The organism is Streptomyces sp. NBC_00996, assembly GCF_045162675.1.
Taxonomy (GTDB): Bacteria; Actinomycetota; Actinomycetes; order Streptomycetales; family Streptomycetaceae; genus Streptomyces.
The window spans coordinates 5,843,336-5,898,655 of sequence record NZ_CP108723.1 but is presented as its reverse complement, the minus strand read 5'-3'; the positions used below and the strand labels follow the sequence as shown (position 1 = coordinate 5,898,655).

The 55,320-nt window shown below is 70.1% G+C and carries 50 protein-coding genes, 1 tRNA gene and 4 pseudogenes (2 of these 55 only partly in view); 27 read left to right on the top strand and 28 right to left on the bottom strand.

Annotated elements, in window-relative coordinates:
* From OG390_RS27780 to OG390_RS27765, 4 genes are all read left to right on the top strand, one after another.
* On the top strand, positions 1-484 hold the 3' end of the coding sequence (locus tag OG390_RS27780; RefSeq protein ID WP_406172027.1) for a recombinase family protein. Its footprint begins 1,175 nt before the window's first position; only the last 484 of its 1,659 coding nucleotides appear in the window; the start codon falls outside the window, past its left edge; its stop codon occupies positions 482-484.
* Between the two features lie 263 nt (positions 485-747).
* Complete coding sequence (locus OG390_RS27775) at positions 748-1,026, top strand: winged helix-turn-helix domain-containing protein (RefSeq protein WP_406172025.1); 279 nt, start codon at positions 748-750, stop codon at positions 1,024-1,026.
* A 153-nt stretch (positions 1,027-1,179) separates the two neighbouring features.
* Positions 1,180-2,157: an ArsA family ATPase gene (locus OG390_RS27770; protein WP_406172023.1), complete on the top strand. Its 978-nt coding sequence runs from the start codon at positions 1,180-1,182 to the stop codon at positions 2,155-2,157.
* On the top strand, positions 2,154-3,557 hold the full coding sequence (locus OG390_RS27765) for an ArsA family ATPase (RefSeq protein WP_406172022.1): 1,404 nt from the start codon (positions 2,154-2,156) through the stop codon (positions 3,555-3,557). The genes OG390_RS27770 and OG390_RS27765 overlap by 4 nt, the downstream gene beginning before the upstream one ends.
* A gap of 11 nt (positions 3,558-3,568) precedes the next feature.
* Here the strand turns inward: OG390_RS27765 and wblA are convergent, their stop codons facing one another.
* A complete protein-coding gene (gene wblA, locus OG390_RS27760; RefSeq protein WP_028799159.1) occupies positions 3,569-3,907 on the bottom strand; it encodes a transcriptional regulator WblA in 339 nt (112 codons plus the stop codon).
* 418 nt (positions 3,908-4,325) lie between these two features.
* On the opposite strand from wblA, the gene OG390_RS27755 reads away from it, so the two are divergent.
* The 3 genes from OG390_RS27755 (at position 4,326) to OG390_RS27745 (ending at position 7,656) form a co-directional block, all read left to right on the top strand.
* On the top strand, positions 4,326-6,602 hold the full coding sequence (locus OG390_RS27755) for a transglycosylase domain-containing protein (RefSeq protein WP_406172020.1): 2,277 nt from the start codon (positions 4,326-4,328) through the stop codon (positions 6,600-6,602).
* A gap of 128 nt (positions 6,603-6,730) precedes the next feature.
* The gene (locus OG390_RS27750) at positions 6,731-7,231 is read left to right on the top strand and encodes a hypothetical protein (RefSeq protein WP_406172018.1); all 501 of its coding nucleotides are present in this window, start codon (positions 6,731-6,733) and stop codon (positions 7,229-7,231) included.
* A 182-nt stretch (positions 7,232-7,413) separates the two neighbouring features.
* The gene (locus OG390_RS27745) at positions 7,414-7,656 is read left to right on the top strand and encodes a LuxR C-terminal-related transcriptional regulator (protein WP_406172016.1); all 243 of its coding nucleotides are present in this window, start codon (positions 7,414-7,416) and stop codon (positions 7,654-7,656) included.
* A gap of 299 nt (positions 7,657-7,955) precedes the next feature.
* Here OG390_RS27745 and OG390_RS27740 read toward each other — a convergent pair whose 3' ends face one another.
* Both OG390_RS27740 and OG390_RS27735 read right to left on the bottom strand, forming a co-directional pair.
* Positions 7,956-8,474 carry a hypothetical protein gene (locus OG390_RS27740; protein ID WP_406172014.1) on the bottom strand — a complete coding sequence of 173 codons (519 nt, stop codon included), beginning with the start codon at positions 8,472-8,474 and terminating at the stop codon, positions 7,956-7,958.
* A gap of 288 nt (positions 8,475-8,762) precedes the next feature.
* On the bottom strand, positions 8,763-9,227 hold the full coding sequence (locus OG390_RS27735) for a GatB/YqeY domain-containing protein (protein WP_406172013.1): 465 nt from the start codon (positions 9,225-9,227) through the stop codon (positions 8,763-8,765).
* Between the two features lie 122 nt (positions 9,228-9,349).
* Here OG390_RS27735 and OG390_RS27730 point away from each other — a divergent pair, with 122 nt between their 5' ends.
* The 4 genes from OG390_RS27730 (at position 9,350) to OG390_RS27715 (ending at position 12,154) form a co-directional block, all read left to right on the top strand.
* The gene (locus OG390_RS27730) at positions 9,350-10,276 is read left to right on the top strand and encodes a metallophosphoesterase (protein ID WP_406172011.1); all 927 of its coding nucleotides are present in this window, start codon (positions 9,350-9,352) and stop codon (positions 10,274-10,276) included.
* Positions 10,277-10,389: 113 nt separating this feature from the next.
* Positions 10,390-11,190, top strand: coding sequence for a Pr6Pr family membrane protein (locus tag OG390_RS27725; protein ID WP_406172009.1), 801 nt, complete (start codon positions 10,390-10,392; stop codon positions 11,188-11,190).
* Between the two features lie 29 nt (positions 11,191-11,219).
* A tRNA-Pro gene (locus OG390_RS27720) sits at positions 11,220-11,293 on the top strand.
* 576 nt (positions 11,294-11,869) lie between these two features.
* Positions 11,870-12,154 carry a hypothetical protein gene (locus tag OG390_RS27715; RefSeq protein ID WP_406172007.1) on the top strand — a complete coding sequence of 95 codons (285 nt, stop codon included), beginning with the start codon at positions 11,870-11,872 and terminating at the stop codon, positions 12,152-12,154.
* 353 nt (positions 12,155-12,507) lie between these two features.
* Here the strand turns inward: OG390_RS27715 and OG390_RS27710 are convergent, their stop codons facing one another.
* Positions 12,508-12,960, bottom strand: coding sequence for a hypothetical protein (locus OG390_RS27710; protein WP_406172005.1), 453 nt, complete (start codon positions 12,958-12,960; stop codon positions 12,508-12,510).
* Between the two features lie 295 nt (positions 12,961-13,255).
* Here OG390_RS27710 and OG390_RS27705 point away from each other — a divergent pair, with 295 nt between their 5' ends.
* The gene (locus OG390_RS27705; RefSeq protein WP_406172003.1) at positions 13,256-13,786 is read left to right on the top strand and encodes a winged helix-turn-helix transcriptional regulator; all 531 of its coding nucleotides are present in this window, start codon (positions 13,256-13,258) and stop codon (positions 13,784-13,786) included.
* Between the two features lie 158 nt (positions 13,787-13,944).
* Positions 13,945-15,885, top strand: a complete 1,941-nt coding sequence (locus OG390_RS27700; RefSeq protein WP_406172001.1) for an NAD-binding protein — start codon at positions 13,945-13,947, stop codon at positions 15,883-15,885.
* A gap of 113 nt (positions 15,886-15,998) precedes the next feature.
* Here OG390_RS27700 and OG390_RS27695 read toward each other — a convergent pair whose 3' ends face one another.
* Positions 15,999-17,861 carry a S9 family peptidase gene (locus OG390_RS27695; RefSeq protein WP_406171999.1) on the bottom strand — a complete coding sequence of 621 codons (1,863 nt, stop codon included), beginning with the start codon at positions 17,859-17,861 and terminating at the stop codon, positions 15,999-16,001.
* A 70-nt stretch (positions 17,862-17,931) separates the two neighbouring features.
* Between OG390_RS27695 and OG390_RS27690 the strand changes: the two genes are divergently transcribed.
* The 3 genes from OG390_RS27690 (at position 17,932) to OG390_RS27680 (ending at position 20,117) form a co-directional block, all read left to right on the top strand.
* Positions 17,932-18,771 (top strand): class I SAM-dependent methyltransferase, encoded by an 840-nt coding sequence (locus tag OG390_RS27690; RefSeq protein ID WP_406171997.1) that lies wholly within the window; start codon positions 17,932-17,934, stop codon positions 18,769-18,771.
* Positions 18,772-18,834: 63 nt separating this feature from the next.
* Positions 18,835-19,209, top strand: coding sequence for a nuclear transport factor 2 family protein (locus tag OG390_RS27685; protein WP_406171995.1), 375 nt, complete (start codon positions 18,835-18,837; stop codon positions 19,207-19,209).
* A 44-nt stretch (positions 19,210-19,253) separates the two neighbouring features.
* Entirely contained in the window at positions 19,254-20,117 is an 864-nt protein-coding gene (locus OG390_RS27680) for an SURF1 family protein (RefSeq protein ID WP_406171993.1), read from the top strand.
* Positions 20,118-20,256: 139 nt separating this feature from the next.
* Here OG390_RS27680 and OG390_RS27675 read toward each other — a convergent pair whose 3' ends face one another.
* The 4 genes from OG390_RS27675 to OG390_RS27660 form a co-directional block, all read right to left on the bottom strand.
* Complete coding sequence (locus OG390_RS27675; RefSeq protein WP_406171991.1) at positions 20,257-21,399, bottom strand: hypothetical protein; 1,143 nt, start codon at positions 21,397-21,399, stop codon at positions 20,257-20,259.
* Complete coding sequence (locus OG390_RS27670) at positions 21,396-21,971, bottom strand: SigE family RNA polymerase sigma factor (RefSeq protein ID WP_189188804.1); 576 nt, start codon at positions 21,969-21,971, stop codon at positions 21,396-21,398. Before OG390_RS27670 ends, OG390_RS27675 begins: the two co-directional genes overlap by 4 nt.
* Positions 21,972-22,441: 470 nt before the next feature.
* On the bottom strand, positions 22,442-23,506 hold the full coding sequence (locus OG390_RS27665; protein WP_399075512.1) for an aspartate-semialdehyde dehydrogenase: 1,065 nt from the start codon (positions 23,504-23,506) through the stop codon (positions 22,442-22,444).
* 31 nt (positions 23,507-23,537) lie between these two features.
* Positions 23,538-24,815 (bottom strand): aspartate kinase, encoded by a 1,278-nt coding sequence (locus tag OG390_RS27660; protein WP_399075515.1) that lies wholly within the window; start codon positions 24,813-24,815, stop codon positions 23,538-23,540.
* Between the two features lie 258 nt (positions 24,816-25,073).
* Here OG390_RS27660 and OG390_RS27655 point away from each other — a divergent pair.
* From OG390_RS27655 to OG390_RS27645, 3 genes and pseudogenes are all read left to right on the top strand, one after another.
* Positions 25,074-25,522 (top strand): annotated as a pseudogene (locus tag OG390_RS27655) (response regulator transcription factor); the annotation flags it as partial.
* A gap of 252 nt (positions 25,523-25,774) precedes the next feature.
* Entirely contained in the window at positions 25,775-26,494 is a 720-nt protein-coding gene (locus OG390_RS27650) for a sulfite exporter TauE/SafE family protein (RefSeq protein ID WP_406171989.1), read from the top strand.
* Positions 26,495-26,579: 85 nt separating this feature from the next.
* Positions 26,580-27,095 carry a hypothetical protein gene (locus tag OG390_RS27645; protein WP_406171987.1) on the top strand — a complete coding sequence of 172 codons (516 nt, stop codon included), beginning with the start codon at positions 26,580-26,582 and terminating at the stop codon, positions 27,093-27,095.
* A gap of 16 nt (positions 27,096-27,111) precedes the next feature.
* On the opposite strand, the gene OG390_RS27640 is transcribed toward OG390_RS27645, so the two are convergent.
* The 3 genes from OG390_RS27640 to OG390_RS27630 form a co-directional block, all read right to left on the bottom strand.
* Positions 27,112-27,771: a DUF5063 domain-containing protein gene (locus tag OG390_RS27640; RefSeq protein ID WP_399075521.1), complete on the bottom strand. Its 660-nt coding sequence runs from the start codon at positions 27,769-27,771 to the stop codon at positions 27,112-27,114.
* Complete coding sequence (gene recR / locus OG390_RS27635; RefSeq protein WP_399075523.1) at positions 27,764-28,363, bottom strand: recombination mediator RecR; 600 nt, start codon at positions 28,361-28,363, stop codon at positions 27,764-27,766. The genes OG390_RS27640 and recR overlap by 8 nt, the downstream gene beginning before the upstream one ends.
* A 78-nt stretch (positions 28,364-28,441) precedes the next feature.
* On the bottom strand, positions 28,442-28,786 hold the full coding sequence (locus OG390_RS27630; protein WP_399076042.1) for a YbaB/EbfC family nucleoid-associated protein: 345 nt from the start codon (positions 28,784-28,786) through the stop codon (positions 28,442-28,444).
* A 278-nt stretch (positions 28,787-29,064) separates the two neighbouring features.
* Here OG390_RS27630 and OG390_RS27625 point away from each other — a divergent pair, with 278 nt between their 5' ends.
* Entirely contained in the window at positions 29,065-29,805 is a 741-nt protein-coding gene (locus OG390_RS27625) for an SLATT domain-containing protein (RefSeq protein ID WP_406171984.1), read from the top strand.
* Between the two features lie 298 nt (positions 29,806-30,103).
* Here the strand turns inward: OG390_RS27625 and OG390_RS27620 are convergent.
* The 4 genes and pseudogenes from OG390_RS27620 to OG390_RS27605 form a co-directional block, all read right to left on the bottom strand.
* A pseudogene (locus tag OG390_RS27620) lies at positions 30,104-31,002 on the bottom strand (substrate-binding domain-containing protein); the annotation flags it as partial.
* 128 nt (positions 31,003-31,130) lie between these two features.
* Complete coding sequence (locus tag OG390_RS27615; RefSeq protein WP_406171982.1) at positions 31,131-33,089, bottom strand: protein kinase domain-containing protein; 1,959 nt, start codon at positions 33,087-33,089, stop codon at positions 31,131-31,133.
* A gap of 80 nt (positions 33,090-33,169) precedes the next feature.
* A complete protein-coding gene (locus OG390_RS27610; RefSeq protein WP_406171981.1) occupies positions 33,170-33,670 on the bottom strand; it encodes a MarR family winged helix-turn-helix transcriptional regulator in 501 nt (166 codons plus the stop codon).
* Positions 33,667-34,311 (bottom strand): type 1 glutamine amidotransferase family protein, encoded by a 645-nt coding sequence (locus tag OG390_RS27605; RefSeq protein ID WP_406171979.1) that lies wholly within the window; start codon positions 34,309-34,311, stop codon positions 33,667-33,669. The genes OG390_RS27610 and OG390_RS27605 overlap by 4 nt, the downstream gene beginning before the upstream one ends.
* Before the next feature lie 175 nt (positions 34,312-34,486).
* Between OG390_RS27605 and OG390_RS27600 the strand changes: the two genes are divergently transcribed.
* From OG390_RS27600 to OG390_RS27590, 3 genes are all read left to right on the top strand, one after another.
* Positions 34,487-35,842 carry an aspartate aminotransferase family protein gene (locus OG390_RS27600; RefSeq protein WP_406171977.1) on the top strand — a complete coding sequence of 452 codons (1,356 nt, stop codon included), beginning with the start codon at positions 34,487-34,489 and terminating at the stop codon, positions 35,840-35,842.
* 247 nt (positions 35,843-36,089) lie between these two features.
* Positions 36,090-36,803: a GntR family transcriptional regulator gene (locus tag OG390_RS27595; protein WP_406171975.1), complete on the top strand. Its 714-nt coding sequence runs from the start codon at positions 36,090-36,092 to the stop codon at positions 36,801-36,803.
* A 144-nt stretch (positions 36,804-36,947) separates the two neighbouring features.
* On the top strand, positions 36,948-37,598 hold the full coding sequence (locus OG390_RS27590) for a hypothetical protein (protein ID WP_399075540.1): 651 nt from the start codon (positions 36,948-36,950) through the stop codon (positions 37,596-37,598).
* 131 nt (positions 37,599-37,729) lie between these two features.
* Here the strand turns inward: OG390_RS27590 and OG390_RS27585 are convergent, their stop codons facing one another.
* Positions 37,730-39,547: a bifunctional metallophosphatase/5'-nucleotidase gene (locus tag OG390_RS27585; RefSeq protein ID WP_406171973.1), complete on the bottom strand. Its 1,818-nt coding sequence runs from the start codon at positions 39,545-39,547 to the stop codon at positions 37,730-37,732.
* A 255-nt stretch (positions 39,548-39,802) separates the two neighbouring features.
* A complete protein-coding gene (locus OG390_RS27580; RefSeq protein WP_406171971.1) occupies positions 39,803-41,086 on the bottom strand; it encodes an adenylosuccinate synthase in 1,284 nt (427 codons plus the stop codon).
* A gap of 191 nt (positions 41,087-41,277) precedes the next feature.
* On the opposite strand from OG390_RS27580, the gene OG390_RS27575 reads away from it, so the two are divergent.
* Complete coding sequence (locus tag OG390_RS27575; RefSeq protein WP_406171969.1) at positions 41,278-42,132, top strand: diacylglycerol kinase; 855 nt, start codon at positions 41,278-41,280, stop codon at positions 42,130-42,132.
* 209 nt (positions 42,133-42,341) lie between these two features.
* Here OG390_RS27575 and OG390_RS27570 read toward each other — a convergent pair whose 3' ends face one another.
* Complete coding sequence (locus OG390_RS27570; RefSeq protein WP_406171968.1) at positions 42,342-42,851, bottom strand: GbsR/MarR family transcriptional regulator; 510 nt, start codon at positions 42,849-42,851, stop codon at positions 42,342-42,344.
* A 103-nt stretch (positions 42,852-42,954) separates the two neighbouring features.
* On the opposite strand from OG390_RS27570, the gene OG390_RS27565 reads away from it, so the two are divergent.
* Both OG390_RS27565 and OG390_RS27560 read left to right on the top strand, forming a co-directional pair.
* Positions 42,955-43,944, top strand: coding sequence for an ATP-binding cassette domain-containing protein (locus OG390_RS27565; protein WP_406171966.1), 990 nt, complete (start codon positions 42,955-42,957; stop codon positions 43,942-43,944).
* Positions 43,941-45,554: an ABC transporter permease gene (locus OG390_RS27560; RefSeq protein WP_406171964.1), complete on the top strand. Its 1,614-nt coding sequence runs from the start codon at positions 43,941-43,943 to the stop codon at positions 45,552-45,554. The genes OG390_RS27565 and OG390_RS27560 overlap by 4 nt, the downstream gene beginning before the upstream one ends.
* 197 nt (positions 45,555-45,751) lie before the next feature.
* Here OG390_RS27560 and OG390_RS27555 read toward each other — a convergent pair whose 3' ends face one another.
* From OG390_RS27555 to OG390_RS27520, 8 genes and pseudogenes are all read right to left on the bottom strand, one after another.
* Positions 45,752-46,972 (bottom strand): cytochrome P450, encoded by a 1,221-nt coding sequence (locus OG390_RS27555; RefSeq protein WP_406171962.1) that lies wholly within the window; start codon positions 46,970-46,972, stop codon positions 45,752-45,754.
* Between the two features lie 137 nt (positions 46,973-47,109).
* A pseudogene (locus tag OG390_RS27550) lies at positions 47,110-47,373 on the bottom strand (response regulator transcription factor); the annotation flags it as partial.
* Positions 47,374-47,384: 11 nt separating this feature from the next.
* Positions 47,385-47,564, bottom strand: a pseudogene (locus OG390_RS27545) (two-component sensor histidine kinase); the annotation flags it as partial.
* Between the two features lie 122 nt (positions 47,565-47,686).
* Positions 47,687-48,367, bottom strand: coding sequence for a response regulator (locus tag OG390_RS27540; RefSeq protein WP_406171960.1), 681 nt, complete (start codon positions 48,365-48,367; stop codon positions 47,687-47,689).
* Entirely contained in the window at positions 48,364-50,022 is a 1,659-nt protein-coding gene (locus OG390_RS27535; protein ID WP_406171958.1) for a histidine kinase, read from the bottom strand. Before OG390_RS27535 ends, OG390_RS27540 begins: the two co-directional genes overlap by 4 nt.
* A gap of 61 nt (positions 50,023-50,083) precedes the next feature.
* Positions 50,084-51,283 carry an acyltransferase gene (locus OG390_RS27530; RefSeq protein WP_406171956.1) on the bottom strand — a complete coding sequence of 400 codons (1,200 nt, stop codon included), beginning with the start codon at positions 51,281-51,283 and terminating at the stop codon, positions 50,084-50,086.
* A gap of 100 nt (positions 51,284-51,383) precedes the next feature.
* On the bottom strand, positions 51,384-52,526 hold the full coding sequence (locus tag OG390_RS27525) for an alpha/beta hydrolase (RefSeq protein WP_406171954.1): 1,143 nt from the start codon (positions 52,524-52,526) through the stop codon (positions 51,384-51,386).
* A 187-nt stretch (positions 52,527-52,713) separates the two neighbouring features.
* The gene (locus OG390_RS27520) at positions 52,714-53,688 is read right to left on the bottom strand and encodes an alpha/beta hydrolase (RefSeq protein ID WP_406171952.1); all 975 of its coding nucleotides are present in this window, start codon (positions 53,686-53,688) and stop codon (positions 52,714-52,716) included.
* 184 nt (positions 53,689-53,872) lie between these two features.
* Here OG390_RS27520 and OG390_RS27515 point away from each other — a divergent pair, with 184 nt between their 5' ends.
* Positions 53,873-54,481, top strand: coding sequence for a TetR/AcrR family transcriptional regulator (locus tag OG390_RS27515; RefSeq protein ID WP_406171950.1), 609 nt, complete (start codon positions 53,873-53,875; stop codon positions 54,479-54,481).
* Between the two features lie 217 nt (positions 54,482-54,698).
* On the opposite strand, the gene kynU is transcribed toward OG390_RS27515, so the two are convergent.
* Positions 54,699-55,320 carry the 3' portion of a kynureninase gene (gene kynU / locus OG390_RS27510; protein ID WP_406171948.1) on the bottom strand. The gene runs 563 nt beyond the window's last position, so 622 of the gene's 1,185 nt are visible here — the last part of the coding sequence; the start codon falls outside the window, past its right edge; the stop codon is at positions 54,699-54,701.

Here is a 55,320-nt window from a genome sequence, read left to right as displayed (position 1 = left end):
GTGGGACGAGGAATCGCGCGAGATTCTTGAGCGGGTGGCAGCGCACTACGCCGAAATCAACGAAACGTCCGAGACGGCGCAGGAGCGAAACACAGTAGTGCAGGAGCGGGCAGACGCTACGCGGGCTCTGACGCAGCTTTATGACGACCGCGAGTTGTTCGCTGGTGACCCCGTGGGCCGTGCACGCTGGCAAGAGGACATCAAGGCCCAGCAAGCGCGTCTGCGGGCCGCTGATAGCCGCCTTGAGGCTCTGGGTCAGGCTGGCTCGCTGACGCTACCCATCGGCGAATGGCTGGAGTCGGACAACGGTGACCCGCTGGGCCCGGGGTCCTGGTGGGAGTCAGCGAACCTCGCGGAACGCCGTTCGTTCGTCTCGCTGTTCGTCCGGCGGATCGAGGTACGTAAGGCGCGCAGCGACGAGAAGAGCCGGGGGAACAAGGCAAAGGCAGTGATCGAGGGCCGCGTGTCCATTGAGTGGGTGTAGGCGCCGCTGAGCGCCACGTTTAGAGGGTCCCTGGTCCAGCGGGACCGGGGTCCAGCGGGACCGGGGTCCAGCGGGACCGGGGTCCAGCGGGACCGGGGTCCTTCGTCGTGCCCGCAGGCGGCCGTGGAGCGAAGCTGAAGACTTCGCCTCCGTCTACCGGACGTTCGACTCGCTGGAGGACTTCAAGGCAGCGCGCTGACTGCATAGCGTCGGGCTGTTATCAAAACGTAATTCCCCGTGGGCGGCGTCGGTAACGGCCTGGTATGCGGCTCAAGGCCCTGGTCGCGATGATCAGGGCCGCTCGGTCCCGCCTGGAGATCGATAGGACCGAGCCGCATTGGCCGCAGGTGGCAGCAGAAATCAAGCGGCGCATTCACGCTGGCACGTACGCCCCGGGCGAGCGTCCGCCTGGCACTGTGGCACTGGCTGCTGAGTTCGACGTCTCACAGTCGACGGCATCCCGTGCGCTGGCCAGTCTCCGCCCTGAGGGTCTCATGTACGTGGTGAGCGGCCGTGGCTACTTCGTGGCCGAACGGACATAGCCGCAGGTCAGAGGCCCCCTGACTCATGCCATCGTATGTGGCGTAACCGCTTGGTCATGCGGCCGACTTCAGCCGTTGCCGTCCGGGGCCTCGCGCACACGTTGTCCACAGCCTCCTGCGTACTACGGCGGCGGACTGGTTAGGCTCGAATACGTGAGCAGGCTCCAGGTCGTCAGCGGCAAGGGCGGTACCGGCAAGACCACGGTGGCCGCGGCCCTCGCGCTCGCCCTCGCGACCGAGGGCAAGCGCACCCTCCTCGTCGAGGTCGAGGGCAGACAGGGCATCGCGCAGCTCTTCGAGACAGAAGCGCTGCCTTATGAGGAGCGGAAGATCGCCGTCGCTCCGGGGGGCGGGGAGGTGTACGCACTCGCCATCGACCCCGAACTGGCCCTTCTGGACTACCTCCAGATGTTCTACAAGCTGGGCAGCGCCGGACGTGCCCTGAAGAAGCTCGGCGCCATCGACTTCGCGACCACCGTCGCGCCAGGTCTACGAGATGTGCTCCTGACCGGCAAGGCCTGCGAGGCCGTACGCCGCAAGGACAAGAGCGGGCGGTTCGCGTACGACTACGTGGTGATGGACGCGCCGCCCACCGGGCGCATCACGCGTTTCCTGAACGTCAACGACGAGGTGGCCGGCCTCGCGAAGATCGGGCCCATACACAATCAGGCACAGGCCGTCATGCGCGTCCTGAAGTCCCCCGAGACCGCGGTGCACTTGGTGACGCTCCTCGAGGAGATGCCCGTCCAGGAGACCGCGGACGGCATCGCCGAGCTCCGGGCGGCGAAGCTGCCGGTCGGGCGGATCATCGTGAACATGGTGCGGCCCGCGCTCCTGGACGACACCGACCTGGAGCTCACGAACGCCGTTCCCCGTACGGCCATCGCCAAGTCGCTCTCCGCGGCCGGACTCGGCGGTGCCCGCCGCGGCGGGCTCGCCGAGCGGCTCGTGGACCCGCTGCTCCAGCAGGCCGAGGAGTACGCCGAGCGCCACACCCTGGAGCGCGAGCAGCGGGCGGTGCTCACCGAGCAGGACCTGCCCCTGCACGAACTCCCGCTGCTCGCCGACGGAATGGACCTGGCGGGCCTGTACGAGCTCGCCGCGGAACTGCGCACGCAAGGGATCTCATGAGTCTGAACCCGGCCCGCGTACTCGACGTCGACCCGCTGCTCGACGACCCCAAGACCCGCATCGTGGTGTGCTGCGGCTCGGGCGGCGTGGGCAAGACGACCACGGCGGCGGCCCTGGGGCTGCGCGCCGCCGAGCGCGGCCGCAAGGTGGTCGTGCTCACCATCGACCCGGCGCGCAGGCTCGCCCAGTCCATGGGCATCGACTCCCTGGACAACACGCCGAGGCGCGTGAAGGGCATCGAGGGACACGGCGAGCTGCACGCCATGATGCTCGACATGAAGCGCACCTTCGACGAGATCGTCGAGGCGCACGCGGACCCCGAGCGGGCCGCCACGATTCTCAACAACCCCTTCTACCAGTCGCTTTCGGCGGGCTTCGCAGGCACGCAGGAGTACATGGCGATGGAGAAGCTGGGGCAGCTGCGGGCGCGGGACGAATGGGATCTCATCGTCGTCGACACGCCGCCCTCGCGCTCGGCGCTGGACTTCCTGGACGCCCCGAAGCGGCTGGGCTCGTTCCTGGACGGCAGGCTGATCCGGCTGCTGACGGCGCCCGCGAAGCTGGGCGGCCGGGCGGGGATGAAGTTCCTGAACGTGGGGATGTCGATGATGACCGGCACCCTGGGCAAGCTCCTGGGGGGCCAACTTCTCAAGGACGTCCAGACATTCGTGGCCGCGATGGACACGACGTTCGGGGGATTCCGTACGCGCGCGGACGCCACGTACAAGCTGCTCCAGGCGCCCGGCACGTCGTTCCTGGTGGTGGCGGCCCCTGAGCGGGACGCGCTGCGCGAGGCCGCGTACTTCGTGGAGCGGCTGGCCGCCGAGGACATGCCGTTCGCCGGTCTGGTGCTCAACCGGGTGCACGGCAGCGGCGCCGCTCAGCTGTCCGCCGAGCGGGCACTCGCCGCCGCGGAAGATCTTGATGCCGTGGCTGCAGAAAATCTTGACGAGGCCCGCATTGTCGATCAGAGGTACGGGAAAGCTGGACTTCGTAACTCTCCCGACACGTACGACAGTTCAGAATCTCCGGCTTCCGAAGCACCAGCTCCTGACGGTTCCGACGAAGGCTCCCCCGCCACCACGGACAGGACCGCCGTCACGGACGAGCATCAGACCGCCACCACGGACGAGGACCGGGCCGCCACCACGGACTCCGACCGGACCGTTGAGCAGCTCACCGCAGACCTGCTGAGGCTGCATGCCGAGCGCATGCAGCTGCTCTCCCGCGAGCAGCGCACGCGTGACCGCTTCGCCGCGCTCCACCCCGAGGTGGCGGTGGCCGAAGTGGCCGCCCTGCCGGGCGACGTACACGATCTCGCGGGGCTGCGGGACATCGGGGACCGGCTCGCGGCCAATCGGCCGGAGCTGCCCGAGACGACCCTCGAACCGGGGGTCTGAGAGGAACGCCCTCAGCCCACCGCCGCGTAGCGCTCGTACACCTCTTCCTCGTCGAGGGGCAGCAGGCCCGCGCCGCGCTCGTACTCCGTACGCGCGGTCTCCAGCAGGCGACGCCACGAGGTGACGGTCGGCCGGCGGCGCAGCAATGCGCGGCGCTCCCGCTCCGTCATGCCACCCCACACGCCGAATTCGACGCGGTTGTCGAGCGCATCGGCGAGGCACTCCGTGCGTACCGGACATCCGGTGCACACTGCCTTCGCCCTGTTCTGCGCTGCTCCTTGAACGAACAGTTCATCCGGATCGGTAGTGCGGCAGGCCGCCTGCGCACTCCAGTCGGTTACCCAGCCCATACCGGCGCCGTCCTCTCCCGAATCGAGGCTCCCCCACGGCGGCAGCGGCATATTCACCGCCGCCAGTTGAGGACGTTACGGAAGGTGGGCACAGCGCAACACCCCCTTCGGGCCCAATCTTGAATGGCCCGAACGGACTATGCGTAAGCGGCAGATCACCCGGGGGAGTGAGCTGAGGACATGCGTGATTATCCCGGCAAACCGGGACAGTTCAGTTGAGTCACAACGGACGCCTGGTGACGCATGAGGCTGATTCGGACACGCCCTCAACGAACCCCCGACAAAAAGTTGGGGATCCTCCGGAACGATTCGGGTTCGCCGGACGTATTGATACGTGGCCGCACTGCTGTGACAGTTGAGAGCAGCTTAGGCCAAGGCATATACGCGTGTCCGGCGAATGAGAACGTAGGCTGCCCTCATGCCAAAGAAGCGCTCGGGCGGTGGCCTGTCGGCAACGCAGCAGGCCGCCAAGTTCCTCGGTGTCAGCGTGCTCGCAGGCGCCGTCATGGCCGGAATCGCGCTGCCCGCCGCGGGCGCGCTCGGCCTGGCGGCCAAGGGATCCGTTCAGGGGTTCGACGAGATTCCCGACAACCTGAAGAGTCCGTCGCTGAGTCAGCGGACCACGATCCTGGACAACCAGGGCGGTCAGATCGCGACGGTCTACTCGCGCGACCGCACGGTGGTCGACCTCAAGGACATCTCGCCGTACATGCAGAAGGCGATCGTCGCGATCGAGGACTCGCGCTTCTACCAGCACGGCGCGATCGACCTGAAGGGCGTCCTGCGCGCCGTGAACCAGAACGCGCAGAACGGCGGAGTGGCCCAGGGCGCCTCCACGCTCACCCAGCAGCTGGTGAAGAACTACTTCGTCGAGGAAGCCGGCGACGACCCGACGAAGGTCGCCGAGGCCACCCAGCAGACCCTCGGCCGCAAGATCCGCGAGCTCAAGTACGCGATCCAGCTCGAGGAGAAGCTCGGCAAGAAGAAGATCCTCGAGAACTACCTGAACATCACGTTCTTCGGCGAGCAGGCCTACGGCATCGAGGCCGCCGCCCAGCGCTACTTCTCCAAGCCCGCCAAGGACCTGAACCTCCAGGAGTCGGCGCTGCTCGCGGGCATCGTCCAGTCGCCCAGCCGGTACGACCCGGTCAACGACGAGGCGGAGGCCACCAAGCGCCGCAACACCGTGCTGCAGCGCATGGCCGAGGTGCACGACATCTCCCAGCAGGAAGCGGACGCGGCCAAGGAGAAGAAGCTCGGCCTGCACGTGAGCCGGCCCAAGAACGGCTGCATCACGGCCGTCAGGGGCGCCAGCTTCTTCTGCAAGTACGTGGAGCACGTCTTCCTGAACGACCCGGTCTTCGGCAAGACCAAGGAGGCCCGGGCGAAGGTCTGGAACCAGGGCGGCCTGACGATCCGTACGACGCTCGACCCGCAGTCCCAGGAGTCGGTGCAGAAGTCGATAAAGGAGCACGTCTACAAGTCGGACAAGGTCGCCGCGGCGGCCACCCTGGTCGAGCCCGGGACCGGCAAGATCCTCGGCATGGGCCAGTCGAAGCCCTACGGCTACGGGAAGAACGAGACCGAGTACAACTTCTCGGTCAACAACGACATGGGCGGCTCGAACTACGGCTTCCCGACCGGTTCCACCTTCAAGCCGTTCGTGGCGGCGGCCGCGCTGGAGCAGGGCGTGCCGGCGACGAAGGAGTACTCGTCGCCGAACAAGATGCCCTACCCCAGCCCCGTGCAGACGTGCGGCAGCAAGCCCTGGACCAACCAGGCCAACGAACAGGTGCCGAACGAGAGCCTGTCCGAGGTCGGTCCGTACCGGCTGAAGGAGGCGATGGAGAAGTCGGTCAACACCTACTTCGTGCAGATGATCTCGGACATCGGCCTCTGCCCGGTGATGAACCAGATCGGCAAGCTCGGTGTGGTCCAGGGCAACGGCGACAAGCTCCCCCAGGTGCCCTCCATCGCCCTCGGAGCCAAGGGCATCTCCCCGCTGACGATGGCCACCGCGTACGCCGCCTTCGCCTCCCGCGGCATGTACTGCACGCCGATCGCCATCGAGTCGATCGCGCAGAAGATCGACGGCACGCAGAAGTCCCTCGAGGTGCCGAAGTCGACGTGCTCGCGGGCGATGTCCGAGAAGACCGCGGACACCGTCAACACCCTGCTGAGCGGCGTGGTCGACTCCGGTACGGGCCAGCAGGCCGGTCTCACCGACCGCGCCAACGCCGGTAAGACCGGTACGACGGACGAGCGCAGGAACGCCTGGTTCGTCGGTTACACGCCGAACCTGTCCGGCGCTGTCTGGGTCGGCAGTGCCACCCAGAAGGTCAAGATGGTGAGGATCAACATCGGCGGCGTGTACCGCGACAAGGTCTACGGCGGTCAGGTCCCCGGGCCCATCTGGCGGGACTTGATGACCGGCGCCCTCACGGGCAAGGACTCCCCGTCCTTCAACCTGGTCGACATTCCCGACGGCGACAAGGACCGGCACGACGGGGGCGACGGCGACCACAACGGCAATGGGAACGGAAACGGGAACGGGAACGGGAACACCACCGACGGGAACACCATCGTCGGTCAGACCGACGGCGGAACGTTCCCGACGCCTTCCTTCTCCATTCCCGAGGGATGGATTCAGGGCAACACCAACAGCGGTAACGGAAACGGCGGGCAGCGCGGCTGAACCGTACGCCTTGACGTAATTACGTCAGCTCCACAGTAAGGGCACCTTCTCGGCGGAGGCCGTGACATATTCGCCTCCGGCCCCGCCTTGAGGGTGCCCTTGTCGTTGCCGTCTCACGTGGAGGGGACATGAAACTCAGATCCCGGCTCGGTGTCACATTCAGTGCGTTGCTCGGCTCCCTGACCCTGGCCGTGGCCATACCCACTTCGGCACAGGCGGCCTCCTGCGACAACTTCGGTTGCGACGGCCACGACCCGAACGTCCAGACCTGGCAGACCGGCCCTGTCAGCCCCTACGGCCCGTACGACCTCGGCGGCTCGTTCGAGTACGAGCTGCGCTGGGGCAAGACGGACGGGGACCAGTACAGCTGGGGCCGGCTGTGGTACATCAGCGGCTCGGACGAGCAGAAGTGGACGGTCTACGTCCAGCGCTGCACGAAGAGCCACTCGACCTGTTACTGGCGCCTGGGCGAGAAGAAGGGCGGGGCCTCGGGCTGGACCTCGAAGATACCCGGGGGAACGAACTACTACTTCACACGCACCCCGATGTACTACAACCCGTCGGGTTACGAAATGCGGGCCTGCGTGGAGGACCCCTCGGGCGACGAGTCGTGCACCCCTTGGTACTGAGTCCTATCGGCCACCGCACCACCTATGGCCGGAAAACGAGCGGGGATGGCGTAATTGCGTCACCCCGCTCGCCCCGTTAACCGTCTTTGGTGAGATTTATTCAACTGTCCGGATCCACAAGCGCTTCCTAGACTGGCCCCCCGAGAGGTAGCGATCGACTGCTGCTACTTGGGGGAGGCGACTTGACCGTTACGCCAGAAATAAACGCCGGAAATCCGAGAATCGATGCCAACGACCAGAAGATACTGAATCTGTTGTACGAGGGGCTGAACGACGCGTCGATCGCACGGCACTTAGGAGTGGGGCACCGCACGATACAGCGCAAAGTGCACCGGCTCATGGAACAGCTCCAGGCCAACGGGAGGGTGGCCCTGGGGGCGCGCGCCCAGGAACTCGGACTGCTGGGTGGTTCCACCGATCACTAGCGACCCGTACGGACGGCCGTGGACACCCGGGTGACCTCGGTGTCCTTGCCTGCCGGCATGCACCTGGGTGACCTCCGGGTCCTTGCCTGCGGGCATGCACCTCGGTCGTACTGCCCGTCGGTGAAATCCGGGGCCCGTGGACCAGCAATGCGCGCGTGACGGCTGCCGTCACGCGCGCATTGCAGATTCCCAGGTCTGCATCGAAGCCGGTCCCCTTCTTGCTCCAGCCGCGACCGGAGGAAGACCGGTTTCCTTCTCCCTTCAGCCGCGACCGGAGGAATAAGAAAAGGAATCGACGCCTACGAGTCGGTGCCGGCGAAAGGCGTGCAGCTCAGTTTCCCGGAGGTCTTCTCCTTGCCGCAGGCACGGACCATATAACCCTTGCCGCCGACCATGTTGGTCCAGTCGTGCTGACCGTTTTTGACATCCACGGTTCGACGGCTGATGAGTGTGGTCCTGTCCGGGTTCCACTTCTCGACGGATATGGTCGCCGCGTAGACCGAATCGCCGGTGCGCGCCCAGCCGGCCCAACAGGAGTTGCTCCACCGCAGTTCGAAATCTGTTCTGCCGCCGGCGGTCGAATAGACCTCACCCACCAGAACGGTGTGCGCATCCTTGTCGCACCCCATGGAGACCGGCCCCTTGTTCTCGCAGCCGGTGCCGTTGCACCCGGCCGCGTACGCGGTCCCGCCGAGAGGCACCAGAGAGACCACCGCCGCCGCCACCGGAACCAGCGCCATCCTGGCGAGCGATTTCATCCTGCGCGACTTTTCCATTTCCATCCTCCCGTAAGTGATTTGCACGAGGATGATGCCCACACCGGCCCACTGCTGACAAGATCAAGGATCCGGAACAATGTGATGAAATGGCACCATTCGACTGTCGTATTTGCGCCAATCTCTCTCACCTATTTTCGGGCGATGCCCCAAGAAGATTGCCCCTGGACCCAGAGAGTCCTATTTCAATGCGCCCGGCGAACCCGCCTGATTTTCGGAGCGAATTCTTCGAAATATCCGCCGAGGGCACGGACAAAGAATGAGGGGTGCCCCCTGTGAACAGGGGGCACCCCTCATCTCTCGTACGAGCACCTCTCGTACAGGGAGGCCTCAGCCGGCGAGCAGCTTCTTCACCGCGGCGGCGACGCGGCCGCCCTCGGCCTGGCCGGCCACCTTCGGGTTCACGATCTTCATGACCTGCCCCATGGCACGCGGCCCCTCGGCTCCCGCCGCCTTCGCCTCCTCGACGGCCTGGGCGACGATCTGCTGGAGCTCCTCGTCGGACAGCTGCTTGGGCAGGTACGCGGCGAGAACCTCGCCCTCCGCCTTCTCGCGCTCGGCCGACTCGAGGCGCCCGCCCTGCGCGAAGGCATCGGCGGCCTCACGCCGCTTCTTGGCCTCGCGGGTGATCACCTTCTGCACCTCGTCGTCGGAGAGTTCGCGCTTGGTCTTGCCCGCGACCTCCTCCTTGGTGATGGCGGCGAGGGTCAGCCGGAGCGTCGAGGAGCGGAGCTCGTCGCGCCCCTTGATCGCGGCGTTGAGGTCTTCCTGCAGCTTCGACTTGAGCGTGGTCATGCCGTCGATTGTCGCAGGTGTGGTGTGGCGATCGCCTGCTGATTTCGGCGCGAGCTGTGCATACGCCCGAGGCTGTCCACAGGCGGGGACGCGGGGCTACCGGGGTCTGACACGATGGACTTATGCACGCGCGATACGGAGTACCCCTGGGAATCACAGCGGTGGGCGCCGCCGGTCTGTTGTACGCGGCGGGTTTCGAGGCCCGTTCCTTCCGTCTCCGGCGGGTGACGGTGCCGATCCTGCCGCCGGGGATGCGACCGCTCCGCGTCCTCCAGGTCTCCGATATCCACATGGTGAGCGGCCAGCGCAAGAAGCAGCGCTGGCTGCGTTCGCTGGCCGGGCTGCGTCCGGACTTCGTCATCAACACCGGAGACAACCTCTCCGACCCGGAAGGCGTGCCGGAGGTACTGGACGCACTCGGCCCCCTGATGGAGTTCCCGGGGGCGTACGTCTTCGGCTCGAACGACTACTACGGCCCCAAACCCCGCAACCCCGTCCGCTACTTGTTCGAGAAGACGCAGGGTCGGCACGGTCTGAACGGCAACCCACCGGTCGTGGGCGCCATCCACAACCCGTGGGAGGACCTCCGCGACGGCTTCGACACGGCGGGCTGGCTGAACCTGACGAACACGCGGGGGATGCTGAAGGTCGAGGGCGCGGAGATCGAGCTGACCGGACTCGACGACCCGCACATCAAACGGGACCGCTACGCACGCGTGGCCGGCGGCCCGTCGGAGTCGGCCGACTTCTCGATCGGCGTGGTCCACGCCCCGTACCTGCGCACCCTGGACGCCTTCACGGCCGACGGCTACCCCCTGATCCTGGCCGGCCACACCCACGGCGGGCAGATCTGCCTCCCCTTCTACGGCGCCTTCGTCACCAACTGCGACCTGGACACGGACCGTGTGAAGGGCCTGTCCACGCATACGGCGGAGGGCCGGACGTCGTACATGCACGTCTCGGCGGGCTGCGGGACGAACCGCTACACGCCGGTACGGTTCGCCTGCCCGCCGGAGGCGTCGCTGCTGACCTTGGTGGAGCGGAGGTAGGGACGAAGATCAGGGCCGAGGTTCAGGCGAAGGCAGGGGCGCCGGTGGGGGCGTTGTAACCCACCCAGACGCCCCATATCGCCCGATTTACCCGATCCACTTACCGTGGGGCCATGATCGCCCCCCTGCCCAAGGACATACCCGACCTCCCCGCGATACCGGGTGTTCCCCCGCCGCCCCCCTCCATCGTCCCCGCGACAGCGGTGGTGGCCCCCACGCGCCGCCCGCTGGCGGCGGCCTTCCGCCTCCTCGTGGCCCTCGCGGCGGCGACGGGCGTGACCATCGACCTGGTCCTGGGCAACCCGGTCCACGTCCTCAGTCACTTCACGATCCAGAGCAACGCTCTCGTGGCCCTCGTCTTCACCGCATCGGCCTGGCGCGCGTGGACAGCCCGTCGCCCCCTGCCCGGTATGCTGACGGGCGGCACGCTGCTCTACATCTCGATCACAGGCCTGGTCTACCACCTGATCCTGACGAACCAGGCCGGCGGCTTCTCGATAACGGATGACGTCGCCCCGCTCACCGGCTGGCAAGCGGTGGCCAACCACCTCCTCCACACGGTGACGCCGATCGCGGTACTGGCCGACTGGCTCCTGCTGACCCGCCCGACCCCGCTGGTCGTGCGAAACGCGGCCACCTGGCTCGTCTACCCCCTCGCCTACCTGGCCTTTTCGCTGGCCCGAGGCGCGATGATGTCCCCCGGCACTCCCCTGCGCTACCTCTATCCCTTCGTGGACGTCGACCGGCACGGCTACGCCGGCATCCTCGGCAACGCGGCGATCCTCGGCCTCGCCTTCTACGTCCTCGCCCTCCTCGCCGTCGCGGTCGACCACCTGCGCCCCGACCCGGCCCGCCGTCGGGTTCTACGCCGTGAAAACCGGATTTCGTCTCCGGCCAGCAGTGGGCTAAAGTAAACGACGTCGCCGCGACAAGCAGCGACAATCGGGGTGTAGCGCAGCTTGGCAGCGCGCTTCGTTCGGGACGAAGAGGTCGTGGGTTCAAATCCCGCCACCCCGACAGCTGAAACACCAGGTCAGGGCCAGGTACTCACGTGAGTACCTGGCCCTGATTCTGTTGTGTGGAGTCCTCCTGGGAGAAATCCGGGAGAGGAGATCTTGGATTCTTCTCTCCCGGACGGCGCCTACCGACGCGCCCTGTGACGCTGCTGCAGGAGGTCGGCGAAGCACGGCAACCGGTGATGTGGGACACATCGCCAGCCGGGCGTCGAGCGCCGCTTCCCACTCTGTGGTGAGGTGCGCCATCAGGTCGTCGCGTATCTGTCGAGTGTTGTGCGAGTAGCGCGCCTTGACCGTGTGGCACAGCCCGTGAGGTGCAAGCCCCTTCACGGACCTCCCGCCGACGCGGCAATCCAAAAGGGCGCCGTCAACGTACTGAAACTGAAATGAGAGCCGCAATCCGGGGATACGCCCCGGTCGGCTGGTTCCCGTACCGCGGGGATCTTGGTTGCAAGACGTGCTCCTCGTACGTGCGAGGCGACGCCTGCGACCGCGCCGCTCCTCGCCTTCGGCTGCGGCTGTCCATCTCGTGCCGCTGAGAGCTGCGCGAGACGATGGAGGAAAAGGTGCATCCATCATGCGAGCACAACGCGCGAGGCGTCTCGCCGCGGTGTCCGCGGTCGGCATTCTGATGGCCGGCGGCACCGCGATCGGCGCAGCAGGTACGGCCGCAGCAGCAGCCCCTGCCGTGCACACTCATGTGACCAACGACTGGTGCGGCGACCGCGGTGACTGGGGCGGGAACTGCTCCGACCATGGCTTCGACCACCACGGGTTCCGCTTCGACCACCGCTTCGACAACCGCTTCGACAACCACCGCTTCTTCTTCAACCACGGAGGTGTCGTGATCATCGTGCTCTAGTCCTCCCTCGGACAGAGCGTCGAGTCAGTGCGCGCCACAATGCCGCGATCGGTTCGCCGGGTGTCCGTTCCACGGCCGGCGACCCGGGGAGGCGCTGGGAGAAGTGAGATGGGGGATCTTGGCTGAGGGTCGTCTTGGTCCGTCCCTCAGCCTCGCATCCATGCGCGCGATCAGGCGGGCGGGCAGTCCTTGGCCGCCGACAACCGACACAGTCCTCGGCTGCCGACAAGCCGAAGCGCAAACACCCCCGCAAAGACCCGGTTCGTCCGTGGAAACCACCGCGAGGTCGGCGCGGGAGAAGCGCGCTGCCGGGGCGGTCGGCTCGTGTGCGGCGTTGGCTTTCCCGGGCGGGTTCAGATCCGCTCGCCCGGAAGGTGGCGAGGCACGACGACCAGCCCGTAGATGACGAGCACGGAGAGCGCCATGGTGGCCAGCGACCAGAGAGGGAACGTGGACAGGAAAATCAGCTGGCCGACCATACAGGCACCGGCCAGCACGATGCCGGTGATCCGCGCGAATCTCGACCCCAAGAAGACGCCCAGACCGGCCAGGACCTGCGCAATGCCTACGAGGATCCACACCCAGCCCCAGAAGGCATAGTTGAAGATCAGAAGCCGGTTACCGTGGTCGACGGTTGTGGAGTAATAGCCCTTGTCCAGCAAGGCGACGAAGCCATTGATGAGGTCGAACAGGCCGCTCAGCATCAGCATGACCCCGGCGAAGGCCACCCAGTGCGACCGTTCGGCCGGCGGCCGGTCCGGCGGCCCTGAGGCACCGCCGTCCGAAGCGAGAGACTCTGGCTGCATAACCCCCACCACACCCGGCTGCGTGAGACGCCGCAACCAATGATGAGCTGTTGCGGTGAGGGGCGGGCTCACGGCAGGTGGCCGTGCCGGCTCATGCGATGGCTTTCGGGCCGCCGGCCCGAGCCGCTCGAAGCCCCACGCCGGTCGTGACGTCTTCGAAGGGGGCGTAGCGAGAGGTGCCGGCGAAGGAGATGCCCTGTCGGCGTTGGCCGGCGTGACCATCGGACGCCGGTGCGCGGTCACCCCGCCCGGACAGGACGCGAATCGTGGTGAGAGCGGCCGTACCCTGACGGGCATGAGGCGGACGTCCTTCGCGAACTGGCCCTGTTCCATCGCCCGCACCATGGATCTCCTCGGGGACTGGTGGACGCCGCTCGTCCTGCGCGAGGCGTTCTACGAGGTGCGGCGCTTCGACGCGTTCCAGCAGTCGCTGGGGATCGCGCGGAACACCTTGGCGGAGCGGTTGCGACGGCTGATGGACGAGGGGCTGCTGGAGAAGAGGCCGTATCAGAGCGAGCCGGTGCGGTACGAGTACCTGCTCACCGCCAAGGGGCGGGACTTCTTCGGCGTGCTGATGGCCGTGAACGCCTGGGGGGACCGTTGGCTCGCCGGGGAAGAGGGCGCGCCCATCGTCTTCCGGCACGAGCGGTGCGGACACGAGGGGCATGCCGAGGTGGTGTGCTCCTCGTGCGGCGAGGCGATGACCGCGGAGGACACCCGGCCGCGGCTCGGGCCCGGGTATCCGGCGCGGCTGGCCGAACGGGCCGAGGTGCGAGAACGGTTCAGGAGCGGTTCGGGGGGCGGAACGGCCTCTGCTGCCTCGTAGCGGAAACATCCTCTACGGGGCGGTGGCGCCCGGGAGTTTGTGGGTGCTCACCGGCCCGTCCCAGTGGAACCACCCGCACCAGTACGGCAGTCTTCTCTTCCGTGGGGAACCCGGGGAACCTTCCGTCTCAGAGTGCGTCGACCGATGCCTCCGCGCACATGGTGGTGGCCGGGGACGACGCCCTGGCGCACCGGCTGGCCGCCGAGCTGCGGGGGGTGTACGGCGAGCAGGTGACCCTGGTTGTGCCGCCGGCCCAGCGCAGCGTGCGGCCGCCGGTGGTGGGGCGGACTCGGGCCACAGCCCTGTTCGACCGGGTGTCCGCGGCGGTGAACCGGGCCTCCGGGAACGGAGACTCCGGGGGCACCCGACCCCTTGAACCCACGGGCTCCGAGCGCCTGTTGGAAGCCGCCGAGCTCACCGAGGCCGTGCTCGCCGACGCGGGCGTCGAGCGGGCCGCCGCGCTGGCGCTCGTGTACGACGACGACGAGACCAACATCCGGGCCGCGCTCACCGCCCGGCGGCTCAACCCGCGGATCCGGCTGGTCCTGCGGCTCTACAACCGGCGCCTGGGTCAGCACATCGAGGCGCTGCTCGACCAGGCCTCGGCGTTGGCCGCCGCGCGAGCCGCGGCAGACGCGGCGGCCGCGGGGATCGACAGCGGCGTCGAGGCCTTCGACGCGTCCACCACGGTGCTGTCCGACGCAGACACCGCCGCGCCCGCGCTGGCCGCGACCGCCGTGGCCGGCACCAGCAAGGTCGTCCAGACCGACGGGCTGATGCTGCACGCGGTGGAGCGGCCGCCGCCGGGGCCCGGTGAGGTCGCCGATCCCGGGCTGTGCACGCTGGCGTTGCTGTCCGCGACGACCAACGACCCCGCCGGTGCCGACGGATCCGAGAGCAGTGGGGCGCAAGGGCCCCAACTCCTGCCCGACGAGCGGGCGGTGGCCGCCGCCACCGGGCGCGGCACCGTCGTACTGCAGAACGTGTCGTACTCCGGTCCCGAGCTGTCGGCCGGGCGCAGCGTCGTGCCGTTCGCGTCGCTGCTGTCGCGGCGGCTGCGCTGGTCGTTCGCGGGGCTCGTGGGGTGTGTGGTCGGCCTCGCCGTCGCGTCGATGCTGGTCACCGGGGAGCAACCGCTGCAGGCGACCTATCTGACGCTGCTCGATCTCTTCGCCATCAACGACCCCGCCGTCGGGCAGCCCCTCGGGCGGCAGATCCTCCAACTCTTCTCCGGACTCGTCGGGTTGCTGCTGCTGCCGGTGCTGCTGGCCGCCGTGCTCGAGGCGCTCGGTACGTTCCGCAGCGGATCCGCCTTGCGGCGGCCGCCGCGTGGGCTGTCCGGGCATGTGGTGCTGCTGGGGGTCGGCAAGATCGGCACGAGAGTGCTGGCGCGGCTGCGGGAGCTGCGCATTCCCGTGGTGTGCATCGAGGCCGATCCCGAGGCGCGGGGGCTGGCGCTGGCGCGGCGGCTTCGGGTGCCGGTGGTGCTGGGCGATGTGACTCAGGAAGGGGTGCTGGAGGCCGCCAAGATTCATCGGGCCCATGCGCTGCTCGCGTTGACCAGCGCGGACACGATGAACCTGGAGGCCGCGTTGTACGCGCGGACCGTGCGGCCCGATTTGCGGGTGGTGCTGCGGCTGTACGACGACGACTTCGCGACCGCGGTGTACCGGACCCTGCGGGCCGCGTATCCCGATGCGCTCACCCGGAGTCGGAGTGTGTCCCATCTGGCGGCGCCCGCGTTTGCCGGAGCCATGATGGGGCGGCAGATCCTTGGGGCGATTCCCGTGGAGCGGCGGGTGTTGCTCTTCGCCGCGGTGGATGTGGGTGGGCATCCGCAGTTGGAGGGGCGGACGGTGAGGGAGGCGTTTCGGGCGGGGGCGTGGCGGGTGCTTGCGCTGGACACGGCGGCGCCGGGTGCGCGCCGGGGCGATCCGATGTCGTCCGGCTCGGCGTCCGGCTCGCGCAGCCCTGGGCTGGTGTGGGACCTTCCCCCCACCTACGTGCTCCGCCCCGAGGACCGGGTGGTGCTGGCCGCGACCCGGCGGGGGCTCGCGGAGCTGCTCGGGCGGAGGCGTCGGGAGCGGGCCGGGGCGTAGGGCCTTTTCGCCCCCTCCGCCCCTACCCGTCCCGTACCTGAGGGCTGCCGCCTCCAGGTACCCGCTGTAGTGCTGACGCGCTCGTCCTCGAACGCCGGACGGGCTGAAAACCTCTAGAGGCTGCCCAAGTGCCTCTCCGCGAAGTCCAGTTCCAGGCGGACCTGCTTGATGCGTTCGTCGACGACCAGGGAGCCGTGGCCCGCGTCGTAGCGGTAGACCTCGTGCAGGGCGTCGCGGGCGGCGAGGCGGGTGACGTAGTTGTCGATCTGGCGGATGGGGCAGCGGGGGTCGTTGACGCCTGCGGAGATGTAGACGGGGGCTTTGACCGCGTCGACGTAGGTGAGGGGGGAGGACGCCTCGAAGCGTTCGGGGACCTCCTCCGGGGTGCCGCCGAGGAGCGTGCGGTCCATGGCCTTGAGGGCTTCCATCTCGTCGTGGTACGCCGTGACGTAGTCGGCGACCGGGACGGCGGCGATGCCGAGGGTCCATGCGTCGGGCTGCGTGCCGAGGCCGAGGAGGGTGAGGTAGCCGCCCCAGGAGCCGCCGGTGAGGATCAGCCGGTCGGGGTCCGCCAGACCGGACGTCACCGCCCATTCGCGGACCGCGGCGATGTCCTCCAGCTCGATCAGGCCGACGCGGTGCTTGAGGGCGTCCGTCCACTCCCGGCCGTAGCCCGTGGAGCCGCGGTAGTTGACCCGGACCACCGCGTAGCCGTGGTCCACCCAGGCGGCGGGGCCCGCCGCGAACGAGTCGCTGTCGTGCCAGGTCGGGCCGCCATGGATGTCGAAGACCGTGGGGAGGGGGCCCGTGGTGCCCGCCGGCTTCTGGACCAGGGCGTGAATGCGGCCGCCGGGGCCCTCGACCCAGACGTCCTCCACCGGGACCGCTCCCGGGGACTTCAGGCCGGGGGGGTCGAGGACGATCTCGCCGGTCGTCGAGCGGACCGCCGACGGCTCGGCCGCCGAGGACCACAGGTACTCCACCGTGCCGTCCGGGCGGGCCGTCGCCCCGGACACCGTGCCGGGAGGCGTCGGGACCCGCGTCAGCTCGCGGGAGGCGAGGTCGTAACGCCACAGGTCGCTGCGGGCCTCGAAGCTGTGGGCGATGAGGAGGGCGGAACCGTCGGGGTACCACTCGGCCGCCACGTCGCCGGGCAGGTCGAGGCCCAGGTCCGTCTCCTCGCCGGACCCGACGTCCCACACCAGCGGCTCCCAGCGGCCGCGCCGCTGATGCCCGATGAGCAGCCGGGTGTCCCCGTCGACCGGTGCGAAACCCAGCACCTCAAGGCCCAGCTCGACCGTGCCGCCCTTGGTGTCGTCGAGCTCCGTGACCGTCGAACCGTCCGGGCGCAGCACCCGCAGCGCCGAGTGCATCGCGTCGCCGTGCTCGGTGTGCTCGATGGCGATCAGCGAGCCGTCGTGCGAGAAGTCGCCGACCCCGGCCGACTCACGGTGGCGGTAGATCTCCACGGGGGCCTCGCCCGCCCGGACCACATGAATCGTCGAGCCGTCGTCGTCCGTCGAGCGGCCCACGACCGCTGTGCGCCCGTCACGTCCGATGGCGAGTCCTGCGGGGTAGGAAGGTTCGAGGCCGGGGACCGCCGGGGCGTCGACGTCCCCGCCCGAGGGTTCGCCGGTGAAGGGCCGGCGGCGCCAGATGCCGAACTCGTCGCCGTCCTTGTCGTCGAACCACCAGATCCACTCGCCGTCGGGCGAGAGCACCCCGTCCGTCGTGCCGTTCGCCCGCTGTGTGACCTGGCGCTGCTCCCCCGTCGCACGGTCCCACGCGTACAGCTCGTACGTCCCCGTCGCGTTCGAGACGAACAGGGAGCGGTGCGGGGCGTCCTCCGCCCAGTCCGGCAGCGACACCCTCGGCGCCCGGAAGCGCTTCTCCCAGTCGGGCATGGCCGCCTGCCGCTGCTCCTGCGGCTGCTCGACGGCCGCCTGCTGCTCGATGGACCCGTTGCTCTCAGTCATGGCCCCATAGTGCCTGGCCCGCCCGACAATTCGCTGGCGAGGTCCCCAGCCTGTGGATAACTTCGCGGCCATGTACTCTCCGACGCCCGCCGACTGGCACGAGGCCAACCGCGCCCACTGGGATGAGCGAGTTCCCCTGCACGTCGCCAGCGACTACTACGACCTCAACACCTTCCGCGCCGGTAAGGACGCCCTGCGCGACTTCGAGCGTGCGGAGGTCGGGGACGTGACAGGAAGATCCCTTCTTCATCTGCAGTGCCACATCGGCCTGGACACCCTGTCGTGGGCACGGCACGGAACCTCCCGCGTCGTCGGCCTCGACTTCTCCGAACCCGCTGTCGAGGTGGCTCGCGATCTCGCCGGTGAGCTGGGCTTGTCCGCCGACCGCGCGGCCTTCGTCGCGGCCGACGTGTACGACGCGAGGGAGGCCGTGCCGGATTCCTCGTACGACATCGTCTATACGGGCGTGGGCGCGCTGTGCTGGCTGCCCGACATCCGCCGCTGGGCCGAGACCGTCGCCGCGCTGATCGCCCCCGGCGGCTTCCTCTACCTCGCCGAGTTCCACCCGCTCACCGACGTCCTGGACGACGAGACCGGCTCGCGGATCATCAACGACTACTTCACTCGGGACGCCTGGATCAACGAGCTGTCGGGCACGTACGCCGATCTCGATGCCGCCACGACCCACAACCGCAGCGTGGAGTGGCAGCACTCGCTCGGCGAGGTCGTCTCCGCGCTCGCCGGCGCGGGCCTGCGCATCGAGTTCCTGCACGAGCACGACGTCTCACTCTTCCGGCGGTTCGAGTCCTTCGAGGTACGCGACGGGTATTACCGCTTCCCGGCGGACCGGCCGCGCATCCCGCTCATGTACTCGCTGAAGGCCCGCAAGGGACACCCCCGCGAAGGATGACGCCGGCTGGAATATTTGCGCAGGTCAGGGCGATTGTCAGTGGCGGGGTGCAGACTTCCTCGCATGACCGATCTGCGCAAGACAGTCGAGAGGTTCTGGGCCGCCGCCGAGGCCCGGGACTGGGCCGCGTTCTCCGACACCCTGGCCGAGGACGTCGAGTACACGCTGCCGCAGACGCGGGAGCGTATCCGCGGCCGCGAGCGATACGTCGAGTTCAACCGTGAGTATCCGGGCGACTGGCATCTCACGGTCGAGCGCGTGATAGCCGAGCCCGATCGGGTCGTCACCTGGTCCCACTTCACCGTAGGTCTGGACGAGATGTACGCCATCTCGTTCTTCACGGGGGACGGATCAGGGCGAATAGCCTCCGTCACCGACTTCTGGCCGGAGCCGTACGAACCCCCGGCGGGCCGGGATCACCTGACGGAGCGGTACTGACCCCGCGGCCCGACCGCCCGTACGGGCCCCGTACCGTGGAAGGCGTGTACCGCTTCCTGCTGACGCCCCGCTGGTGGGGGATCAACGTCTTCGTGCTGTTGGCCATCCCCTTCTGCATCTTCATGGGGTCGTGGCAGTTGGGGCGGTTCGAGGACCGGGTCAAGGACCACCGGACCGCGAGCGAACAGGTCACGTCGGCCAAGACGGAGGCGGCCCGTCCGCTCACCGAGCTGCTGCCCGTGGACCAGAACACGTCGGGCAAGCAGGCCACCGCCACCGGCCGGTACGACACGCAGCTGCTGGTGCCCGACCGCCGGCTCGATGGCAAGCGCGGGTTCTATGTGCTGACGATGCTGCGGATCGACGGCGGCAAGGCGCTGCCCGTCGTCCGGGGCTGGCTGCCCGGTGACGCGGACCCGGCGAAGGCACCGGCCGCGCCCACCGGTGAGGTCACGGTGACGGGTGCGCTGCAGGCGTCCGAGAGCCCGGGGTCGAACGGCGTCAGTGCGGCCGGCGGGCTCCCCCAGGGGCAGACCGGCGCGATCAGCTCGGCGTCGCTGGTGAACCTGGTGCCGTACAAGCCGTACGACGCGTGGATCACCCTCGACAAGGCGGACAGCGGGATGAAGGCGGTGCCTGCCACCGCGCCGCAGAACAGCGGCCTGGACCTGAAGGCGTTCCAGAACCTCGGCTACACCGGGGAGTGGTTCGTCTTCGCGGGCTTCGTCGTCTTCATGTGGTTCCGGCTGCTGCGCCGCGAGGTGGAGTTCGCACGGGACGCGGAGCTGGGCCTGGCCCCGGACGAGGCCGCGGAGCGGGCCGGGGGCGAGCGACGGGCCGAGGACGAGGACGAGCAGCGGCCCGAGGGCGGGACGAGCGCCCCCGCGTCCGCGGCGCCCGCCGCCTAGCGGTCGCCACTTCGTCCGAGGACGAAGACCAGGGGCAAGGGACGAGAGGCAAGGGACGTCACCGGGCCCAGGACGCGACGACCTTCCCTCGGAAACACCGGCAGGAAGCCGCCACGCCCAAAGGGCCGGACGCGTCCGCTCAGGAAGCCGCCAGGATCCCCGTGTGATAGACCGTGCCCGCGCACGCGTTGGACACCGTCGCCGACGATGTGGCCGTGCCCGTCTCCGCCATGTTGGAGACGACGACGCTGCCGTCGGCCACGCCGTCCTCCGTGACGAGCTGTGCCGTGGTGCCGCCCGTTTCGGCGGAGGTGCCGCCGGTGTCGGTGGCGCCCTCCGTGGGGGACGGGTCCGGTGAGGGCTCGGAGGTGGTCGGACAGGTCTCCGAGGGCACCCAGGCGAACTTCACCACGTACGAGGCGCCCGGCTGGAGCACCATGGAGGTGACCTCCGTGGAGGGATCGGGCAGCCCGGTGGCCGCGTCGCCCGACACGTGCGTCGCCACACCGATCTTTGCGGGGTCCGCCGCGCCCTGCGCCGCCACGCTCACCGTGCCCGCGCTGGAGACCGTACAGGCGGTCGTGGAGATGTTCGAGACGGAGAAGGAGCCGTAGACCGCGCCGGCGGAGTCCGGGGTGCCGACGGCGCTGGTGGCCCCGCCGAGCTGCTCGGCCGTACACGCGACCGCGGTCACGGCCGAGGCCGTCGGGTCGGCACCGCCCGTGGTGGCCCCGCCGCCCCCGTCCTTGCCCTTGTCCGGCGCGTCCTTCTGGCCGTCCTTGCCCGTGTCCTTGGAGGTATCGCCGGAGCCGCCCGCGGCCTTCCCGTCGCCGCCGTCCGGACCCTTGCCCTCGCCCGCGCCGCCCTGGGCCTGTGAGGTGTTTGCGGCTATGGACGGGTCGGCGTTGGACCCCGAGGAGTTCGAGACGTGCACGAAGGCGGGGACGGCCGTGCCGATGAAGAGTGCGGCGGCCGCCATGCCGACGACGGCCTGGCGCTTGCGGGCCCGCCTGGCCGGAACCGCGCGGCGCAGGTGCTCAAGAGTGCCGTCGGTGGGCTCGATCTCCTGGACGGCCTGGTGCAGCAGCCGGCGCAGCGCCAGCTCGTCCGAGCCGAGCCCGTCGGGGTCCGGTCCGTCGGGGCGGTGTCCGTCAGGGCCGTGGTTCACAGTTCCGTTCCCAGCATGTTGCTCGCGCTCGTCTTCGTGGGGCTCGGGCCGGTCCATCGGCTCATGCCACTCGTAGGGCTCGTGTCGGTCGTGGGTGTCACGTCGCTCGCTCATGCCGGGGCCTCCATGGCGATACGGAGCGCCGCGATGCCGCGCGAGCCGTACGCCTTCACGGAGCCCAGCGATATCCCGAGCGTCTCGGCGACCTGGGCCTCGGTCATGTCCGCGAAATAGCGCAGGACCAGGACCTCGCGCTGACGGCGCTGGAGTCCCTTCATGGCCTTGATCAGCGCGTCCCGCTCCAGCTGGTCGTATGCGCCTTCCTCGGCGCTCGCCATGTCGGGCATCGGCTTCGAGAGGAGCTTGAGGCCGAGGATGCGCCGACGCAGAGCGGAACGCGAGAGGTTCACGACGGTCTGGCGCAGGTAGGCGAGCGTCTTCTCCGGGTCGCGGACGCGCTTGCGCGCCGAGTGCACCCGGATGAAGGCCTCCTGGACGACGTCCTCGCAGGAGGCGGTGTCGTCGAGCAGGAGTGCCGCGAGGCCCAGGAGCGACCGGTAATGGGCGCGGTAGGTCTCGGTGAGATGGTCGACGGTGGTACCCGCCGCCAGGCTGTCCTCAGCGCCGTCGCGCTGGTTCGGTATGCGGGCCGGCCGCGCTGCGGGCATGGGCGCGATCACCGGCATGCCGCCGGGCGCGCCGGGGCTGCGGAGTCGGCGGGGTGGACGAAGGGCTGTGCCCCTCGTCTTGACCGCGGTGAATTCGAGTACCTCTGCCACGCCAGTTGGACACGCGTCCACCCAGGAGGGTTGTACGCATCAGGCATCGCTTTTGCGTCAGGCACCCCGTTCGACAATGCGCCAAATGCCCTCATGCGTACCAGCTCATCCCCTATGCCCCATATGCCATACCGCTCCGGCCGCCCCCTGAATGGCGACCGCAAAGACGCTCCCCGCCCTCCGCGCGGTTGCGGAGGACGGGGAGCTAAATCTTCGAACGCCGAGTGGGTTCGATTCAAGTGGTCCGGACCATTACTCCGGCCACAGAAATCACACAGATCCTACAAACGAATCCCTCGACGGCCACCGAGAATCCGGCTGCTGGACGTCGGGGGCGCAGAACCTGCGGACCCCAGCCCACGCCCAGAACGCAGAACCTACGCCCCGATGATCTCCGCCGCCACCAACTCCGCGATCTGAGCGGTGTTCAATGCAGCACCCTTGCGCAGGTTGTCCCCGCACACAAACAGTTCGAGAGCCGTGGAATCGTCGAGCGCCCGGCGCACCCGGCCCACCCAGGTCGGGTCGGTGCCCACCACATCGGCGGGCGTGGGGAACTCACCGGCGGCGGGGTTGTCGAACAGGACGACCCCGGGGGCGGTGGCGAGGATCTCCCGCGCCTTCGCCACCGTGACGTCGCCCTGGAAGCGGGCGTGCACGGTCAGGGAGTGCGTGGTGACGACGGGGACGCGTACGCAGGTCACGGCGACCTTCAGCCCCGGCAGCCCGAGGATCTTGCGGGACTCGTTGCGTACCTTCATCTCCTCCGAGGACCAGCCGTCCTCGGCGAGGGACCCGGCCCACGGCACCACGTTCAGCGCCACCGGCTCCGGGAACGGCCCGGTGCTGTCGCCCACGGCACGTCGTACGTCACCGGGGCTGGTTCCCAGTTCCGTACCGGCGACGAGGGACATCTGCCGGCGCAGGGTGTCGACGCCCGCTCGGCCCGCGCCGCTGACCGCCTGATAGCTGGACACGACCAGTTCGCGCAGTCCGAACTCGGCGTGCAGCGCGCCCAGGGCGACGATCATGGAGAGGGTCGTGCAGTTCGGGTTGGCGATGATCCCGCGCGGTCGCACACGCGCGGCGTGCGGATTGACCTCGGGGACGACGAGGGGCACGTCCGGGTCCATCCGGAAGGCGCCCGAGTTGTCGACGACGACCGCGCCCTTGGCGGCGACGATGGGCGCCCATTGGGCGGCCACCTCGTCCGGTACGTCGAACATCGCGACGTCGACCCCGTCGAAGGCCTCCTCCGACAGCGCCACGACCTCGACCTGCTCACCGCGCACGGCCAGCTTGCGGCCGGCCGAGCGCGGCGAGGCGATCAGACGGATCTCGCCCCAGATGTCCGCGTGCTGGGACAGGATCTGGAGCATGACCGTGCCGACGGCTCCGGTTGCTCCCACGACCGCGAGCGTCGGTCCCGCGGGACTGGCCATCAGCGGCCGGTGCGGCCGTGCGGAAGACGGGTCATCGTCCGGTGCCTCCGTAGACGACGGCCTCGTCGCTGTCGGAGTCGAGGCCGAAGGCGGTGTGCACCGCGCGGACGGCCTCGGGGACGTCGTCGGCTCGGGTGACCACGGAGATACGGATCTCGGAGGTGGAGATCAGCTCGATGTTCACCCCCGCGTCCGAGAGGGCCTCGAAGAAACCGGCGGTGACGCCCGGGTTGGTCTTCATACCGGCGCCGACCAGGGAGATCTTGCCGATCTGGTCGTCGTAGCGCAGCGAGTCGAAGCCGATCACACCCTTCGCCTTCTCCAGGGCGTCGATGGCCTTGCGGCCCTCGGTCTTGGGGAGGGTGAAGGAGATGTCCGTCAGCCCGGTGGAAGCGGCGGACACGTTCTGCACGACCATGTCGATGTTGATCTCGGCGTCGGCGATCGCGCGGAAGATCGAGGCGGCCTCGCCCGGCTTGTCCGGCACGCCCACGACCGTGACCTTGGCCTCGGAGGTGTCGTGCGCGACACCGGAAATGATGGCCTGCTCCACCGTCTTGTCCCCTTGCTGAATCGGCTCGTTGCTGACCCAGGTGCCCTGCAGCCCGGAGAACGAGGAGCGCACATGGATCGGGATGTTGTAGCGGCGCGCGTACTCCACACAGCGGTGGAGCAGCACCTTGGAGCCGGACGCGGCGAGCTCCAGCATGTCCTCGAAGGCGATCCGGTCGATCTTCTTCGCCTTCTTCACCACCCGCGGGTCGGCGGTGAACACGCCGTCCACATCGGTGTAGATCTCACACACCTCGGCATCCAGCGCCGCCGCCAGCGCCACCGCCGTGGTGTCGGACCCGCCCCGGCCGAGGGTGGTGATGTCCTTCTTGTCCTGGCTGACGCCCTGGAAGCCGGCGACGATGGCGATGTTGCCCTCGTCCAGCGCGGTGCGGATCCGGCCGGGCGTGACGTCGATGATCCGCGCTTTGTTGTGGACCGAGTCGGTGATGACACCCGCCTGGCTGCCGGTGAAGCTCTGGGCGCTGTGGCCCAGGTTTTTGATCGCCATGGCCAGCAGGGCCATGGAGATCCGCTCTCCGGCGGTCAGCAGCATGTCGAATTCTCGTCCGCTGGGCATCGGGGATACCTGCTCGGCGAGATCGATCAGCTCGTCCGTCGTGTCGCCCATCGCGGAAACCACCACGACCACCTGGTGGCCGTTCTTCTTCGCTTCCACGATCCGCTTGGCAACACGCTTGATGCCCTCGGCATCGGCTACGGAGGAGCCTCCGTACTTCTGCACGACAAGGCCCACGTGCGCTCCTCGCTCACTCTGTCTCTGCACCGCACAACTGCGGTCGGCTCAGTCTAACGAGCGGCCGGAAATCCCTTTCGAAGTATCGCATCGTGAGATGTCCCGCTCACGACGTGATCACTCCGGTGACGTCAGGTCAGCCGGGCCTTCCGGCCGCTCCGAGACGGCACCTGCCCGCCCTCCCGCCCGCCACTCCGAAAGTGCCCCGTGTCACACGGGGCCCCCGTGACTGAAGTTTCAAGCACTGGGGTTCCGCCTGTGCGCATACTCCTGGTGGAAGACGACGAGCCGGTCGCCGAATCGCTCCGGCGCGGACTGCTGCGCTACGGCTTCGAGGTCGAGTGGGTGACCACGGGCGGCGCGGCGCCGGCGCACGAGGGCCCGTACGACGTCGCCCTGCTCGACCTCGGCCTGCCCGACACGGATGGCCTCGACGTCTGCAAGGCGCCGCGGGCGCGCGGCGAGATCCCGATCATCGTGATCAGCGCGCGCAGCGACGAGCCGGACCGGGTGGTCGGCCTGGAGATCGGCGCGGACGACCATGTGTCCAAGCCCTTCGGCGTACGCGAGGTCATCGCGCGGACAAGGGCGGTGATGCGCCGCGCACCCCCGCGGACAGCGGCCCGGACCGTTACAGGCCCCGCCCGACCGTCGACCGCAAGGCCGCCCGCGTACGTCTTGACGGCGAGGAAGTGGCCCTCACGCCCACGCCCACGCGGTAGCGGTGACGACGGCTGCGCGCTTGCTTGTGGAACGACGGGGCATCGCGTCTCCAGTGCGGGTGAGGTGGGGTACTCCCCTGCGGTGGGAGTGACTCCAGACTTGCTGCGCGCCGTTTGGCGGCCGTGCAGCGGAAGTGCAGGGCTGATCCAACTCCTGCCCAACTCGCGTAGCGCGACGAGTCGGTCACAGAGGTTCGGGTCCGCGTGCGGGAGCGCGCCTGGGGGCAAAGGCCTTCCATGACAGGTGAGTTGCTGCTGGGTGTCATCGTGCTGGTGGGGTCCTGCGTGCAGTGGCTCACGGGGATGGGCTTCGCGCTCGTCGCGGTGCCCGCGCTGGTGTTGTTGCTCGGCCCGGCCGAAGGGGTCGTCCTCGCCAACTGCGCCGCCGGGGCGATCAGTGTCGTGGGGCTCGCGGGCGGGTGGCGCCGGGTACGGCCGCGCGCGATGGTGCCGCTGTGCGTGGCGGCGGCCTGCACGGTCCCGGCCGGTGCGTGGCTGGCCCGGCGACTGCCGGAGCCCGTGCTGCTGGTGCTCATGGGCGCGCTCGTGACCGTCGCCGTGGCGCTGGTCATGCGGGGCGCGAGGGTGCCCGCCCTGCGCGGGACCAAGGGCGCGGTGGCCGCGGGGGCGGCGGGCGGGTTCATGAACTCCGCGGCGGGGGTCGGCGGTCCGCCGGTTTCCCTGTACGCCGTCAACGCCGGTTGGACGGTACGGGAGTTCGTGCCGAACGCGCAGTTCTACGGGGTGGTGGTGAACGCGTTCTCGGTGGCCGCGAACGGGGTGCCCCATCTTGGCGGGATGCGTTGGGGGTTGACGGTGACGGGGATGGCGGTGGGCGCCCTGACGGGCCGGGCGCTCGCGCACCGCGTGTCCGAGAAGCGGGCCCGCATGCTGGTGTTGTCGCTGGCGTTGACCGGCGGGGTCACGACGCTGGGGAAGGGGTTGTGGGTGCTGTGAAGGCGGCGCGCGCATCCTCGGCGCATGGTCACCGCGGGCATCGACCACGGTGCCGACCAGGTCGACGGTCGCGAGGAGGATTGCAGTGCAGGACATGGAGGGCCCGGTGCGCCGCTGGTGGCCGGTCGCGGCCGCACTGGCAGTGGCGCTGATCGGTGGTCTGCTCCTGACCGGCCACATACTCCGACTCCGGTACGGAGACGCGGAGTTGACCGCGCTGCGCGACCACGGCCGGCACACGTCGGCCCATGCCACCCTCGCCACCACCTGCTCCACCGGAGGGCGCGGGACGAGCTGCGCCACGTCCTCCGTGTGGCTCGACTTCACGGATACCGCAGGCCGGCCCGTCGCCGAGCCCGAAGAGGCGATCGACGGCTCCCTCTATGTCCCGCACGGCCCCCGGGACGCCGAGGGCCGGGTGGCGACGACGGTCGTCTACAACCCGGCACACCCGGAACGGGCGCAGGCCGCCGGCGCCCTGAACCAGGGGGTTCTCGACCTGGTGACGCACCACTGGGTCGCACTGACCCTCGCGCTCGTCCTGCTCGGCGCGGGCATCAGCGGTGGCGTCGCCGCATGGCCGCAGCGCACCGGGAGATGAAGGCAGCAGGCAGGACCTACTTGACCGTACGCAGGCCCAGCGGCCCCGCGATCTCCTCCGCCATGACCTTGCCCGCCTCCTCCGCGAGGACTTCCTCGCCGAGGTCCTGGTCGGTGTCGAGGCCGTCGAGCTCCTCCAGGGGCTGGTTCAGCCGCACGTGAGCCACCACGGACTGCAGGGCGCGCAGGGTCGCGGAGGCGGTGGAGCCCCAGTTGGAGAAGTAGGAGAACTGCCACCACCAGAGGGCTTCCGTGGTGCGGCCCGCGCGGTAGTGGGCCATGCCGTGGCGGAGGTCGGTGATGACGTCGGCCAGGTCGTCGGAGATACGGGCCGGCACGGGGGCCTTGCGCGGCTCGTACGGGTCGAAGACCTCGGAGTAGACGTCGATCGGTTCCAGCATCACCGCCAGGCGCTCGCGGAGTTCGTCGACGTCCGGCTCGGGTCCCAGGTCGGGCTCGTAGCGCTCGTCGGGGACGATGTCCTCGTGCGCGCCGAGACGGCCGCCGGCCAGGAGAAGCTGGGAGACCTCCAGGAGGAGGAAGGGCACGGCCGAGTCCGGCTCGTCGCCCCTGGCCACCTCGGTGACGGCGACCAGGAAGCTCTCTACCTGGTCCGCGATCTGGACCACGAAGTCGTCGGGGTCCTGGCTGGTCGCGTGCAGCGTGGCGTCAGACATCTAGGAGTCGTCTCCCCTCGAAGGCGCGGCCGAGCGTGACCTCGTCCGCGTATTCCAGGTCGCCGCCCACAGGGAGGCCGCTGGCCAGGCGGGTGACCTTGAGGCCCATGGGCTTGATCATGCGGGCGAGGTACGTGGCCGTGGCCTCGCCTTCCAGGTTCGGGTCGGTGGCGAGGATCAGTTCCGTGACCGCGCCGTCGGCCAGGCGCGCGAGGAGTTCCCTTATCCGGAGGTCGTCCGGACCCACGCCCTCGATGGGGCTGATCGCCCCGCCCAGTACGTGGTACTTGCCGCGGAACTCGCGGGTGCGCTCGACCGCCACCACGTCCTTCGGTTCCTCCACCACGCAGATCACCGACAGGTCGCGGCGCGGGTCGCGGCAGATGTTGCACAGCTCCTCCTGCGCGACATTGCCGCAGGTCGCGCAGAAGCGGACCTTCGCCTTGACCTCCATGAGTGCCTGCGCGAGACGGCGGACGTCCGTCGGCTCGGCCTGCAGGATGTGGAAGGCGATCCGCTGCGCGCTCTTGGGACCGACGCCGGGCAGCCGCCCCAGTTCGTCGATGAGGTCCTGGACCACGCCTTCGTACAACGGACTGCCTTTCCCGGGTTCGTGGATCCTGCTTGGTCTTGTCGTCCTGGTGCGTACGGTAGTTGGCCGCCGCCGGTCTTAGAAAGGCAGGCCGGGGATGCCGCTGCCGCCGCCGAGGCCCTGGGCGAGCGGGCCGAGCTTCTGCTGCTGGAGCGCCTGCGCGTTCTCGTTCGCCGCCTGGACGGCCGCGACGATCAGATCGGCGAGGGTTTCCGTGTCCTCGGGGTCGACCGCCTTCGGGTCGATCACCAGGCCGCGGAGCTCGCCGGAGCCCGTCACGACCGCCTTCACCAGGCCGCCGCCCGCCTGGCCGTCGACCTCCATGCGCGCCAACTCCTCCTGCGCGTTCGCGAGGTCCTGTTGCATCTTCTGGGCCTGCTGGAGCAGCTGCTGCATATTGGGCTGGCCACCACCGGGAATCACGATCAGCTCCTGGTTCGTACGGCTTTCCGGCAGGGTTTTCCCGCCTGGCACGAGCCTACGTGCTTCAGTGGGCGATCGCTCCAGCACTCTTTCGAGTGAGACGATCTGGATTCCTATACTTGATCAAGGCCCCCTTCCGGGCGGAAAAGCGGTGAAACCCGGGCCATCGCCACCCATTGGGAGGTAGGAAGGGTGCGGCGCTTTGCCACCGCACGTCACGATGCATCACGCAGCGTCGTCAGTGCAGCGTCATCACCGTCGTCAGTAGGGAGTGCCGGGTGAGTCAACCGGAGATGCAGCCCGAGGGGCCGCCCCAGGACGGGCGGAGCGACGGGGCGGCGGAGCTGCGGCCGGGCGACCTGACGGGCCGGCCGTTTCCGCTCGGGGACTGGGGGGAGCCCGCGGAGCGGCTCCACGAGCTGTACCGGTGGGTGGAGCGCGGAGCGCTCGACACGGCTTCCTGGTATCTCACGGACCGGGTGTGGAAGCGGTGGGGGGCACGGGTGCTGCGGGGCGGGGCCGCGGCGGGGGCCGTGGCCGGGGCCGCGCTGCCGCTGCTCGACCTCACCGGGGTGGTGGGCGGGGTCGCCCCGTGGGGGTATCTGGCGTTGCTGCTCGGGGTCGCGTGCGTCGCGGGGGACCGGTTCTTCGGGGTGACCTCGGGGTGGATAAGGGATGTGGCCACGGCTCAGGCCGTGCAGCGGCGGCTGCAGGTGTTGCAGTTCGACTGGGCGTCCGAGTGTGTGCGGGAGGTTCTGGGGCCGGCGGAGGGGACGGCGAGTGAGGCCGCGGAGCGGTGTCTGGGGGTGTTGCGACGGTTCTCCGAGGATGTGACGGAGCTGGTGCGGGTCGAGACCGCGGACTGGATGGTTGAGTTCCGGACGGGGCCGGCGCCGCTGGGTATTCAATCCTCCCTGGCCGGTTCGCCCCGGCCCGAAGGAACCTCGCCCGGGCGGCTGCCGTTGCCTCCGGGGACCCGGCCCAACATGCCTCGGCAGCGGCCGCCGGAGCCTCGGTAGAAGCGCCGCCGGAGCCTCGACAGAAGCAGGGTTTCGCCCCCTGGGCCCCTATCTGTCCCGTACCTGGGGGCTCCGCCCCCAGACTCCCGTATCGCGCTTTGCGCTCGTCCTCACACGCCGGACGGGCCGAATGCCCCCGCGTGCGCCCTCGTCCACTGGGTGAACATGTGGGCGGGGCGGCCCAGGCGTTTCTGCACCTCCCATGCTTCCCTCGGAGCACCGGAGCACCGGAGTACCACCGAAGAAGACCCGGGGCACCGGAGTACGCGGACGTACGTCAGATCTGCGGGTCCGGGAACGCCACCGAGCCGTTCTTCGACTTCGCCCCGGCGGCGTCGAGTTCGCGCACCCCGGCGGTGCTGCCGTGCGGATCCACCGTGACGGTGGCGCCCACACAGTCCTTCTCGTACTTCTTGGCCAGCTCACGCATCACCGGTTCGAAGGCGGTCGAGCCGGTGACCGTCAGCGTGCCCTTCTCGCATCCGGCCGGGGGCGGGGTGTCGTCATGCAGCACGACGATCAGTGCGAGCGTGACGACGCACACGGTGAGCATCACGGTGATCAGCCGGGCCGCGCGGCTGAACAGCGGCGGCTGATCGTCGGGGGTCGTACTGCGGTTGGGGCTGACCTCGCCGTCCCGGATGCCGCCGATGAGCCGTACCGCGCTGCCCACATGGCCGCCCGACAGCAGCACGAGCAGCTTGAAGTGCTCGCCCCGGTTGAGCGGGACGCGCCGGATGCGCAGGGTGCCGCCTTCGTAGTCGAGGCCGGCGGACGGGGTGAAGTGGTCCATGAGGCGGTCGGTACCGGGCGACTGGGTCACCGACACACCGCGGATCGTGCGGTCCGCGAACACCGCCGTCAGACCGTGCAGTTCACGGCCCGTGCAGTCGTTGTCGGCGATGCTCTGCGAACCGTCGTTCTCGACCCGCAGCAGGACGAAGGTGGCGTCCGCCACGCCCGGCGCCTCGTCGAACCAGCCGAGCCGCACGTTCGCCCGCCCCGAGCTCACGTTCTCGCCGATCGGGTTGTCCATCTGGACGCGGTACCCGATCCTCCCCCACTGCCTTAAGGGCGTGGGAGGTGCCCCCAGCGCCGGGGCACCCGGCGCTCGTACCAGACCATTCCCGCGGAGGCCACGATGCCCACGACAGCGGTCGCCACGGCCACGACGTTCTCTGCGCTCAGCCACTCCACTTGAGCCACTCCCCCGAGCCTCACCGTGCGGTCACGGGACGACTCGGGCCGGAAACACCCGACATACGGGAAGTGAACTTCAACAGCCCTTCATTTCACACCGGTTGGCCACTGAAGCTGATCCTTCATCAGCCGCCCTTCGTGTACGTCAGCGCCTCGCCCGAGCCCTTGTTCACACGGCGCAGGCTGCCGTCCGAGAGGAGGGTGACCTCGGAGGCGGCGCCCGGTGAGCAGGAGGTGGCCGGCCCTTCTGTGACTTCGGAGGGGCCGATCTCCAGGGGGCCACCGGCGCTCGGGGCCTCGGCCAGCTCGGCCTGGAAGACGCAGTGGTAGGTGCCGCTGCCGGCCGGACCGTCCGCGATGAGCGAGAGCACCGTGTCGCCCACCTCGCCCTGCTGGAGGGTCAGTCGGCGGGTGTTGTGGCCGGTCGCGTTGTCGATGCTGGTGTTCCAGGTGCCGAGGAACGCCTCCGGGATTGTGCCGCCCTGGGATGCCGACGCGCTGGGCGACTCGGTCGTCGGGGACGGTTCCGATGTGGTCGGGCCGGGCGTCGTGGGCGCGCTGGGCGCGGGCGACGCCCCGGCGTTCTTGTTGTCCTCGTCGCTCCCGCTGCCCTTCATCAACGCGTACACACTGCCGCCCGCGCCGAGCGCGACGACCAGGGCCACGACGACCAGGGCGGCGGTGGAACGGCTGCTTCTGCGCGGGGGTTCCGGCTGCTGGGGAGCGACACCGGGACCGTACGGGGGTGTCGCGCCGCCCGGGCCGTACGGATGGGGGGCGACGCCCGGCCCGTACGGGGGTGTCGAGTACGGGCCCGGCTGCTGGGCCCAGCCCTGCTGGGGATAGCCGTACGCGGGGTGGGGCGTGCCCGGGCCGCTGGGCTGGGGGTGCTGCTGGGGGTAGCCGTACGCGGGGTGCGGGGTGGCGGGCGGCGCGGTCGGCGGAGGTGTGCGGCCGACGCCCGCGATCATCGTGGGGAGGTGGTTCACGGGAGCGGGCTGCCCGGGCGCGGGCGGGGTGGCGCCCTCCTCGGCCGGGGCGGGGGCATGTTCCGGGGAGGCCGGGGGCGGGGCGGACGGGGGCTTGGAGAGATCCGGGGCCGAAGCCGGGGGCGCCGGCGGCAGGGCCGGGGCGCTCGGCACCGGGGCCTGGCCCGACGCCTCGTCCGGGTTCTCGGTGTCCAGCAACTGCACCGCATGCCGCCCGAGTTGGGCGACCAGCGCACTCGGCAGCCACGGGTCGCGGGTGCGCCCGTCCGAGACGGTGTCCTCGGCGCCGGTACGCTCCAGAATCCGGTCGAGGGTGGGCCGGGCGGCGGGGTCCTTGCGCAGACACTCGCGCACGAGGTCGGCGAGGCCCTCGGGCAGCCCCTCCAGATCGGGCTCCTCCTGCGCGATGCGGAACATCATCGCGTGCACACCGCTGTTGGTCGACCCGAAGGGAAGGGTGCCGGTGGCGGCGTAGGCGAGGACCGAGCCGAGGCAGAAGACGTCGCAGGCGGGCGTGATGCGGTCACCGCGGACCTGCTCGGGGGCCATGAAACCGGGCGATCCGACGAGCGCGCCGGTGCGGGTGAGGCCGCCGTCGGTCACGGTCTCCAGGGCGCGCGCGATGCCGAAGTCGATGACGCGCGGCCCGTCGATGGTGACCAGCACATTGGACGGCTTGAGGTCACGGTGGATCAGCCCCGCGGCGTGGATGTCCCGCAGAGCGTGCGCCAGCCCGGCGGCGAGGATGCGGACGGAACGCTCGGGGAGCGCGCCGTGGTCGTGTCCGACGACGGCCTGCAGACTGGGCCCGGCGACGTAACCGGTGGCCACCCACGGGATCTCGGCCTCCGTGTCGGCGTCGAGAACGGGCGCCGTCCAGTACCCGCCCACGCGCCGCGCGGCCTGCACCTCCTGCCGGAAGCGCGCCCGGAACTCCTCCTGTTCGGCGAGTTCCTCGCGTACGAGTTTGACCGCGACAGTACGTCCCCGGTCGGACCGGGCGAGATACACGTGCCCCATCCCGCCGGCGCCGAGGCGCGCCAGCAGCCGATACGCCCCGATCCGCTGCGGATCCCCCGCCCCCAGCTTCTCCATGGCTGCGCCCACCCCTCCCCCGTATGTGTGCAACATCCCGAGGATACGGCGACCGTACGGGGAGGTGGATGGGGCGGTGTCTACGGTTCCGTAACAGCGGGTGCCGTTTCCGTAACCGGCGCCGCGCCCTCCGCGACCGGAGCCGTGAGCTCGTCGAGCACCGCGGACAGGCGCTCCAGCACGTGTACGGTCTCCGCGAGTTCGGTGTCTCCGAGGGCCTCGGCGAGGCGGTCGGCGAAGGCCGCGTGGCCGGGCCCGATCCCGGCGATCGCGGAGCGGCCCTCGTCCGTCGGGGACAGCAGCTTGGCACGGCGGTGGGCGGGGTTGGGCAGGTACTCCGCGAGCCCCTTGTCCACCAGGAGGTCGGCGATGCGCTGCACGCTCTGCCGGGTGATGCCCATGACGCGGGCGATCCCGGACACCGGCAGGGGCTCGCCGAGCACGGCGCCGAGCACCTGCCACCGGGCGGCGGTCAGCCCGGCAGGCTTGGCCAACTCCTCGGCGATGGACAGGATTTGACCGTTGAGCCGGAAGGCCGCGAGGGCGCTGCGGCTGAACAGGTCCTGACGCTCCCGGCTCACCGCGCGGCCTTTTCGAGGACGGCGCAGGCCGCCGCGTCGGAGTCGTGGAACAGCCGGTACCAGGCGTCCAGCACCTCGCCCTCGTACACGCCGAGCAGCCGGAAGACCTCGCGGGCGAAGGCGACGGGTTCGGTGGGACCGGCCGTGACGAGCTTTCCGTCGGTGACCGCGTCGGCGTCCACGTACCGCTCGCCGCCCGCGTACCCGGTGGCGGCGAGGTAGAGGGACACGGCGCTGGTGTGGTCGCGGTCGTCGAGCAGCCCTTCGCGGGCGAGCCCGGCCGTGGCCCCGCAGATCGCGGCGACGGGCACGTCGGCGTCGAGGAAGGCGTGGGCCTTGCGGGCGAAGGGAGCGAGGTCGTCGTCGCCCGCCGCGGTGGCGGCCGATGCCTCGGTCCAGAGGTCGGCGCCGGTGAGGATCAGCAGGGAGCTGTCCTCGGGGCGGAGGTCGTCGAGCGCGAGGTCGGGCTGGATACGGACCCCGCCGATGGTGGTGACCGGCTCCCGGGTGGGGCCCACCGTCCGGATCTCGTACCCGGCGCGGGCGAGATACGCGGTCGTGTGCCCCGTCTCCCAGTCGGCGAAGGTGTCGTAGACGGCGAGGTGGACGGGCTTGCGGCCGACAGGGGTGGCGGCGTCCATGGTTCCTCCTCGGACAGGCAGGCTTATGTAAGCATGCTGTCAATTGGACAGGATACTTACAAGCGCAGGGAAGGGAGGCTTGGCGGCCAAGCCCGACAGACTGTCGCGGAAAGCCCCCGACCACAGACAGGACGCCGATATCGCGTCCACCGCGTGGACATTTACGCTTCGGCGCATGACCCCTCAGCCCAACCCCCAGGTCGGCGCCGCCGTGAAGGCCGCGGACCGCGCGCACGTGTTCCATTCCTGGTCCGCGCAGGAGCTCATCGACCCGCTCGCCGTCGCCGGCGCGGAGGGGTCGTACTTCTGGGACTACGAAGGCAAGCGGTATCTGGACTTCACCAGCGGGCTCGTCTTCACCAACATCGGTTACCAGCACCCGAAGGTCGTCGCCGCGATCCAGGAGCAGGCCGCAACCCTGTCCACGTTCGCGCCCGCCTTCGCCGTCGAAGCGCGCTCGGAGGCGGCCCGGCTGATCGCCGAGCGGACCCCGGGCGACCTGGACAAGATCTTCTTCACCAACGGCGGCGCGGAGGCCGTCGAGAACGCCACGCGGATGGCCCGGCTGCACACCGGGCGGCCGAAGGTGCTCTCCGCGTACCGCTCGTACCACGGAGCCACCTCCACCGCGATCAACCTCACCGGTGACCCGCGGCGCTGGCCCAACGACATCGGCGCGGCGGGTGTCGTCCACTTCTGGGCGCCCTTCCTCTACCGCTCGCCCTTCCACTCGGGCACCGAGCAGCAGGAGTGCGAGCGGGCGCTGCAGCACCTTGAGGACACCATCGCCTTCGAGGGCCCGGGGACCATCGCGGCAGTGATCCTGGAGACGATTCCGGGCACGGCGGGGATCATGACGCCGCCGGCCGGCTATCTCGCGGGTGTCCGGGAGATCTGCGACCGGTACGGGATCGTCTTCGTCCTGGACGAGGTCATGGCCGGGTTCGGGCGTACCGGCAAGTGGTTCGCGGCGGACCACTTCGACGTGACGCCGGACCTGATGACCTTCGCGAAGGGCGTGAACTCCGGGTACGTGCCGCTCGGCGGTGTCGCGATCTCCGGTGCGATCGCGGAGACCTTCGCCCGTCGGCCCTATCCCGGTGGGCTCACGTACTCCGGGCACCCGCTGGCCTGTGCTGCCGCTGTCGCCACCATCAACGTGATGGAGGAGGAGGACATCGTCGGGCAGGCCGCGCGGATCGGTGAGACCGTCATCGGCCCCGGGCTGCGTGATCTCGCCGAGCGGCACCCCAGTGTCGGTGAAGTGCGCGGCACGGGCGTCTTCTGGGCCCTGGAGCTGGTGAAGGACCGGGAGACCCGGGAGCCGCTGGTTCCGTACAACGCGGCGGGTGAGGCGAACGCTCCCATGGCCGCGTTCGGCGCCGCCGCGAAGGCGCAGGGTCTGTGGCCCTTCATCAACATGAACCGCACCCATGTCGTGCCGCCGTGCAACATCACGGAGGCCGAGGCCAAGGAGGGCCTGGCGGCGCTGGACGCGGCGCTGGCAGTGGCGGACGAACACACGGCATGAGGCCGTAGGGGTCTTCGCCCCCCTCCGCCCCCACCCGTCCCGTACCTGGGGCTGCGTCTCCCGGACCCCCTGGGATCGTCTTTCGGGTGCGGGCGGGTGGGGGCTTGCCGCGCAGTTCCCCGCGCCCCTTACGGGGCCGGGAGGGGCGCGAAACCCGTCCCCCACCCCCCACCGCGTATGGTGGCGTGCTCGGAGTGATACGCGAGTAGACCGACCACGTACCCACGCGATGGGGGAGCGAGACACCATGCCCGGCAGCGGCAGCAATGGGGCCGTCACCCGCAGCACCCTGCGGCAGCAGATCGCGGACGCGCTCCGCGACGAGGTGCTCGCAGGCCGTCTCCAGCCGGGCCAGGAGTTCACGGTGAAGGAGATCGCCGAGCAGTACGGCGTCTCCGCGACCCCCGTCCGTGAGGCCCTGGTCGACCTGTCGGCCCAGGGCCTGCTGGAAGCGGACCAGCACCGCGGCTTCCACGTGCACGAGTACTCGGCGGCCGACCACCGCGGCATGATCGAGGCCCGCAGCCTGGTCACCGACGGCATGTTCCACAGCCTCGTCGCCGGCGGCATGCAGCAGCTCAACGCCGGCCGCGCCGCCGTCGCCCTCGCCGGCGTCCGCCGCCGCGGCGAGGAGGCTCAGCGCGCCGCCACCGCCGGCGACCTGAACATCCTCATCGGCTACGACCTCCGGTTCTGGCGCGAGCTCAGCGGCCTCTTCGGCAACCCCTACCTCACGGACTTCCTGCACCGTCTGCGCGTCCAGTCCTGGGTCTGCACGGTCCAGCACCTGCGCCGGGTCGAGGACCTGAAGGGCTACCTGTGGTCCGGCCACACGGAGCTCGTGGACGCGCTGGCCCGCCGCGACCCGGAGGCGGCCCGGGCGATCGTCTCGGCGTACAACGCGCACTCGCTCGCCCTGATCGAGCGCCTGGACACAGGTTCCGGCCCGTCCGGAGTTTGAGGACCAGCTCTCCGGGCGATCGGGGGTTCGAGAGGGGCCGGCCCCCGCGAACCCGACGAGTTGTGCACCGGTCCTTCCCAAGGCCGCCGCGCGCACTACGCTGCCCTGACCACCCTGCACCCAAGGAGCAAGAGGAGCCGTCTGTTGGCCTGTGACCTGTGGTTGGTCCCGCTCGTCGACGTGCTGTGCCACACCCCCGACAACCCCTTCGCCGAGGAACTCGCCCTCTACGACAAGGTGCTGGGCGAGGCCGGACTTCCGCCGGTCCCGGTGTACGCGTACATGCCGGGCCTCTCCGGTGATGTGGCCCCGGTGGCGGGCTTCGACTACGACGCGTTGCACTTCCTGCGCCGTGCGTACCTCCTCCAGATGTGCGGGCTCGCGGTGACGCCGGTGGACGAACTGGGCGGCGACTACGAGCAGCTGCTCGAGATGTTCGAGTCGAACGCCCAGCAGTCGCACCTGGTCTGGCACTACGACCACGCGGGTGCGTACGTCCCCGTCGACTTCCCGCACCCTCTCGCCAACGACGAACTCCTCGCGGGCGGCGGCCCCCTGGGCTCCTCCCAGACCCTCCTGCGCGAACTCGAATTCGTCGCCCCGTCGATCGGCATCGACCCGGCGAACCCGCCCGCCGCCCCCCAGCCCCCCATGGCCCCCACGGAGCTGGAGGAACCGGCCGCCCCCGCCCCCTACGACGCCAGCCCCTTCGCCCGCGAACGTCACGTCTGGCTGGGCCTGCACGCCGCCGCGACCCGGAGCCTCGCCCAGGGCTCGATGATCATCTTCAGCTGACCGGGAGACGCGGGGCGGAGCCGCAGGTGGCCCACCCCGCACCGTCCGCCGTCGTCAGCGCCGTCACGCCAGCACCCCGGTGGCACGAGGCCCTTCTGCCGGTGGCGCCAACTCGTAGGCCAGGTACGTCTCTAGAACACCGCCGTCCCGTCCTGCGTCAGCTTCCAGTTGGCCACGGCGAAGTCGGCGGGGTTCAGCGTGCCCTTGGACGTCACGTAGTCGATCATCAGCTGGCGGATCTCGTTCGTCGAGCTGTACGCGATGTCGGCCGAGGCGATGTGCGGATAGCCGCTGCCGCCATTGGCACGGTAGTTGTTGACGGCGACGACGAAGACCTGGTCGTCGGCGACCGCGGTGCCGTTGTAGGTGAGGTTCTTGATCCTCGAGCCCTCGGCCTGGGCGATGTCGATGTCGTACGAGACACCGGCGGCGGTGTCGTACATGTAGTCCCAGAAGTTGTTGGCGTTCGTCAGCGTCGCGGTGTCGGCCTTCGTACCGCTCGGCACCCGGTGGTAGTACTTCGCCGCGTACTCCAGGTAGTCCTTGAGCTGCGCGCCCGTGAGCTTTTTGCCGTACAGGGTGTTGTCGTAGATGTAGAGCCCCGCGACATCGCGGATGGTGACGTCGCCCTGGGGGATGTCGGCGGTACGGCTGAAGGGCGCGGCGACGGAGATGAGCGGGAGGGCCGCGTCGGCCGTGGACAGGCCGGAGGCCACCGTCGCCATCTGGACCTGGTGGATGAAGTCCATGACCGGGACGTCCTTCCAGCAGGCCTCGGCTGCGGAGAGGTCCGCGGTGCACGTGCCCACCGGCGTGTTGACGTACTTCACCACGAGGTCGTGGTCGGCCTTGAGGAGCTCGGTGATCTCCGCGTCCTCCTCGACCGTGTTGCTGTTGAGGGTCTGCGCCTTGGTGCTGGTCACCTTCCACTGACCGTGGACGAGTTCGAGCTCGAAGTCGAAGACGGTCAGGCGCATGCCGTAGCAGTACGGCTCGGAGAGGACGACGTCCTTGCCGGTCTCGGTGTTCGTCACCGTGTAGGACGAGACCTCGGTGTGGGTGTGGCCCACGAGGATCGCGTCGATGCCGGGGACCTGCTCGGCCACGAGGTTCGACGCGTTCTCGATGTAAGGGAGTTCGGTGCCGTAGGAGGAAGAGCCGTCGAGCCCGGAGTGGTCGGTCAGAAACACGACGTCGCAGCCGAGGGCGCGCAGGCGCGGGACGTACTTCTCGGCCTGCTCCACGAGTCCGGTGAACGCCATCTTCCCGGAGACGTTGTCCTTGTCCCACAGGGCGATTCCGGGGTTCGTCAGCCCGAGAATGCCGACCTTGATGTCGGGAGCGCCGGGTACGCAGATGCGCTTCACGGTGTACGGCAGGAACGCGGGCCGGAGGGTCTTCGCGTCGAGCGCGTTGGCGCCGAGCAGCGGGAAGTGGCACTGCTTCTCGAACGTGCGGAGCGTCTCGATGCCGTAGTTGAACTCGTGGTTGCCGAGCGCGGCGGCGTCGTACCGCATGGCGTTCATGGCGATCGCCATCGGGTGCTTGGGCCCCTTGTGACCGTCGGTGCCGGTGATCGGGGCGACGCGCGCGTAGTAGTACGCCAGTGAGGTGCCCTGGATGATGTCGCCCGCGTCGACCAGCAGGACACGGTGCTCGCCCTTGGCGGCCCGCTGCTGCTTGATGAGGGTGGCCACACGGGCGACGCCGACCGAGTTGCCCTTGCTGTCCTTGTACGCGGCGTCCGTGTAGTAGTCCCAGTCGAAGACATGGCTGTGCAGGTCGGTGGTGCCGAGGATGGAGAACGACCAGGTGCGCGGCGCCTTTTCGGGGCGCCGGTCGGCGGCTCGGGCGGGCGCCGCGGCGGCCGTCCCCGCGACGGCCACGGCCGCACCGGTGACGGCCGACTTCTTCACGAACTCCCGGCGGTTCAAGGGGTTCACGGGCATACGGGACTCCTGGGACTGGGGCGGCGAGGGCAGGTGAACGGACTGTGCGAGCCGTACGGGGACTACACGCGTAGATCGTGGTCGCACCTCGTCCTTGCCGAAACCAGGAACAGCCCATGTCCCGGTCAAGGATGGGCATGGCACGACAACGCCCCCGGGTCGGCCGAAGCCTTACCGGGGGCGCGTCCAAGAGCCTTGTGGCCCTACGAGTTGATCAGAAGCCGTACTCGACCGACGAGTTGCTCAAGAGCCTTGTCAGATGAACGAGTTGATCTCGATCGTCTCGTCACGGCCCGGGCCGACACCGATCGCGGAGATCGGCGCGCCGGACATGTCCTCAAGGGCCTTGACGTACGCCTGGGCGTTCTTGGGGAGGTCCGCGAAGGTCTTGGCCTTCGTGATGTCCTCCGACCAGCCCGGGAGCGTCTCGTAGATCGGCTTCGCGTGGTGGAAGTCGGTCTGGGAGTACGGGAGCTCCTCGACGCGCTTGCCGTCGATCTCGTACGCCACGCAGACCGGGATCTCCTCCCAGCCGGTGAGCACGTCCAGCTTGGTGAGGAAGAAGTCGGTCAGACCGTTCACGCGGGTCGCGTAGCGGGCGATGACCGCGTCGAACCAGCCGCAGCGCCGGTCACGGCCGGTGGTCACACCGCGCTCGCCGCCGATGCGCCGCAGCGCCTCGCCGTCCTCGTCGAAGAGCTCGGTCGGGAACGGGCCCGAGCCGACACGGGTCGTGTACGCCTTGAGGATGCCGATGACCCGGCTGATCTTCGTGGGGCCGACGCCCGCACCGGTGCAGGCACCACCGGCGGTCGGGTTGCTGGACGTCACGAAGGGGTACGTGCCGTGGTCGATGTCGAGGAGCGTGCCCTGGCCGCCCTCGAAGAGCACGACCTTGTCCCGCTCAAGGGCCTGGTTGAGGACCAGGACGGTGTCCGCGACGTACGGCTTGAGCCGGTCCGCGTAGCTCAGCAGCTCCTCGACGACCTGGCCGGCCTCGATGGCGCGCCGGTTGTAGAGCTTGGTGAGCAGCTGATTCTTGACCTCGAGGGCCGCTTCGACCTTCTGCGTCAGGATCGACTCGTCGTACAGGTCCTGGATGCGGATGCCGACCCGGTTGATCTTGTCCGCGTACGTCGGCCCGATGCCGCGCCCGGTCGTCCCGATCTTCCGCTTCCCGAGGAAGCGCTCGGTGACCTTGTCCACCGTCACGTTGTACGGCGTGATGATGTGCGCGTTTCCGCTGATCAGGAGCTTGGAGGTGTCGACGCCGCGCTCGTTGAGCCCGTTCAGCTCGGAGAACAGGACCGAGGGGTCGACGACGACTCCATTTCCGATCACCGGAGTGCACTCCGGCGTGAGGATTCCGGAAGGGAGGAGGTGGAGGGCATACTTCTGATCACCCACGACTACCGTGTGGCCGGCGTTGTTGCCGCCCTGGTAGCGCACCACATAGTCCACGGATCCACCGAGCAGGTCGGTGGCCTTTCCCTTGCCTTCGTCACCCCACTGAGCACCGAGCAGCACAAGTGCGGGCACAGGCGTACACCCCTTCCGGGCGGGGCATGTCCAAGGTCGGGGACGTACGCGGCTGGTTTTCGATACGGCTGCGTACGCCGGCGACCTCCTTTGGCCGCGACCGTCGGACCGGATGCCCCGGAATAGACGAAGCCCCTGGCGCAATAGCGCAAGGGGCTCTTGCACCAAGATGCTACCCGAGGAAGCGAGGCATGACCGAGGTGGCGGCTTCCGACCAGCTTCTGGTGGTCATCGACCCGGTCGCCCGACGGACGGACGGCGAGTCTGTACGGATCGCGAAAGACGTGCTCAGCGCGGGTGCGGCGACAAAAGTGTGCCTCCCCGAGGGGCCCGAGGAATTCGCCCGGGCACTGGCCCGTCGGGGGTCGCGGAGGCCCGTCGTCGTCGGCGACGACCGGGCTCTGCTGCGGGCGGTGTCCCTTTTGCACCGTCAGCGGGAGCTCGCCGCCTGTGCGCTGTCGCTGGTGCCGGTGGGGGGCGTGCTCTCGCTGGCGTGGTCGCTGGGGGTGCCCGCGGGGGCCGTGGCGGCGGCCCGGGCGGTGCTCGACGGGGCCGAGCGGCGGATGGATCTGCTCGTCGACGACAGCGACGGGGTGGTGCTGGGAGCGCTGCGGATCCCCTCGCTGCCCTCCCCCGCCCCTGTGCCGCCCCCCTTCGACGGCGATGCCGGGGCCCACCCTTGGCTGCGCACCTGCCAGTCCCTCGTCAGGACCCTCGTGACCCGGCCCCCACGGCCGGCGTCCGTGCCCGGGCCCGGCCCCTCCCGGCTCCGCGTCGAGGTCGACGGCGTCACGGTCGTCGACCTCGACCAGCCCGTGGAGACGGTGTGCGTGACGCCGGGCTTCCCCGCGGGCGGTGCGGAGGTCGAGGTCCGGCCGGTGTCCGTGGGCGCGGAGGCGTCGCCCCTCCGGGCCGTGGGGCGCCGGGTCACCGTCTCCGGGGCCGATTTCCGGTACCGGGCGGACTCAGTGGTGGGCGGGCCCGTACGGACTCGGACGTGGACGGTGCGGGAGGCGGCCTGGGGGTTGACGTTGCCGCTCAGGTGACGGCGGGAGTGTGCCGCCCCCTCCACCCCTGCCCGTCCCGTACTGGTCTTTCGGCTGCGGGCCGGTGAGGGTTTGTCGCGCGGCTCCCCGTGCCCCGTCGGGCGGGCGGGGCGGTGACACCTACGGCCCCGCACTTGCGGCCCTTCCGCTCGGACGTGACGGGCCGCAGAAGGTCCGCATTCACCGACGCAGCATTTCGGCGGGGGCCCTCAGCCCTCGCCGAAGTGCTGTTCCCGATACACCCGCCACCGCTCCATCATCTGCGCGATCTCCCCGTCGACGAACTCGAAGAAGGCCAGCGTCTCGGCGAGACGCCGACCGGCGGGCGTCTCCCGGCCCAGGCTCTCGACCCCCTCGCGCAGGGCGTACTCCCAGCGCTTGAGCACCGCTTCGCGGTTGGTCAACGCCTCGTACCACTGATTGCTGTGCACCCGATAGCGCTCGCGCCGCGACCCGGGTTCCCGCTCGCGCGAGACCATGTGCTGCTGCGCGAGATAGCGCACCGCGCCGGACACCGCGGCCGGGCTGATCTGCAGTTGCTCGCCGAGCTCGGCGGAGGTCAGCGTGCCGGTGTCGGAGGCGAGCAGCGCCCCGAAGACGCGTGCCGGCATCCGCTGCATCCCGGCCTCGACGAGCTGCGCCGCGAAGCTCTCGACGAACTTCGAGACCGCCTCCGGATCACGCTCCGCCGCACCGGACCCCGCTGTCGTCTCCGTCATCCCTGGATCATCTCCCGTGCTCGCGCGCCATCCTCAAGTGTATCCGGCGTTTACGCCCTTCCTTAACTTCACAAATTTGTGAATATAGCGTACGTTCTGAACCATGACGAAGGCAATCACCGTCTCCGGACTGCACAAGTCGTTCGGCAAGACGCACGCGCTGGACGGCCTCGACCTGGACGTCGAGACCGGTGAGGTGCACGGCTTCCTCGGCCCGAACGGCGCCGGGAAGTCCACCACCATCCGGGTCCTGCTGGGCCTGCTGCGCGCCGACTCCGGCGCCGCCCAGATGCTGGGCAGGGACCCCTGGGCGGACGCGGTGGAACTGCACCGCCGGGTCGCGTACGTCCCCGGCGACGTGACGCTGTGGCGCAACCTCTCCGGCGGCGAGGTCATCGACCTGTACGGGCGACTGCATGACGGGGGCCGCGCGATGGGGGTCCCCCCAGGCTTTCGGCTCTGGGGGAGCGTCAGGCAGGGTGGTGGCGGGCGACGGGCGGGCGGACTCGACAAGGCGCGCCGGGCCGACCTGATCGAGCGGTTCGAACTCGACCCCACCAAGAAGGGACGCACGTACTCGAAGGGCAACCGCCAAAAGGTCGCCCTCGTCGCCGCCTTCGCCTCGGACGTCGACCTGCTGATCCTGGACGAGCCCACCTCGGGCCTCGACCCACTGATGGAGGAGGTCTTCCAGCGCTGCGTCGAGGAGGAACGGGACCGCGGCCGCACGATCCTGTTGTCGAGTCACATCCTCAGCGAGGTGGAGGAGCTCTGCGACCGGGTCAGCATCATCCGCAAGGGCCGGACCGTCGAGAGCGGCTCGCTCGCCGACCTGCGCCACCTCACCCGCACGAGCGTCACCGCCGAACTCGCGGGCGCCCCCAACGGTTTGGCGCACCTGCCCGGCGTCCACGACCTCGACATACGGGGAAAGCGGGTGAAGCTCCAGGTCGACACGGACAAGCTGGACGCCGTACTGCGCTCGCTGACCGACTCCGGCGTACGGTCACTGACGTCGACGCCACCGACGCTGGAGGAGCTCTTCCTGCGGCACTACCAGGAGGATGTCCGCACGGACGCGATGGCGCGATGACCGCCACGACTGCCGCGACGTATGCGGTAGGGGCCGGCAAGTCCCGTCAACTGGCCGGAACCGGCACGCTCCTGAGGTTCGCGCTGCGCCGCGACCGGCTGATGATGCCGCTCTGGGTCGGCGTGATCGGCCTGTTGGTCCTCTCCATGCCGAACTCGCTGAAGACCATCTACGGCACCCCGGCCGAACGCGCCGACGTGGCACGGCAGATGCTCACCAACAGCTCCCTGCGCGCCACCTACGGGCCGGTGTTCAGCGACTCGCTCGGTGGACTCACCGCCTGGCGCATCGGCGGCTACGCCGGGGTGTTCGCCGGAGTCATGAGCCTGCTCATCGTCGTCCGGCACACCCGCGACGAGGAGGAGAGCGGGCGCCAGGAACTCATCTCCTCGGCGATGGTCGGGCGCCGGGCGCCGCTGACCGCCGCGCTGCTGGCGGCCCTCGTCGCGAACGGCGTCCTCGCGCTGCTCATCGCGGGCGGGCTCGCGGGGCAGGGCGGCGCCGGGGCACTGGCGCTGGGACTCGCCGTCGCCGGGGTCGGGATGGTCTTCGCCACGATGGCGGCGATCGTCGCCCAGCTGACGGAGAGCGCGCGGCTCGCGAAGGGGCTGACGGGCGGGCTGCTCGGCGCGGCCTTCGTCCTGAAGGCGGCGGGCGACTCGGCGACGAACGACGGTTCGTCGCCCCTGACCTGGATCTCCCCGATCGGCTGGCTGGAGGAGTTGAGGTCCTTCGCGGACGAACGCTGGTGGGTACTGCTGCCGTTCATCACGGCGGTCGCTGTGCAGGGCGCGGTCGCCTACGAACTCGCCGGGCGGCGCGACGTCGGCATGAGCTTCCTGCCGACGCGGCCGGGTCCCGCATCCGGGCGCCTCGGTACGGCCGGGGCGCTGGCCTGGCGGTTGCAGCGGGGCGTCGTGCTCGGCTGGAGCCTCGGGTTCCTGGCCGCCGGGGCCGCGTTCGGCGGGATGACGAAGGGCGCCTCGGACCTTGTCGGGAACAACGACAAGACCCGCGAGATCATCGAGCGGGTGGGCGGGCAGACCGGGATCACGGACGCGTTCCTCGCGACGATGGTGGGGATGCTGGGCATGGTCGCCGCACTGTTCGTGGTGTCCTCCGTGCTGCGGCTGCACGGCGAGGAGACCTCGCAGCGGGCCGAGCCGGTGCTGGCGAACGCGGTGGGGCGGCTGCGCTGGGCCTGCGGCCATCTCGTCATCGCCTTCGGCGGCGCGGTCCTCATCATGCTGCTCGGCGGGCTCGGCCTGGGCCTCGGCTACGGCGCCGAACTCGGGACCGTCCTCGCGGCCTGCCTCGTCCAGGTCCCCGCCATCTGGACCCTGGGCGCCCTGGCCGTCCTCCTGTACGGCCTCTCCGCCCAGTGGGCGCCGGGAGCCTGGGCCGCAGCAGGCCTCGCCCTCCTCCTCGGCTGGATCGGCCCCGCCCTGAACGTCCCCCGCACCGTCATGAACCTCTCCCCCTTCGGCCACCTCCCGAAGCTGCCCGGCGGCGACATGACCTGGACGCCGGTGCTCTTCCTCACGGGGATCGCGGCGGTCCTGACTGCGGCGGGGTTGGCCGCGTTGCGGCGGCGGGATCTGAGTACGTGAGGGGACAGGGGCGGGGGGGGGGTGGAGGTGGGGTGGGTTTTCGCCCCCTCCACCCCCACCCCGCCCCGTAGCGGCTTTCGGCTGCGAGTGAGTGAGGGCCGGTCGCGCAGTTCCCCGCGCCCCTCAAGGCCCCAGGTCCGGGTCGCCCATCGGCCAGGGGCGGAGGGGGCGAGATCCGCCTGCATTCGCCCTGTTCGTCAGAGCGTCACCCGCAAGCCCTCCAGGCCCCGGATCACGAAGTTCGGCTTTCGGGTCGGCTCCTCGGAAAGCGTGAGCGTCGGGGCGTGGGTCAGCAACGCGGTCATGGAGGAGGCCAGTTCGATGCGGGCCAGTGGCGCGCCGATGCAGTAGTGGATGCCCGCGCTGAAGGAGATATGGGGGTTGTCCGCGCGCGCGAGGTCCAGCTTCTCCGGGGCGGCGAAGACCGCGGGGTCATGGTTGGCGGAGCCGAACAGCATGGCGATCTCCGCACCGCGGGGGATGGTCGTACCGTCGATCTCGATCTCGTCGAGCACCCAGCGCTCGAAGAGCTGAAGCGGCGTGTCGTAGCGCATCAGCTCCTCCACCGCCGTGGGGATCAAGGAGTGGTCCGCGCGGAGGGCGGCCAGCTGCTCGGGGTGGCGGAACAACGCCCACCAGCCGTTCACCGTGGAGTTGACCGTCGCCTCGTGTCCCGCGTTCAGCAGCAGCACGCACGTGGAGATCATCTCCTGCTCGGTGAGACGGTCGCCCTCGTCGTGAGCCGCGATGAGCCCCGAGATCAGGTCGTCTCCGGGCTCCTTGCGCCGGACCTCGATCAGCTCCCGCAGGTACTCGGTGAACTCGACCGACGCCCGGACCGCCTTCGCCGCCGTCTCCTCCGACGGATTCAGCTCATACATCCCGCAGATGTCCGCCGACCACGGCCGCAACGGCGCCCGGTCCGACTCCGGAATACCCAGCATTTCGGCGATCACCGCCACCGGCAGCGGCTCCGCGACGTCGGTCAGCAGGTCACCGCCGCCCGCCTCCACCAGCCCGGCGACCAGCTCACCCGCCAGCCGGTCGACATACGGCTTCAACTGCTCCACCGTGCGTGGCGTGAACGCCTTCGACACCAGTCGCCGGATACGCGTGTGGTCCGGGGGCTCCAGGTCCAGCATCCCGTGGTCGTTGAGCACATGGAACGGCTCGTGCTCGGCCGGCGGTGTCGTCCGCCCGAAGTCCTCGTGCGTGAACCGGTGCTGGTACGTCCTCCCCAGGCGTCGGTCCCGCAGCAGCGCCGACACATCCGCGTGATGCGGCACCAGCCACTGGTGGGTGGGCTCGTAGTAGTGCACCCGGCCCCGCGCACGCAGCTCCTCGTACGCCGGGTACGGGTCTGCCACGAACGCCGGGTCCCACGGGTCGAAGGTCTGCGGAGTCTCCAAAGCTGCCATGGACGGACGCTAGCCCGGCGCACCCCCCTCCGAACAGGGCGTCTCGACGAACGACCCCGCCCGGCCCGTCGACCACGCCCCTGATCACCCGGGCGTGACCAACCGCGCCTCGTACGCGAACACCGCCGCCTGCGTACGGAGGCTCCCGCGCGCAACGCCTGGTACACGTACTCGTCGAGGTCGAACGTGGTCAGGACCAGCACCTTCGCGGCCCCGTCCGCCGCGACGATCTCCCGGGTCGCCTCGATCCCGTTCATCTCCGGCATACGGATGTCCATCAGCACGACGTCCGGGGCGAGCTCACGGACCCGCTCGACCGCGTCCCGGCCGTTGACCGCCTCGCCGACCACCTCGATGTCCGGTATCGCGCCGAGCAGCACGGAGAAGCCCTCTCGGACCATCACCTGGTCGTCGGCAGGCGTCGGGTGAGCGGGCCGTCCACGCGCATGCGCGGCAGCGGGTGGTAGGCGAAGGCGTCGTGGAACAAGTCCTGCCGCAGCCCGCGCAGGGCGTCCGCGGCCAGCCGGAACTCCGGGCTGCGTGGCTTGGCCTCGCCCGGCGGCGTCATCTGCGTCGGGGTCGTCTCGGTCACGTTCAAAGCGGTAGGCCGTGGTGGGGGTCGCGGTCGTCACCTGCGAGGAGGGTCCTTGTGGGGCCGTCTCAGGTACTACGGGTAGGGGCGGAGGTCCTTCGGCGGGGTGGTCGGGGCTCGGCTCAGTAGCCTGCGGGGCGGATCAGGCCGGACTCGTAGGCGAAGACCGCTGCCTGGGTGCGGTCGCGTAGGCCGAGTTTTACGAGGATGCGGCCTACGTGGGTCTTCACGGTCTGTTCGGCGACGACCAGGCGTTCGGCGATCTCCGCGTTCGACAGGCCCTGGGCGATGTGTGCGAGGACCTCCGTCTCGCGTTCGGTCAGCTCGCCCACGCGCTGTTTGAGGGGGACGCGAGGCGTGGAGCCGAGGCGGGAGAACTCGGCGATGAGGCGGCGGGTGATGCCGGGCGCGAGCAGTGCGTCGCCCGCAGCGACCACCCGTACCGCCTCGGCGAGCTGGTCGGCGGACGCGTCCTTGAGCAGAAACCCGGAGGCGCCGGCGCGCAGGGCGTCGTACACGTACTCGTCGAGGTCGAAGGTGGTGAGCACCAGCACCCTGATCCAGGGCGTCTCGTCGGTGATCCGGCGGGTGGCCTCGATGCCGCCGAGTTCGGGCATACGGATGTCCATCAGGACGACATCCGGGGCGAGTTCGGCGACCTTGGCGATCGCGTCCAAGCCGTCGACCGCCTGGCCGACCACCTCGATGTCGGGCTGGGTGTTGAGCAGCACGGTGAAGCCCTGCCGGACCATCTGCTGGTCGTCGGCGATCAGTACGCGAATGGTGCCGCTCGCGCTCGTCATGGGGTCTCTTTTCCAGTCGGGCCTGTGGAGTTGTCGTCGGTGGAGTTGCCGTCAGTGGGAGCGGCGCCGTTTCGGGGCAGAAAAGCCGCTACCGCGAAGCCGCCGCACGACGTCTGCGAGGTCACGAGGGTGCCACCGAGCATCGCCGCCCGCTCGCGCATGCCGAGCAGACCGTGCCCCGCGCCCGGGGACGGCGGGCCGGGCCGCTCGGGTCTGGAGTTGACGACCCGCACCTGAAGACCGCGCGGGAAGTGCCAGAGCTCGACACGGACCGCGGAACCGGGTGCGTGCCGCAGGGCGTTGCTCAGCGCCTCCTGGATGATCCGGTACGCCGACAGCTCCACGCCGGGTGCGAGGGGAAGCCGCTCGCCGGAGATCTCCGTGGTCACGTCCAGCCCGGCGGCCCGGGTGTTCTCGACGAGGGCGTCGAGGCGATCGAGCGTGGGCTGTGGGGAGTTCGGGGCGGCGCCCGTGCCCGCACCGAGGCCGTACGGGTCGTCGAGGTTCTCCGAGCGCAGTACGCCGAGGACACGGCGCAGCTCGGTCAGCGCCTCCAGCGCGTTCTGCCGGATGCCTTCCAGGTTCTCCTTCAGCTCCTCGGTGGGGTTCTCGACCAGGTGCGGGGCGACCTGGGCCTGGATGGAGATCACCGACATGTGGTGGGCGACCACGTCGTGCAGCTCGCGCGCGATACGGCTGCGCTCCTCCAAGAGCGTGCGGCGGGCCCGCTCCTCCTCGGTCAGCGAGGCCTGCTCGACCAGCTGCGTACGGGCTTCCCGGCGGCCTCGGAGTGCGGTGCCGAGGAGGACCACGGCGGCGAAGACGACGACCGCCAGCAGTCCCGTGGGGCGGTAGACCTGCCCGCCGACCACGCCCTGCACGAAGTACGTGGCCAGGGCCGTCAGGGACAGCGCGCCGACGGTCACGCGCGTGGGTACCCGCAGCGCGAGGAAGAAGAGCACGAAGGCGTGCGCGATGATCGCGGGCGGGCTCCATGGCCAGTCGGGACCGCCCGGGGACGCGACACCCACCGCCATGTGCGAACGCGCGTCCACGTGCGGGCTCCACGACCAGTCGAGGCCGCCCGGGGACGCGACACCCACCGCCATGTGCGAACGCGCGTCCACGGCGGCCACGACGGTCGCGCCCAGCGAGAGCCACCAGGCGGGAACGGGCCGCCACAGTGCCAGGGCCATCGCCACACCCTGCGCGAGCCCGGTCACCGTGCCCAGTCCAAAGCCCAGTTGATAGTTGCTGTTCAGATCGTCCGCGCCGGCGAGCGCGATGCCGAGGGCGATCCAGCACACCACGACATGCGGCAGCCGGCGCAGCCACCGCGGCCGGGTCAGCGGCGGCAGTGGTGCGGCCGACGGGGACGCGAGATCGCTCAGGACCGCACGTATCAGAGCACTGACGCGCTGTAAGCGAGTGGGAGGACTGGGAGCGCTGGTGGGACGGGCCTCGGGGGGTGCGAGGTTGCCGGAGGCCTCCGGGCGGTTGCGCTTGTCCGTCACATCCTGAGGGGTGGACTCGCGCGCGGCTTCCTGAGGGGTGGGCTTGGGCTCGGCTTCCTGACGGGGGGACTTGCGCAGTGCGTCCCGCGGCTCGGGATTGTTCGTGGCGTCCTGCGGATCGGCCCCAGGGCGGGGGGACATGGGAGGCATGGGGGGCTCGCTGTTCGGGTCCCGGTGCTCCTCGCTGGTCACGTGGTCAACCCTAGGCACGAGGGGTCGACTTCGCTCCAGCAGGGCCGGGGCGGCGATGGACACGGACGACTCGGGACGGGCGGCCGGTGCGGCGGCGGGAACCCTGTTCGTAGGTGCGAAAGGCGGACCAGCAGACGGCGAGGGCCAGGGCGAACACGGGGAGCCAGGCCAGCCGGGCCACCACCCAGCCCAGCCCGTCCGGGATGGTGTGCAGGCCGGGGAGACGGCCCGTGAGGAGACCGAGTGCGGTGACGGCCATCATCGAGGTCTGGTGCCACAGGAATATCGTCATCGCGGAGAGATTGGCGAAAGCTGTCCCCGCCCAGACCAGCGGACGCCGCATCGCCCGGCGCAGCGGCTCGCGCAGCAGCAGGGCGAGGCCGCACTGGGCCAGGCCGAAGGTGACCGCGGCGAGCGTCGGTGGGTTCAGGTTGGAGACCGGCGCGCCGGGCACGCCGGCCATCGAGGCCGGATAGGCGGCCCACGTCACCAGTGCCGCCGTCGCGGCCGCGCCGCCGGTCAACAGCACCCAGCCCGCGCGCCGTCGGTCCAGTTCACCGCGTGTCCAGGCCGCGCCCAGGGTGTACGGCACCAGCCAGCCCGCCGCGACGTTCACCCAGCCGAGCCAGGACGGGCCGCCGAGACCGAAGCGAATGAGGTCCATATGGAGAACGACGGCCAGCGGCCACAGCGGGTTGATACGCGTCACCAGGGGCGTCACCGCGGTCAGTACCGCGAAGACCACGAGGAACCAGAGCGGGGACAGGGCCAGCTTCACCAGCGTGTGGACGGTCGCGAAGTCCGCGCCCGACACGAGCAGGCAGGCCGTGGCGACCGTCCATAGGGTCAGCACCGCCGCCACCGGCTTGAAGAGACGGCTCAGGCGGGCGCGCAACCACCTCCCGTACGTCGTCCCGCGCGCCCGCGCCGACGCGTAGCTCTTCGTCGCCACATGGCCGCCCACCAGGAAGAACACGGCGAGCGTCTGGAAGACCCAGGAGATCGGGGCCAGCCAGGGCATGTGCTGCAACGGGCTCGCCGTGTGCAGCGCGCCGCCGTCCGCGACCAGGGCCGTCACCAGCCAGTGGCCGAGGACGACGCCGAGGATGGCGAGGGCGCGCAGCGCGTCCACGGCGCGGTCGCGCTCCGCCGGGGTGACCTCGTCGATCCGGCGGGCTCCGTCCCGCAGGCCGTGCACCGCCGCACGCATACGGCCGCGGACTCCCGCCCGTATGCGCGGCGCACCCGGCCGTGTGCCGGGAGCGGCGGCCCGGGCACCTTCCCGACAGCGGGGCTCACGCAGACTCGACTCACGCACGGGTCACCTCCGAGGTGTCGCCGAGGACGATGCGGGCGAGGTTGTCCAGGGACACCGAGCCCGGTGTGAAGTAGTCGCTGTGGCCGCCGCCGCCCGCCGCGAAGACATGGGCGCCGAAGGCGGGGGACACGGGGTCGGTGCCGAAGCCGATCGTGGTGCCGAAGAGGTCGGCCCTCGTGTGCGGGACGTTCGCGACCCAGTCGTCGGCGCCGCGGGCCGCCCAGACGCGGGCGGACGTGTGCAGCGCCGCCGCGGAGTCCGCGCCGGTGCCCGGGCTGCCGAGGAGGGCGATGTCCTCCACGTCCAGGCCCCGCGCCGCGCGGCCGCAGACCACCGTGCCGTACGAGTGGCACAGCAGGGACAGGTGCGCCGACTGGCCTACGACGCCCCGCAGTTCGCGTATGAACCCCTTCAGGCGCGGGGCCGCGTTCTCCGCGCGGCCCGTCGTCATGACCGTGGTGCTCACGGTGCCCGGAGTCTCATAGCCGAGCCAGGCGACGACAGTTGTGCGCGGGCCGAGGCGGTCGTGCAGGGCGAGAGCGCCCGCGCGGAAGCGGCCGTACGTCTCCAGGGTGGTGTCGGAGCCGGGGACCAGGACGGCCACGCGGTCGGCGTGGGCGAGGTCCCCGACGACCTCGACGGCCTGGCCTGAGCCGCGGCCGTCGAAGGAGAGGAATCGGCGGGACGGGGCGGCCATGGCGCGGTCGGCGGCGGCGCGGGTGCGGTCGCCGTGGTCCGCGGCCATGCGGGCCGCCTCCGCGGCATTGGCGCGGTTGGCCGCATACGCCTTGTCCAGCGTCGACGCTGTCACCGGAGCGAGGACCGCGGGCGCCGGGGCGGGTATCCGGGGCCGGGCGGCGGCGGACACGGGGACGACGACTGCGCCCATGACGAGCGCGGCGAGCAGCGTACGACGCAGACGCCGGACGAATCGGCCCCCGCCTCGGCCGGACCCTCGCCCCGCCGCATCTACTCCCGCAGCCGTCGGCTCCCCCGCGCCCGACGCCTCCGCACGCTCCGCCCCCGGCCCGTCCGGCCCCGTGTGCTCCCGCCCCAGCCGCTCCGTCGCGGGCGGCGTCGAGTCCGCGGACCGGTCCGCTCTTCCCCTCGCGCTCGGCTTCGCCCGGAATCCCATCGTGTCCTGTCCTTCGCTTCCAGCGCGCCCGCTCATCGGGCGTCTCTGGAGGGGAAGTTACGGACCGTGACGTGTCGTCGGCGTCCCGCTGGGGAGCTCACCTGAGAGGTAGCTCTCAGGTACTACGGGTATGACCGGGGCGGCTCGAAGGAGCAACAAGTCCCCTTGTCACCAGGCCAGTTGGATGTCACCAAGCCAGCTGGGCGATCTCCTCGGCCACCACGGCGCACGCGTCCGCCGCCGGGTCGATCGGGGGGAAGTGGCCGACCTCCTCCAGGAGCGTCAGGCCGACCACCTCTCCCGCTTTGGCGGCGGCATCGGCGTACGACTCGGCGACCGCCTGCGGGACGACGATGTCGGTGCGGCCCTGTACGAGGGTGGTGGCGATGCCGGTGGGGAGCAGGTGCACCGGGTCGGCGTAGGGCAGCCGCTCGGCGAACTTCCCTTCGCCCAGCAGTTGGCGGGCCGCACCGGCACACACGTCGAGCTTCTCCGCGACCTGGAAATCCGCGATCGGAGCGAGGGCGACGACGCCGCGCAGGGCGGCGGGCCGGTCGGTGCGCCAGGGGGCGTCGGCGGGCAGGAGGTGGCGGGCGGCGGCCCACAGGGCCAGGTGGCCACCCGCCGAGTGACCCGTGACCACCGTGCGCCGGGGGTCGGCCTGCGGGAGCTTCTCGCGTACGAGGGCGGGCAGCGCGTCCAGCGCGGCCGCGATGTCGTCGAAGGTGTCCGGCCACCGCCCCGCGATCGGGCCCGTGGCGCCCTGACCCTGAGCCGGGATCGGGACGCTGTGCGGCTCGGGGGCCGCAGCGCCCCGGCGGTACTCGACATTCGCCACGGCGAAGCCGCGGCGGGCCAGGAAGTCCGCGAACGGGGTGATGTGCCGGCGGTCGTACGGGGCACGCCAGGCGCCGCCGTGCAGGACGACCACGAGGGGGGCGGGGACCGCGGGGTCCGGCTCACGCGGGGCGTAGAAGTCGATCACCTGGTCCGGGTGGTCGCCGTACGACGCGGTGATGTCGGGGTCCACGGGCGGGTGCGAGAAGGCCGACGCCTCTTGCGCGGCGTCGCGCTGCAGGGCCGCCTCGCGCTCGGCGGCGGCGCGCTGTGCGGCGGCTCCGTCGGCGGCGTCGTCCTGGGCTGCGGCGTCGTCGTCCTGCATGCTCCAACCTCTCAGCGGTGAAACGGATTTGGCGGACCAGGGGAGAATTCGGCCGTTGGCGGGGACGGTATCAGGCGCGTGACGTGCGTCGACACGGGGTTGTCACGCTCGGTGAGGGTTAAACGGTTCTACTGTTTCGTTACGCTGGCGGGTAGCGTCCGCATGCCCGCAGAAGGAGGTCGTCATGTCCGCCGAGCCCGGCACCGTACGTCCCGGGGGGCGTACCGCCCGTGTCCGTACGGCCGTGTTGCGGGCCGCCGGGGATGTGCTCGCCGAGCACGGGTTCGCGCATCTCGATCTGGCCGATGTGGCTCGGCGGGCCGAGGTGGGCAAGACGACGGTGTATCGGCGGTGGGGGTCGGTGACGGGGCTGGTCGCCGACTTGCTCAGTGATATGGCCGAGCAGTCGGTTCCCCGTACGGAGACCGGGAGCGTACTCGGGGATCTGCGGGCCAATGCCGCGCTGGTGCGGCGGACGTTGGCGGATCCTCGGCAGGGGGCGCTGTTTCGGGCGGTCATCGCTGCGGGGGCGTGCGACGTGCGTACGGCGGAGGCGTTGCGGAGGTTCTACGACGTGCGGGTCGCCGAGTGGGCGCCGTGTGTGGAGCAAGGGGTCGCTCGGGGGGAGTTGCCGACGGGCACCGATGCCGCCCTGGTTGTGCGGGCGGTTTCGGCCCCGCTCTACTACGCCTTGCTCACCACCGGGGTGGCTCCCGACTCCGCCGCCGCCGAGCGGGCCGCCGAGGCCGCGGTTGCCGCTGCCGCGGCCGGGGTGTACGTCGTCGGCGGGTGACCCCACGCGGTGGTGCGGGCGGGCAGGGTTTTCGCCCCCTCCGCCCCTACCCTCCCCCAAGCTCTCGGCTTCGCTCGAGCAGGGGCCCCCATCGTCCCTGGGGGCTGCCGCCCCCAGACCCCCGCTTCGGCCTTGACGGCCTCGTCCTCACACGCCGGACGGGCTGAAAGATCAAGCCCCGGCCGGGGAGGGAAGGGAGCAGCGCACGCCCCCAGAGCTACCCCAGCACCTCCCCCAGCACCCGCGCCGCCCTTTCCACATCCCCGAACCCCACGTACAAGGGCGTGAAGCCGAAGCGCAGGACGTCGGGATGGCGGAAGTCGCCGACCACGCCCTGTTCGATCAGGCTCTTCATCACGGTGCCCGCTTCCGCGCAGCGCAGGGCGACCTGGCTGCCGCGTTCCGCGTGGGCGGACGGGGTCAGGGACTCCACTCGGCCCTCGGGGACGTACGCCGAGACGCACTCCAGGAAGAAGTCCGTGAGCGCGAGGGACTTGGCGCGGACGGAGTCGATCGAGACGCCGTCCCACACTTCCAGCGCCGCTTCCAGGGCCAGCATCGACAGGATGTCCGGCGTGCCGACCCGACCGCGCAGCGCACCCGGAGCCGGGGCGTACGACGGGCTCATGCCGAAGGGGTCCGCGTGGGAGTTCCAGCCGGGCAGCGGGGAGTCGAAGCGGGACTGCAAGTCGCTGCGGACGTACAGGTACGCCGGTGAACCAGGACCGCCGTTCAGGTACTTGTACGTGCAGCCGACCGCCAGGTCGACGCCGTGCGCGTCCAGACCGACCGGCAGCGCGCCCGCGCTGTGGCACAGGTCCCAGACCGCCAGCGCGCCC

What these genes read in the sequence shown, in the direction of transcription:
- OG390_RS27775 (WP_406172025.1), top strand. Translation starts at nt 748, where the DNA reads ATGCGGCTCAAGGCCCTGGTCGCGATGATCAGGGCCGCTCGGTCCCGC.
- OG390_RS27765 (WP_406172022.1), top strand. Translation starts at nt 2,154, where the DNA reads ATGAGTCTGAACCCGGCCCGCGTACTCGACGTCGACCCGCTGCTCGAC.
- wblA (WP_028799159.1), bottom strand. Translation starts at nt 3,907, where the DNA reads ATGGGCTGGGTAACCGACTGGAGTGCGCAGGCGGCCTGCCGCACTACC.
- OG390_RS27755 (WP_406172020.1), top strand. Translation starts at nt 4,326, where the DNA reads ATGCCAAAGAAGCGCTCGGGCGGTGGCCTGTCGGCAACGCAGCAGGCC.
- OG390_RS27750 (WP_406172018.1), top strand. Translation starts at nt 6,731, where the DNA reads ATGAAACTCAGATCCCGGCTCGGTGTCACATTCAGTGCGTTGCTCGGC.
- OG390_RS27735 (WP_406172013.1), bottom strand. Translation starts at nt 9,227, where the DNA reads ATGACCACGCTCAAGTCGAAGCTGCAGGAAGACCTCAACGCCGCGATC.
- OG390_RS27730 (WP_406172011.1), top strand. Translation starts at nt 9,350, where the DNA reads ATGCACGCGCGATACGGAGTACCCCTGGGAATCACAGCGGTGGGCGCC.
- OG390_RS27725 (WP_406172009.1), top strand. Translation starts at nt 10,390, where the DNA reads ATGATCGCCCCCCTGCCCAAGGACATACCCGACCTCCCCGCGATACCG.
- OG390_RS27715 (WP_406172007.1), top strand. Translation starts at nt 11,870, where the DNA reads ATGCGAGCACAACGCGCGAGGCGTCTCGCCGCGGTGTCCGCGGTCGGC.
- OG390_RS27710 (WP_406172005.1), bottom strand. Translation starts at nt 12,960, where the DNA reads ATGCAGCCAGAGTCTCTCGCTTCGGACGGCGGTGCCTCAGGGCCGCCG.
- OG390_RS27705 (WP_406172003.1), top strand. Translation starts at nt 13,256, where the DNA reads ATGAGGCGGACGTCCTTCGCGAACTGGCCCTGTTCCATCGCCCGCACC.
- OG390_RS27700 (WP_406172001.1), top strand. Translation starts at nt 13,945, where the DNA reads ATGGTGGTGGCCGGGGACGACGCCCTGGCGCACCGGCTGGCCGCCGAG.
- OG390_RS27695 (WP_406171999.1), bottom strand. Translation starts at nt 17,861, where the DNA reads ATGACTGAGAGCAACGGGTCCATCGAGCAGCAGGCGGCCGTCGAGCAG.
- OG390_RS27690 (WP_406171997.1), top strand. Translation starts at nt 17,932, where the DNA reads ATGTACTCTCCGACGCCCGCCGACTGGCACGAGGCCAACCGCGCCCAC.
- OG390_RS27685 (WP_406171995.1), top strand. Translation starts at nt 18,835, where the DNA reads ATGACCGATCTGCGCAAGACAGTCGAGAGGTTCTGGGCCGCCGCCGAG.
- OG390_RS27675 (WP_406171991.1), bottom strand. Translation starts at nt 21,399, where the DNA reads ATGAGCGAGCGACGTGACACCCACGACCGACACGAGCCCTACGAGTGG.
- OG390_RS27670 (WP_189188804.1), bottom strand. Translation starts at nt 21,971, where the DNA reads ATGCCGGTGATCGCGCCCATGCCCGCAGCGCGGCCGGCCCGCATACCG.
- OG390_RS27665 (WP_399075512.1), bottom strand. Translation starts at nt 23,506, where the DNA reads ATGGCCAGTCCCGCGGGACCGACGCTCGCGGTCGTGGGAGCAACCGGA.
- OG390_RS27650 (WP_406171989.1), top strand. Translation starts at nt 25,775, where the DNA reads ATGACAGGTGAGTTGCTGCTGGGTGTCATCGTGCTGGTGGGGTCCTGC.
- OG390_RS27640 (WP_399075521.1), bottom strand. Translation starts at nt 27,771, where the DNA reads ATGTCTGACGCCACGCTGCACGCGACCAGCCAGGACCCCGACGACTTC.
- OG390_RS27615 (WP_406171982.1), bottom strand. Translation starts at nt 33,089, where the DNA reads ATGGAGAAGCTGGGGGCGGGGGATCCGCAGCGGATCGGGGCGTATCGG.
- OG390_RS27605 (WP_406171979.1), bottom strand. Translation starts at nt 34,311, where the DNA reads ATGGACGCCGCCACCCCTGTCGGCCGCAAGCCCGTCCACCTCGCCGTC.
- OG390_RS27600 (WP_406171977.1), top strand. Translation starts at nt 34,487, where the DNA reads ATGACCCCTCAGCCCAACCCCCAGGTCGGCGCCGCCGTGAAGGCCGCG.
- OG390_RS27595 (WP_406171975.1), top strand. Translation starts at nt 36,090, where the DNA reads ATGCCCGGCAGCGGCAGCAATGGGGCCGTCACCCGCAGCACCCTGCGG.
- OG390_RS27585 (WP_406171973.1), bottom strand. Translation starts at nt 39,547, where the DNA reads ATGCCCGTGAACCCCTTGAACCGCCGGGAGTTCGTGAAGAAGTCGGCC.
- OG390_RS27575 (WP_406171969.1), top strand. Translation starts at nt 41,278, where the DNA reads ATGACCGAGGTGGCGGCTTCCGACCAGCTTCTGGTGGTCATCGACCCG.
- OG390_RS27570 (WP_406171968.1), bottom strand. Translation starts at nt 42,851, where the DNA reads ATGACGGAGACGACAGCGGGGTCCGGTGCGGCGGAGCGTGATCCGGAG.
- OG390_RS27565 (WP_406171966.1), top strand. Translation starts at nt 42,955, where the DNA reads ATGACGAAGGCAATCACCGTCTCCGGACTGCACAAGTCGTTCGGCAAG.
- OG390_RS27560 (WP_406171964.1), top strand. Translation starts at nt 43,941, where the DNA reads ATGACCGCCACGACTGCCGCGACGTATGCGGTAGGGGCCGGCAAGTCC.
- OG390_RS27555 (WP_406171962.1), bottom strand. Translation starts at nt 46,972, where the DNA reads ATGGCAGCTTTGGAGACTCCGCAGACCTTCGACCCGTGGGACCCGGCG.
- OG390_RS27540 (WP_406171960.1), bottom strand. Translation starts at nt 48,367, where the DNA reads ATGACGAGCGCGAGCGGCACCATTCGCGTACTGATCGCCGACGACCAG.
- OG390_RS27535 (WP_406171958.1), bottom strand. Translation starts at nt 50,022, where the DNA reads ATGTCCCCCCGCCCTGGGGCCGATCCGCAGGACGCCACGAACAATCCC.
- OG390_RS27530 (WP_406171956.1), bottom strand. Translation starts at nt 51,283, where the DNA reads ATGCGTGCGGCGGTGCACGGCCTGCGGGACGGAGCCCGCCGGATCGAC.
- OG390_RS27525 (WP_406171954.1), bottom strand. Translation starts at nt 52,526, where the DNA reads ATGGGATTCCGGGCGAAGCCGAGCGCGAGGGGAAGAGCGGACCGGTCC.
- OG390_RS27520 (WP_406171952.1), bottom strand. Translation starts at nt 53,688, where the DNA reads ATGCAGGACGACGACGCCGCAGCCCAGGACGACGCCGCCGACGGAGCC.
- OG390_RS27515 (WP_406171950.1), top strand. Translation starts at nt 53,873, where the DNA reads ATGTCCGCCGAGCCCGGCACCGTACGTCCCGGGGGGCGTACCGCCCGT.